We start from the raw sequence: 57,671 nt of genomic DNA on the forward strand, positions 1-57,671 counted from the left end.
TTTAATAGCCAAACCATGCGGCTTGGCTATGCTATGAGGTATTAATCCAAATTTCTCTGGGCTATCCCTCTGTGAAAGGCAGATTGCATACGCGTTACGCACCCGTGCGCCGGTCTCAAAGCCCGAAGACTTCTACCCCTCGACTTGCATGTGTTAAGCCTGCCGCTAGCGTTCATCCTGAGCCAGGATCAAACTCTTCATCGTATATTTTAATATTATATAGTCGATGCCTATCTATCGGTTCTTTTTCGAATCTCTCGATTCCATTACTCTTATTCTATTTTGCTCTAGCATCTCTGCTAAAGCGGCTGTCAATTCAATATGTCTACGAACGTGTCTTTTTCTGTCTTTCGCTTGTGTTTCAAAGCGGGTGCAAAACTAAAACTTCTTTTTGTTTCTCGCAAGAAAAAGTTGAAAAATTTTTAAAGCTTTATTTTCGCCCCATCTCTCCAATTTTTTCTGCCAGTATATCAAGGAACTTTCCGTGTTTTGCGGGGTGCAAATGTAAAAAGCTTTTTCTTTTCCCGCAAGCTTTTTCGAATCTTTTTTTTGGAAATTTCTTCCCGTTTCCAATTCGTATGCTGCGGAATGTCTAAGAGCGTTTTTCGCTGTTGCGGGTGCAAAAGTAGAACCTTTTTCCGCTTTTCCAATGCTTTTGCCCAGCTTTTTTTGATCTTTTTTTTTGATTATTTCTTAACGCACTGATAACGGCAGGTTTACATTTCAGGATTTTTTCGTTTTGCGTGGGGTTTTTCTTAGTTTGGCTGCTGTTTCCGCTATTTTGCCGCAAAGGCGCTAAGGCGCAAAGGCTCTTTTTCCCGCTTTTTACGCTCTAAAGACGCCTGGCTTTCCCGGCCGTTCTTCTGAAAACCGATGCCATAGCCCCGATAGGAGCGGAAATCCTTCTGCTTTTTTCTTTAAAAAGCAGAAGATTGGAGCGCATAGCGGGATTTAGCTCCTAATTAATATTAAAATTCCAATCTTTTAAATTCCAAATTCCAAAACTCGATGCGCTTCGCTCCGCTCAGACCGGCAGTCGAGGCTTTCTCCTTATTATACAAATATAAGACGCACTGCAGTGCATCTCTACGGGAAATTGAAGCTTGATTAATCTCATTATAAATCTATACACATATATAATTACTTTTTATTTAAATCTTTTGCTCTTTGCTGCCACTTCTCTGATAGATCTTCATAATCTACGGGACTGGCTGGTTTCTGATTTACCAATCGGCCAGATTCAAATGCACGAACCAAAATTGTCTCTATTAAATAGTCTTCGTTGACATCGTATGGCTTATACTCCTCTTTTAAACTTATATCAAATAAATTAGCCGTTGTGTTTGATACAAAGGCTTTGAATCCGCTTTTTAAGGTTTTAACCAACTCATAGGTTGTAATTCCTGTTTGACGATGAATCAATTTCACTAAAATCTGCCCTTGTTTTCTAGAGAGTTTTTTAAGCCTTTCTTCAAATTCGTTATTCAGATAATCTTCGACGATCTTAAAATACTTCTTTTTTTCACGGCTAGTTTTTAAACGAGCCATCCCATTATTTAATGCAGTTAATCTTTCTGAAGCTAACTTTGCATAAGGATATACTTTATACACTCTGTTTTGAAGAATCTGAAATTGTTTCATTTCTTCTGGAGTCATCTTTTGCCCTTTTGAAATAATAATTTCTGGCAATTGAATAGTATCACTTAGAATAGAATCTTTCTCTGTCAATATGTATCCCATTTGCTCGTTTTCCTTAGGAGTAACTTGGGCTTTAGAAGAAAAACAAACTAAGAGTATAAATAAAAAGGTGGTTAGTCTCATTGAATCATAATTTAAATGTAAAATTATATATTTATACACAACTCTGATACCAAATTTATATTTTAGCGAAAAAATATTTTTATGAGTACAAAATCTATCTTAAATGATACCTCAATAGCATTTTTAGAAAGCTACCTAAATAACGCTTCTCCAACAGGTTACGAAAGTGAGGGGCAAAAACTTTGGATGAATTATTTAAAACCTTATGTAGATACTTTTATTACAGATACTTATGGAACGGTTGTTGGTGTAATTAATCCAGACGCTCCTTATAAAGTTGTAATTGAGGGACATGCAGATGAAATTTCATGGTATGTAAACTATATTACAGAGGATGGTTTAATATATGTAATACGAAATGGCGGTTCTGATCATCAGATTGCTCCTTCTAAAAGAGTAAATATTCATACTAAAAATGGAATCGTGAAAGGTGTTTTTGGATGGCCAGCAATTCATACCCGTTTACGTGACAAAGAAGAGATTCCTAAATTAAGTAATATTTTTATAGATTTAGGATGTGAAACCAAAGAGCAAGTTGAAGCATTAGGCGTTCATGTTGGATGTGTAATTACATATCCTGACGAATTTATGATTTTGAACGAGAATAAGTTTGTTTGTCGTGCAATTGATAATAGAATGGGCGGTTTTATGATCGCTGAAATTGCTCGATTATTAAAGGAAAACAATAAAAAACTTCCATTTGGTTTATACATCGTAAATTCTGTTCAGGAAGAAATTGGTCTTAGAGGAGCTGAAATGATTGCGCATCGCATAAAACCAAATGTAGCTATTGTGACTGATGTTACTCACGACACCACTACCCCAATGATTGATAAAAAAGTGGAAGGCGACCTTAAAATGGGTAAAGGTCCTGTTATTGGCTACTCTCCTGCTATTCAGAATAAATTGCGCGATTTGATTGTAGAAACTGCAGAAGAAAACAAAATTCCGTTTCAGAGACATGCCACCTCGCGAGCAACGGGTACAGATACTGATGCTTTTGCTTATAGTAATGGCGGTGTGCCATCTGCTTTGATCTCTCTTCCGTTACGATACATGCACACTACTGTAGAAATGGTTCATAGAGAGGACGTTGAAAACGTAATTAAGCTTATTTATGAAGCTCTACTGAAAATTGAAAACAACGAAACGTTTTCTTATTTTAACTAATATACTTTTAATGTAAATCCGATTTGGGTTATTAAATCGGATTTACAAATTAAAAAACCAGACATGAAAATACTACTGCTCGAAGACGATTTTACTTTATCTAAAGAAATCTCGGCATTCTTTACTTCAAAAGAATTCGAGTGTATTCCTTATTATGACGGTTCTTTGCTTCTGAAAAAGTATTTTCCATATGAATATGATCTTATTATTCTTGATATAAATGTTCCTGGAATAAATGGAATTGATGTTTGCAAAGGCATTCGGGAAACCGATAAAAAAACACCTATTATAATGCTAACGGCTTTTAGTGAAATTGAAGATAAATTATCTTCTTTTGATAATGGTGCAGATGACTATCTTGTAAAGCCATTTCATTTTGACGAACTGTACGCAAGAGCGCAATCTCTTTTAAGGAGAAAAGAGATTCCTCAACAGACAGAAAGTAAAATCACTATTAAAGATCTAGAAATCTTTGAAGAAGATATGAAAGTCTTTAGATCTGGAGAAGAAATTAAACTTACTCCAAAAGAATTCAAGTTAATCCTAATTTTAGCGCATGCAAAAGGAAAAGTGCTTTCTAAACAATTTATAGCAGAGAAGCTTTGGGATTATCATATCGAAACCAATCAGAACACTATTGAGGTTTATATTAATTTTTTAAGAAAAAAGATTGATAAAGAACATGAAATAAAACTTCTCCGAACCAAAGTTGGTTACGGATATTATCTAAGCGATCAGGAATGACATTAAAAAATAGAATATCACTTTTAGTAAGTTTACTGTTTACCATCCTTTTTGGACTGGCATCTACGGTGATATTCATTTTGTATTCCAATTATAGAAAAGAAGAATTTCGTGATCGTTTAGAAATCAAAGCTTTATCTAATATTAAATTATTGGTAAACGTAAAACAAGTTGATAATCAGCTTTTAAAAATAATAGACCAAAATTCTATCAATAAATTGTATGATGAAAAGACTTTGGTTTTTGATTCTAATTATAAGTTGATTTATAGCAGTATTGACGATGCCAAGATCAATTGGTCTATTGATGACTTAAAATACCTTAAAAAGAATAAAACTTTTTTTAAACAGCAAGGCGATTATGAAGTTTATGGTGTTTTCTATGACACGAACGACAAAGATTTTTATGCTTTAATTTCTGCCACCGATGATTATGGCAAAAAAAAGTTACTTTTCTTGAGGTATACTTTAGTTATATCATACATCTTTTTTACTTGTGTTTGCTGGCTGTTAACTTCATTTATGGTTAGAAAAGCTATGAATCCACTTCATGCTTTTCATCAGAAAATAAAAAATATAAACGAAAACAACTTAGATACGAGAATTGAATCTAAAAGCACTAAAAATGAAATTGATTTAATTGCTGATGAGTTTAATTTCATGATGGATCGTATCGAACTTTCGTATCAGAGACAAAAGGAATTTACCGCTCACGCATCGCACGAACTGAGAACGCCACTTTCTAGAATGACTTCTCAGATTGAAAACGCCATCGCTGAACCAGAGATACAATCTAAAAACAAATCGTTTTTAAACTCAATATTGACCGATGTCAATCATTTAAGCGAATTAATCAATTCTCTGCTTATCCTTTCGAAAATTGATAACAGAAAAACAGATCATCACGAAATACAAAGAATCGATGAAATTTTATTTTCTTCGATCGAAAAAATAAACAAATCTTTCCCTGATTTTGTTATTCTTTTTGAAATGGAAGAAAGCGAAGATCTTGATACCGCTTTAGAAATAAAAGGAAACAAAAATCTTTTAGAAATAGCTTTAACCAATATCTTAAAAAACGCCTGTGTTTATTCAGACAATAAACAGGCAAAAGTAAAAATAAGCACGGACCATCATCATCTTATTGTTTCTGTATCCAATACAGGAGAAACCTTAAACGAAGAAGAACAGAAGAATCTTTTTCAGCCTTTTATGCGTGGCCACAATTCAAAAGGAACCTCTGGTTTTGGGCTTGGCTTAAGAATTGTGCAACGCATTCTTATATTGCACAAAGCAAACATAACTTACTCCATACCAAATATTAACACGAATTTATTTCAGTTATTTTTTAATTTGTAAGCAATTTTAAGCTATTTTTAAGGTAGATTTTAAGCTCTCTTAAAGCCTGTTGATAGCATATTTGTACAACTTAAAGATGATACAATGAAAAAGTTATTCGCATTGCTATTATTTGCACTTTTAAATCAAGCTGCAATAGCACAAAAATCACTCACTCTTCAAGACTGTGAAAGTCAATTTTTGAAAAAAAACCTTTTTTTACTGGCATCCCAATATAATATTGATGCTGCAAAAGCACTCACTATTCAGGCTCGTATTTGGGACAATCCAACTATAACAGCAGAATTGAATGCTTATAATCCTGAAAGAGATAAGTTTTTTGATATTGGCAAAGAAGGTCAAAAAGCATTTAGCATCGAACAGCTTATTTATCTTGGAGGAAAAAAACGCAACGAAGTCAAGTTAGCTCAAACCAATACCCAATTGGCAGAATTACAATTTAATGATGTGCTGCGAACCTTAAAACTGCAATTGCGCAAAAGCTTTTATACGGTTTATTATAATACCAAAAACCTTGAAAACACCGACAAGCAATTGGCGCATATCGAGAATTTAATTAACTCTTATTCTGTACAGGCTCAGAAAGGAAATATTCCTTTAAAAGATGTTGTTCGATTACAGTCATTATATCTAAATTTTAAAAATGAACGTCTAGAAGTTATAAATAACAATATCGAAGAACAGGCTAATTTAAAATTGCTTTTGAATGAAACCGAAAATGTAATTCCGGTTGTAAGCAAAGACGATTCGAATAAATATTTAAAAATAATCGATTTTGATCTGAAAAGCTTCGAAGAACAAGCTATTGCAAATCGCCCAGATTATTTAGCCAAACAAAAAGAAATTGATGCGAATGAGTTAAATGTAAAATGGCAAAAATCGCTTTCTGTTCCAGACCTTACTCTTGGTGCCAATTATGACCAGCGAAGTGGAGCTTTCAACAAAGAAGCCAATGTTAGTATTGGCATTCCGCTTCCTTTATGGAATAAAAATAAAGGAAATATTAAGTACGCCCAAACCATTTTGGAACAGTCTAAAATTGAAAAGCAAAATTTTGAACTGCAACTGCAAACAGAAATTACATCGGCTTGGACTAAATGGGATGAATCTAGGCAAAACTACAGCGTGATTAAACCAACCGTAAATTCAGATTTTGAAGCGGTTTATAATGGAATGCTTACCAATTTTCAAAAACGAAATGTAAGCCTTTTAGAATTTACCGATTTTATGGAAAGCTACAATCAGGCGATAATACAATTAAACGAATTAAAGAAAAAAGTAGTAATCGCAGGCGAAGAATTAAATAGTACCATCAACAAAGATTTATTTTAAAAAAAACTACAGAAATGAAACATATATTATTCATCGGAATCGCACTAGCAGGTTTATCTCTTACGAGCTGCAAAAAAGAAGTTGAAAATCCTGAGACAAATACCTCTTTTGTTTTGAGTGATACTATGCTTAAAAGCACTACAACAGCCGAAGCTAAAACCCAGCCACTAAAGAACGAACTTAGTTTTTACGGAAAAATCACTGCTGACAATAATAAAATGATTGATGTTTACCCACTTGTTGGTGGAAATGTAATGAAAGTAAATGTGGAACTTGGCGATTATGTTAAGAAAGGACAAGTTCTTGCTACCATAAAAAGTACCGATGTTGCCGATTTTGAAAAACAATCGATCGATGCTAAAAGCGATTTACTTGTAGCTAAAAACAATTTGAAAGTCGCACAGGAATTATTTGATGGAAAACTGAATTCTGAAAGTGATGTGCTTCAGGCAAAATCTGAAGTAAATAAAGCACAATCTCAATTAAGCAAAATTCAGGAAACGTATAAAATATATAATATTAAGGCAGGTTCAATATACGAAGTGACAGCTCCGATAAGCGGTTTTATTATTCAGAAAAGCATTAATCAGGATATGCTTTTACGAAATGACCGTTCTGAAAATATATTTGATATTGCAGAAATCAGCGAAGTTTGGGCGATGGCCAATATTAATGAAATAGATATTAATAAAGTAAAATTGGGAACCAGCGCTGCTGTAACCACTTTGAGTTATCCCGACAAAGCGTTTTACGGAAAAGTAGATAAAATCTACAATGTAATTGATCCAGAAACGAAAGCAATGCAGGCTAGAATTAAGCTGAATAATCCAGATTACATGCTTAAACCTGATATGAATGCCAATATCAAACTGTCTTTTAATGAAAATCAATCTATGATAGCCGTACCGAGTAAAGCTATTGTGTTTGATAAAAGTAAAAATTTTGTTGTGGTATTTAAAGACCGTAACAACATTGAAACCAGACAAGTAGAAGTTTACAGAGTGGTTGGTGATACTACTTATCTTTCAAGCGGTTTAAAAGAAAATGAAAAAGTGATCACCAACAATCAGCTATTTATTTATGGTGCTTTAAATAATTAAGACATGAACAAATTCATAAAAAATATTATTGCTTTTTCGTTAAAGAATAAAGCATTTACCTTCTTTTGGGTTGGATTATTGGCTGTTGCCGGATTTATTTCTTTCAAAAATATGCCTATTGATGCTTTTCCAGATGTTACCAATACGCAGATTATTATCATTACACAATGGAACGGGAAAAGCGCTGAAGAAGTAGAACGATTTGTTACTTCTCCAATTGAGATTGCCATGAACTCGGTTCAGAAAAAAACAAGCGTGCGAAGCATTACTATGTTTGGTCTGTCTGTAATTAAAATCATTTTTGATGATGGCGTAGACGATACTTTTGCACGTTTTCAGGTAAATAATTTGCTGAAAAACGTTTCTCTTCCTGATGATGTTGAACCAGACGTACAGCCGCCATACGGTCCAACCGGTGAAATTTTCAGATATATTGTAAAAAGTGACAGCAGAGACAGTAGAGAATTATTGACCTACCAAAATTGGGTTATCGATAAACAATTGCGTTCTCTTCCTGGTGTTGCCGATTTAAATGTTTTTGGAGGCCAGACCAAAACATATGAAGTTGGGGTTGATCCAATCAAACTGGCAAAATACAATATTACACCTTTACAGGTTTACAACGCTGTAAATGCTGGAAACTTAAACGTTGGTGGTGATGTTATTGAGAAAAACGGACAAGCATTTGTTGTTCGAGGAGTTGGTTTATTGCAATCCAAAGAAGATATTGGAAATATTATCGTAGATGATGCTGGCGGAAACCCAATTTTGGTTAAAAATTTAGCTGACGTTTACGAAAGCTCAATGCCAAGAGTTGGACAAACGGGTATTGGAAATAATGATGATGCCGTTGAAGGAATTGTGGTAATGCGTAAAGGTGAAAACCCGCAGGAAACACTTGCTTTAATAAAAGCCAAAATCAAAGATCTTAATGATAATGTTTTGCCAAAAGACATTAAAATTGAAACGTTCTATGATCGTGATAATTTGATGAATTTCACGACCGAAACTGTAATGCACAACTTATTTGAAGGTATTATTCTGGTTACTGTTGTCGTATTTCTTTTTATGGCCGATTGGAGAACTACTTTTACAGTTTCGATTGTCATTCCGCTTTCCTTATTATTTGCGTTTTTATGTCTTAAAATGATGGGAATGAGCGCCAACCTATTAAGTTTAGGCGCAGTCGATTTCGGAATTATTATTGACGGAGCCGTTGTAATGGTCGAAGGTTTATTTGTAGTTCTAGACCATCGAGCGCATCAGCTGGGAATGGAGAAGTTTAATAAAATTGCAAAAGGAAGTTTGATCAAGAAGACGGGAACAGAAATGGGTAAAGCCATTTTCTTCTCAAAACTGATTATTATTACTGCTTTGCTTCCAATTTTCTCTTTCCAAAAAGTAGAAGGAAAAATGTTCTCTCCCCTAGCCTTTACATTAGGTTTTGCCTTATTGGGAGCGCTTATTTTTACCTTGACTTTGGTTCCAGTTCTTTCTCATATTTTATTAAATAAAAATGTAAAAGAAAAACATAATCCGTTTGTAAATTTTTGGGATCGAATTGTCAGCAAAGGTTTTCAATGGACATTCAAGCATAAAGTACAGACTTTGGTTGCGTCTTTAGGATTATTAGCCGCTGTTTTCTTTTCAGCTGGATTCTTAGGAACAGAATTTTTACCGCAATTAAACGAGGGAGCTTTATGGGTAACAGCAGAATTACCAATGAGCACTTCGCTTCCTGAAAGTGTGAAAACGGCAGCAATGATTAGAAAAGACTTAGAAAGTTTTCCTGAAGTCAAAAAAGTTTTATCTCAAACCGGAAGAAGCAACGATGGAACCGATCCAAATGGTTTTGGATTTATCCAGCTTCAAGTTGACTTGCTGCCAAAAGCAGAATGGAAACGCAAGATTTCTATGGATGATCTGATTAATGAAATGGACAATAAACTCAAAGTGCATCAGGGAATCACGTATAATTATTCTCAGCCCGTAATTGATAACGTTGCCGAATCGGTAGCTGGATTTAAAGCTTCGAATGCCGTAAAAATTTATGGAGATGATTTGAACAAATTAGATCAGCTTGCCAATGAAGTTTTAGCACAAATTAAAAATATTCCAGGTATAAAAGACGCCGGTATTTTGAGAAATGTAGGCCAGCCAGAAATCAGCGTAATTCTAGATCGTGAAAAAATGGCTGCATATGGAGTAACTTTAAGCGATGCGCAAGCAGTTTTAGAATTAGCATTTGGAGGAAAAACAGCAACTGAAAAGTATGAAGATGAAAAGAAATTTGATGTTCGTGTTCGTTTTTCTAAAGAATACCGAAAAGATGAAAAAGATTTGGAGGAAATTAAAGTTCCAACCATCAGCGGAATAAAAATTCCTTTAAAAGAAATCTGCGATATTAAAACCATTACTGGTCCCGCGTTTATTTACAGAGATAATACCAAACGTTTTATTGGAGTAAAATTCTCAGTTCGTGATCGTGATTTAGGAAGTACAATTGCCGAAGCACAACAAAAAGTAAATCAATTAAAACTTCCTGCTGGTTATACCACAGGATGGACGGGAGAATTTGAAAATCAAGTTCGTGCGAGTGCGCGTCTGGCGCAAGTGGTACCTATAAGTTTAATTGGAATTTTTGTGCTGTTGTTTATTTTGTTTGGCAATTTTAAAGATTCTCTACTTGTTCTAGCCAATGTTCCTTTTGCGATTATTGGTGGAATTATTGCACTGCACTTAACAGGAATGAATTTCGGAATTTCTGCCGGAGTTGGATTTATAGCGCTTCTCGGAATTTGTATCCAAAATGGAGTTATTTTAATTTCCGAATTCCATCACAATCTGAAAGCTAAATTCTCTCTCGAAGAATCTATTTTTATGGGAGTAAAAGCCAGAACAAGAGCGGTAGTTATGACAGCATTAATGGCTTCAATCGGATTAATGCCTGCGGCCATTTCTACGGGAATTGGTTCAGAATCGCAGAAACCGCTTGCCATTGTAATTATCGGCGGACTTATGACGGCTACTGTTCTGACTCTACTAGTGTTTCCAATTTTATTCTGGATATTCAATAGAAAGAAGCATGTGCCAATAGAATAAACAATTAAAATAATTAGTTTTAAATCAATTTGTTGGGATTTAAAAAAGAAGAAGCATCATTCTCGCAATGATGCTTTTTTGCTTTAATCAAGTTCAGTATAAAGCAAAAAAAAAGACCTTTTGCTCAGAAAGGTCTTTTTACTAACTCAAAACTTTTAAACTGTTATTTCAAATCTTTCAAAAGCGCAATTGCATCTGAAGCATTTGATGTTTGTGCATATTTCAATGCAGTAAACCCTTTTTCATTTTTAGCATTAGGATTTGCCCCATTAGCCAATAAAACTTTAATGATTTCATGTTTGTTGTAACGTGCAGCGATCATTAACGGAGTAAAATCTTCAGACATCTGATTTACGTCCGCGCCGTATTCAATAAATTTTTTAACTGTTTCAATATCTCCTTTACTAATAGCAACATTTAAAGGAGTTGCAGTATATTCTGTACGCTCAATTGGATTTTTAACAGTTGAAACTACGTTTGAAGCCATTGCCACATTTCCAAATGCCACCAAGGCTAGTCCTAAATAAATAACTGATTTTTTCATAATGATTGATGTTTGTTAAATGATTGATGATGATTTTAATTTGATGATGTAAAAGTAAATCATTTTATCGTATTATGTATTACAAAGTACCATGTTTTAACCAATTCTTAACAGTTGCTTAATAATACGATAATCAAAGAACCTAAACGTTATCAAATTATTGATTTTACTATAATAGACTACATAAAAAGGAAAATGTTACAATAAATCTTATTTTTTTTTATTCTTTTTAAAGTCAATACCCTCTCAGCACATGATTTATTTTTTTAAATTTACTATACGATTAAGAATCAAACGTATAGCAATTTAATGCTCACGCCTTATAATACAAAGCTTCACAGAAAAGGATAAATCAAAAAAGTACTAACCTTAAAACAAATAGCCATGATTTTTATTAAAAGAATACTAGTCATTTTAATTTTACTAATTTCAATTGTTTTAATTGCAGCTTATTTTATGCCTAAAGAATATTCGGTTGAAAGAGAAATTACAATCAACAAACCCGCAGATAGCATTTTTAAATATGTTCGTTCATTAAAAAATCAAAATGAGTTTAGCGTATGGGCAAATATGGATCCGAAAATGAAAGTTAATTATAAGGGGGCTGATGGCATGGTAGGTTCTGTTTCTTCTTGGGAAAGTAATGTTAAAGAAGTTGGTGTTGGAGAACAGGAAATTACAAAGATAACAGAAAACAGACGCTTAGATTTTGCGCTACGTTTTAAAAAACCAATGGAAGATACTGCTGTTGGCTTTATGTCTACACAACCTGTTTCGGTAAATCAGACAAAAGTAAAATGGGGAATCAGCGGGGTGATACCATACCCAACAAATATTATGCTTCCAATGCTTAAAATGGATCAAATGATTGGAAATGATCTGCAAAAAGGTCTTGAAAACTTAAAAGATAAAATGGAAGGGAACTAAATCTTCTCTTTAAAAAAGAAAAGCATCATTTTTTAATGATGCTTTTCTTTTTTTGCTCTTAAAATTTTATTTAAGCCCTTTTAAAATCGCTGCAGATTCTGTTGATTTTGCGTATCGGGCATAATCCAACGCTCTAAGTCCATGAGTATTTTCTATTGACGGTTTAGCTCCATTTGCCAATAAAATTTTTACAATTTCGACATTGTTAAAACGAGCAGCAAGCATTAAAGGAGTCATATTGCGTACAATTTTATTTACATCTGCACCATACTCAATGCTTTTCTTTACGGTTTCTACATCTCCATTGCAAACCGCTAAATGTAAAGGTGATTCTAAATCAAAAGGAATTTCAATTTGATTTTTACTTTCTAACTTCAAATTAGAAGCTGTTGCAAAATTTGCAAATACGGCCAAAGCCGTTCCTAAAACGATTACTGTTTTTTTCATGATTGATTGCTTGTTTAATGATTAATGATTGTGATGATTACTTGTTAGACGCACATTATGCACAAAACGTTGCATTAAAAATGAAAAAAAAATGATGAATTTTTAAAATACTCAATTAGAGAGGCTAAATTGTGTTTTTATATAAATTTTAAGGTAGATTTTCTATTGCATATAATTTACATCAAAAGAAAATGCCCTACAGTAAGATATACAGCAGGGCATTTTTCAATATAAATTTTAAAGCTTAAATTACTTTAATTTCAAGTTTCTTATTTTGAAGAAAGATATTCTAAGACATTTTTTTCAATACGCTGATCAATATTGTCAATATCAGCTTTTACAAATTTTTCTCCTAAAATATTCTCAAATAATTCGATATATCTTTCCGAAACAGATTCAATATATTCATCTGTCATATTTGGAATCTGCTGGCCGTCTTTACCTTGGAAACCATTTTCGATTAGCCAACGGCGAACAAACTCTTTAGATAATTGTTTTTGCTCCTCACCTTTTTCTTGTCTTTCAGCATAACCCTCAGCGTAGAAATAACGAGAAGAATCTGGAGTATGGATTTCGTCAATTAAAACAATAACTCCATCTTTAGTTTTTCCAAACTCATATTTTGTATCTACTAAAATCAATCCGCGTTTAGCTGCGATTTCAGTTCCTCTTTGAAATAAAGCTCTAGTATATTTTTCTAAAACTAAATAGTCTTCTTCAGAAACAATTCCTTTTGCCAAAATATCTTCGCGAGAAATATCTTCGTCATGAGAACCATTATCAGCTTTTGTAGTCGGCGTAATAATTGGCTCAGGAAATTTATCGTTTTCTTTTAGACCTTCAGCCATAGTAACGCCACAGATTTGTTTTCTACCTGCTGCATATTCACGAGCTGCGTGTCCAGACAAATAACCGCGAATAACCATTTCTACTTTAAAAGGATCACATAAATGTCCAACGGCAACATTTGGATCTGGAGTAGCAATCAGCCAGTTTGGAACGATATCTTGCGTCAATTCCATAAATTTTGTTGCAATCTGATTCAAGATTTGTCCTTTGTACGGAATTCCTTTTGGCAAAACTACATCAAAAGCCGAAAGTCTATCGGTAGCTACCATTACTAAAAGTTCGTCGTTAATATTGTAAACTTCTCTAACTTTTCCGCGGTAAACTGATTTCTGATTCGGGAAATTAAAATTTGTAGTTGTGATTGTATTGCTCATTATCTAGTTGTGTTGTTTTTTTATGAAGGCAAATTTAAAACTATTTGCAAGAGCAAACAAAGAAAAAATCACTTCAATTTTAGTGAATTATTTAAAGTTTAAAATTCCTTTGCCAAAAGATTTAACTGACTCGTCTAAGGCAGCAAGTGTAGTGTCAGTTAATTTTTTAAAATCTTCTGACTGTACAATCAAAATTTGCCCTTGATTATGAACAAGTGCATTGGGCACAAAAATTACCGCCTTTCCGTTTTCATCTTCTTCAATTAAATGTGCAGGCTGCCAAAAATTTCCGTTTTTAAACAGAATAGGCAAATCTGTAACAGGTTTTGGCTCATGATTTCTTTTTAAAAGCTTTTCTTCTGCCTCTTTTTTATTTTTTTCATAACCTGGCAAAAAGATCATCAGCTTCTCGTCTACCCAATTGGTAAATCTTTTTAAAATAGACAAACGCATCAAAAAGCCACTTAAATAAATTAAAACCACCAAAATCATTCCGCCCACAATATCGGTCGCGTATTTTCCTAATATCAAATCCAAACGCAGGAAGTGTGCAAATTTTTCTCCATAATTCTGAAAAAACTTCCAGACTTTTCCCAATAGAATAAAAAAAACTAAAAGCGGTAATAAAACTAATGCCCCCGAAATCAAGTTTCGTTCAGCTTGAAGTAGAAATTTTTTCATGGTTAAATAATTAAGGTTAAAAAAATAAGAGCTAACTCTCTGTGAATTAGCTCTTATAAAAATAACTATAATTTATTATCCAGCAATAAACTGAATATAAAATACTCTTAATTAAGTTGTTGCAAACTCTTTATCTAAAATTTTAGAAGCAATATATTTTGCAACGCCATCCTCTGCATTTGTTTTAATTACTTCTAAATCTGGTAAAGCATCTTTTAAAATTGAAGGCGCATTCCCCATAATCAAACCTTTTCCGGTTGCAGACAACATTTGTAAATCGTTAAAACCATCTCCAAACGAAATAGCTTCATCCAAAGTAAAACCTTCTTTTTCTAATACTTTTTCAATTGCAACTGCTTTGTCTACAGATTTATCCATAAATTCTAAACAAGTCGGCAAACTAAAAGCATGATGCAAATGCTCCGAAGAATTAGCTAAAACAGCATCTCTCACTTTTATTAATTTCTCGTGATTATCACATGAAAAGAAGATTTTAATAGCTTTAAAGTCTTCAATAGTTTTATAATCGACTAATTCTGGACGGTATTTTAATTCGGCCTGAAAAGAATTTAATCTTTCGTTCCATTTATTGGTTTGCCAAACATTCTCCTTGAATAATACAACCGTTACGTCTGGGTCTATTTCTATATTCAAGGCTGCTTTGACAACATCACTGTCTAAATTAAAAGCAAAAAGCTCTTCTTTATTCGGCGAATGGATTCTTCCTCCGTTAGAACTTACCAGATAAACTGGCACTTCTAGCTTGTCTATAATAGCAAATGCATCAAGATGATGACGTCCTGTAGCTACAATAATCAAATAACCTTGATTGTGAAGTTCTTGAAAAATTGATTTTGTGTAATCTGAAATTCTGTGTTGTGGGTTGAGTAAAGTTCCGTCAAGGTCACTTACAACCGCTTTTATATTTTTAAGTTTTGTCATATTAATTATCAAATTCGATGATATGCAAATTTACGGTTTTAAGCTCGGCTAGACAAAGATTACAGCCTTTGAAAGCCAAAATTGAGGTAAGTTTATTATTTATTTAACTATTCCGTTAAATATTACTATATAAACAATTTAAATCTTAACAATTCCTGTTTTATATAAATTTATTGCTTTCTGAATTATTGTTTCAATTTGTTCTAAAGGCAAATCTTCATAAACATCAAACATCATTATTTTCATTCTTGAACGATTCTCCTGAATTAGAAAAGATTCTTCAAAATGTTTTCCTTCCACAATTCCGATATAAGGTTGTTTGAGTTTTTTATGAATCCATAGATAGCAAAACATTTTTTCTTTATAACAAAAAAATGGCATTCCATATTTTAAAACATTGGTAATATTATTGTCCTGTTTTAAAATGATTTCTTTTAATGCGAGAAATATCCCTTTTATGGGTTCTTCTTGGTTTAAATAGAAATCATCTAATTGTTTCATTTTTTAATACGTTTTTTTAATTTTCGCAGTACGTGCATAAACTCTTTTTAACGTGTCATAACCTGAACAATTAGAGCTTGCTTTAAATTCATAAACTAAAGAATCATTTTTAAGATAGAATCTTTCTTTTGAAAAAATTAAAAAGTCTACATTTTGGTTAGGATTACAATTTGGAATAGTCAACGTATCTTTTCTTCTAGTTTCCCCAAATTTTATACATCTTGTATATGGAAACATTCGATAACATGTATCACTGCTCGTACTGTTTAATTCAATAGCATCCCCTACTAGTTTCCATTTCCCTTTAGAAATTACTCTCCAGTCGCACCCCGCTCCTTTATAAGAAAAAGTGCTGTCTTTATTTATCTTTAACAAATGGCTGCCTGGAATAATATATTCCGTATCATACCAATTACCAACAAACTTATTTTTTGGGATTTCTTTTTTTTGACATGAAAGCAAACCTATAAATAATATTAAAATCGATATTCTAATTTTCATTTAAATCTCATTTGATTAATCTCTAATTCAAAAAAAATATTCGTTTTGCACCTTTTATATAAAACGTACAAAACGAATATTAATAAATGTTAAAACACAATTCACGATTTACATTTAACATTTCACTACAATAATTATTAATCGTGATTCTCGATTTGTTTATAAGCGTCAATCACCTTTTTAACCAATCTGTGACGTACGATATCTTTATCATCCAAATAAATAATTCCGATACCTTCAATGTCTTTTAGAACCAAAAGCGCTTCTTTAAGACCAGAAATTGTTCTGCGAGGCAAATCGACCTGCCCAGGATCACCAGTAATCATGAATTTGGCATTTTTTCCCATACGGGTCAAAAACATTTTCATCTGTGAGTGAGTAGTATTCTGAGCTTCGTCAAGAATTACAAAAGCATTGTCAAGAGTTCGTCCACGCATAAAAGCTAAAGGTGCAATTTGAATAATTCCTTTTAGGATATAATCTTCCAATTTTTCGTTCGGAATCATATCTCGCAAGGCATCATAAAGCGGTTGCATGTAAGGATCAAGTTTTTCTTTCATATCTCCAGGCAAGAAACCAAGGTTTTCACCAGCTTCAACCGCAGGACGTGTTAGAATGATTCTTTTTACTTCCTTATCCTTCAGCATTTTTACTGCCATTGCAACTCCCGTGTACGTTTTTCCTGTACCGGCAGGCCCTACTGCAAAGACCATATCGTTCTTTTTTACAGTATCAACCAGCAATTGCTGATTTGGTGTCATTGCCTTTACAATCTTACCGCCAACACCATGAACTAAGATTTTGTCATGATCGTAAGCTCTCTTTTCGTCCTGACCATCACTCATTATTACACGTTCAATTACATTATCGTCAATATTGTTGTAACGTGTAAAGTGAAGCATTAATCTTTGAAATCTTTTTTCGAATTCGTCTAAAACTTCTTTTTCGCCAAATGCTTTTAAAGTTGTCCCTCGCGCTACGATTTTAAGCTTCGGGTAATACTTTTTAATGATTTCTAAATGGCTGTCTTGCGCGCCCCAAAATTCTTTTGGTGCAATATCTACTAGCTCGATTATTCTTTCGTTCAAATGAAGTAGTTTTAAATTAAAAATTCCTTTTAATATTTAGTGGTTGTCGGGTCTTTTCTATTTATCACAATAATCAAACTCAGTTTTCAATTTCATTCTCATAAAACTTAAATCAGTGTTTTTGAATATTGTAACTTGCAAATGCTTTAAAAATCACAATTTGTCTTTTCTTTCTTTCAATTTGTGTTTACTATTATTAGCTTTGCATTTCTCAAATTTAATGAAAATTAGATTTAAATACTATCAATAGTTATAAACAAAAATATGTCAATAATTACCCTTACTACAGACTACGGCTTGAAAGACCACTTTGTGGGGTCGCTGAAGGGTAAAATACTTTCTGAAAATCCAGAAGTTCAAATCATTGACATTTCTCATGACATTGATCCCTTTAATACTGCCGAAGCAAGTTACATTATTGGTGCAGCTTATATGAGCTTCCCAAAAGGAACGGTTCATCTTATTGGTGTCGATATAGAACGCAATAAAGAAAACCAGCATATTGCCATGCAGTGGAACGATCACTACTTTATTTGCGCCGATAACGGAATCCTGAGTATGCTAACGCAAAAAATCGTTCCGCAGAAGATTGTAGCAATTAATATTCACGATCGTTTCCCAATTGAAGCTACAGATCTGGATATATTTATTCAAGTTGCCTCGCATTTATCTAAAGGTGGTTTGCTGAATGTAATCGGAAAAGAAATTCAATCCATTAAAGAAGCAACCGAACTGCAAGCTCTTGTAGCCGACGACGGAAATTCTATAAAAGGAAACATTATTTACATCGATCATTTTGGAAATGTTGTGACTAATATTTCTAAAAAACAATTTTTAGAAATTTCACGCGGACGTCCGTATGAAATTGTTATGAATCCAAAGAGCATCAAAACGATTCTTCCTAATTATTCGGCTATCGCAACTTCTGACAAGTATCCGATTAAAACGTACGAAGGAGAAAAACTGGCTATTTTTAATGAGGCTGGTTTTCTTGAAATTGCTATTTTTAGAAGCAATCCTTCTAAAGTGGGTTCTGCAAACAGTCTTCTAGGTTTGAATTATCGTGATGTGATTACGATTAAATTCTCCTAAAATTATTTTAGATTTTAGAGTTCAGATTTTAGATTTAAAAATGCTAAACATTGGAATTTGGAATTTCTCTATTGGAATTTTATTTTTTTATAAAAACAATAATCTATTTTGGTATTTTTGCGCACCTGTAAGACTTTAGGCAATTCAAAAAAAATCTAAAATCAACAGTCTAAAATCTTAAATTACAAACATGTTTGTTCGAATAGTAAAAATGAGTTTTCACGAAGAAAAAATTCCCGATTTTCTGGAGAATTTTGAATCGGTAAAAGAGAAAATACGAAATGCAGAAGGAAATCGTTTTTTAGAATTGTATCAGGACAAAAATGATAAATGTATCTTTTTTACCTACAGTTACTGGGAAACCGAAGAAGATTTAGAAAATTACAGAAATTCTGAACTGTTTAATACTGTTTGGGATTTTACAAAAAAAACTATTCAATGCAAAACCAGAAGCTTGGAGCGTTGATAAACTGATGAGCTTAAATTAGTTTCAAGTTTAAGGTTTCACGTTAAGCGTGTAACTTGAAACGTGAAACGTGAAACAATAAAAAACAAAAAACACGAATGAAATCAATCATTTTAAGAGAAATAAAATCTTTTTTTGGCTCTCCAATTGGCTATTTGGTCATTGCGATTTTCTTAATCAGCAACGGACTATTTTTATGGGTCTTTGAAGGAGATTACAATATTCTAAAAACTGGTTATGCCGATTTAACTCCGTTTTTTACTCTAGCACCTTGGATTTTAATTTTCTTAATTCCAGCCGTAACCATGAGAAGTTTCTCTGACGAAAAAAAACAAGGAACTTTAGAATTGCTATTGACAAAACCTTTATCAATTTGGGAAATTGTAAATGGTAAATTCTTCGGTTCATTTTTACTAATTATTTTGGCGATTATTCCAACTTTAATTTATGTAAAAGTAATTTCAGATTTAGGTTCGCCAGAAGGCAATATCGACATGGGAAGCACAATTGGTTCTTATTTCGGTTTATTGTTTTTAATCGCTTCCTATTCAGCAATAGGAATCTTTACTTCTACCCTTTCAGAAAATCAGATTGTGGCTTTTATTATTGCCGTTTTTCTTTGCTTTTTCTTTTATTTTGGTTTTGAAGGTCTAGCAACATTAATTCCAGGTTCAAACAATTTCATTTCGGTTTTAGGAATGCAAAATCATTTTAAAAGTATGAGCCGCGGTGTAATTGACACTCGAGATATTATTTACTTTTTAAGCATTGCAATTGCCTTTTTGTCTTTTACTGTTTACCAATTAAAATCTTTTAAAGCTTAATGAAACTATCTACAAAACATAATTTAAAGACATTAGGCATCACTATTTTCATTTTAATAGTTTTAAATGTACTTGGAACAATCTTTTTTCATCGTTTTGATTTAACAAAAGATAAACGCTATACCCTTTCTCCAACGTCGTTAGGGATTCTAAAACAAGTAAAAAATCCACTTTCTATTAAGATTTATATGGCTGGAGATCTTCCTGCCGATTTTAGACGTTTACAGCAGGAAACCAAGCAATTATTAGAAGAATTTCAAGCTTATAACAACAATATAGTTTTCGAGTTTGTTGATCCGTTAGAAAATGAAGATGAAAGCGAAGAACTGACAAAATCACTTTTCCAGAAAGGATTAACTCCTGTAAATATTACGGTTGATGATAAAGGAAAACAATCTCAAGCTATGGTTTTCCCGTGGGCAGTTGCGGTTTACAATAACAAAGAAGTTAATATTCCGTTGTTGAAAAACATCATGGGAGCTTCTACTACACAAAAAGTTATTGGATCTATTCAGCATTTAGAATATTCTATTGCAGATGCGATTAACAAAGTAGCCAAAAACAAGCAGAAAAAAGTTGCTATCATAAAAGGAAATGGCGAATTAAAAGAGATTCACATTGCCAAAATGTTAATGCAGGTTAAAGAAAGTTATTACATCGGACCATTCACTTTAGACTCTGTTGCAAAAGATCCAAACGGAACCTTAAATGCATTAAAAAAATACGATTTAGCCATTATTTCTAAGCCGACAGAAAAATTCTCTGACGAAGAAAAAGAAGTTCTGGATCAGTTTATTATGAATGGCGGAAAAACCATTTGGCTAATTGATCAAGTGGCAGCCGACATGGACAGTTTGTACAATGATATGGGCGCAACTCTGGCATATCCAAGAGATTTAAATCTAAACGATATGTTCTTTAAATATGGATTCAGAATTAATCCTGATTTGATCAAAGATGAACAAGGAAGTCCAATTAAACTAGCAACCGGCGAACAAGGAAGCGCTACACAATATCAGGATTTTATCTGGAAATTTGCGCCACAGGTTTATCCAACAAGCCAGCATCCTATTGTTAAAAACTTGGGCGGAATTAAATTCGATTTTGCAAATCCGATTGACACTTTGAAAAATGGAATTAAGAAAACCGTATTATTGCAATCTTCTCAATATTCTAAAACAATTGGTTCTCCTGTAGAAGTTAATCTGAACATGGTTACCGAGAAAACAACTCCGCAGGATTATTTAAATAAAGGGAATCAGAACCTTGCTGTTTTATTAGAGGGTTCATTTCATTCTGCTTTCGAAAATAGAATTCTGCCTTTCAAAGACAATTCTTTCTCTGCGCAAGGAAAACCAAACAAAATGATTGTTGTGGCTGATGGAGATATTGCAAGAAATCAATTGGACAAAAACATGATGCCAATTGAATTAGGTTATGACCAAAGAACTGGCCAATTATACGACAACAAAGACTTCATCATGAATTGCATCAATTACCTTCTTGATGATACAGGACTTATTAACATTAGAAGTAAAGATGTCGAACTGCCTTTATTAGATAAAGAAAAAGTTTATGAAAGCTATACCTTTACACAATTCATAACTATCGGAGTTCCAATTCTAATTTTATTGATCTTTGGCCTTTTATTTACTTTTATCAGAAAAAGAAAATACAGCAAATAGATGTTAATAAAAAAATGTAATAATTTGGATAGTTTAAGATATATTTGTAATCCTTATATTTAGAAAATAAAACAGATGAAATTTATAGTATCGAGTTCGTACTTATTAAAACAATTACAAGTTTTAGGTAGTGTAATCAATAGTAATAATACGTTGCCTATTTTGGACAACTTTTTATTTGAACTAAACAACAATGAGTTGACAGTTTCGGCTTCAGATCTTGAAACGACTATGTCGGCTACATTATCGATCGATTCTACAAGTAAAGGAAGTGTAGCTGTTCCAGCTAAGCTTTTGCTTGAAATTTTAAAAACTTTCCCAGAGCAGCCATTAACTTTCACTGTAGAAGATAATAATACGGTAGAAATTAGCTCAAATTCTGGTAAATATGCATTGGCTTATGCTGCAGGAGAAGAATTTCCTAAAGCAGTAAGTCTTGAAGATCCATCTGTGACACTTGTTCCTGCAGAAGTTTTAGCAACTGCGGTAAGTAAAACTATTTTTGCAGCTGGAAACGATGATTTACGTCCGGTAATGTCTGGAGTATTCTTCCAGTTTTCACCAGAAGGATTAATTTTCGTAGCTACAGATGCTCACAAATTGGTAAAATATGCACGTACAGATGTTAAAGCATCTCAAGTGGCAGATTTTATTATGCCTAAAAAACCTTTAAACATTTTAAAAAGTATTTTAGGAAGCTCTGACGCTGAAGTAAAAATTGAATACAACGATTCAAATGCGACTTTCTCATTTGACAATTATATTTTAATGTGTCGTTTAATCGACGGAAAATACCCTAACTACGAAGCGGTAATTCCAAAAGAAAATCCAAACAAATTAATGATTGATCGTTCTTTATTTTTAAGTTCAGTTCGTCGTGTTGCGATCTTCTCTAACAAAACTACACACCAAATTCGTTTGAAAATTGCTGGAGCAGAATTAAATGTTTCTGCAGAAGACATCGATTACTCAAACAAAGCAGAAGAAAGATTGACTTGTGATTATCAAGGTGATGATTTACAAATTGGTTTCAACTCTCGTTTCTTAACAGAGATGCTTACTAACCTTCAGTCAGACATGATTATGCTTGAAATGTCATTGCCAAATAGAGCTGGTATTTTAACTCCAGTTGATGGCTTAGAAGAAGGAGAAACAGTTACTATGTTGGTAATGCCTGTAATGTTAAATAGTTAACATTAAAGTTTCTTTCTGTTACAGGGATGTTTTTTAGTTTTAAATAAAAGATCTATCATTGTAAAAAAAAAGATATCGCTATTAACCAACCATTTTTTATACCTAGAAACCGCAATTCCTATAAAGAGTTGCGGTTTTTTATTTAGGTTTATTTTGAGTTTCAGGTTTCAAGTTGATATACTATTCGTATAATTTTTACCGCAAAGTTCGCTAAGATTCATGCTTAGGATTGTTTTAGAATACTAAGAACGCAAAGCTTTGTGTACTTATATTCTTTGTAAAGACTTTAGAGAAAAGAAAACTTTGTGACCTTTGCGTAAAACCTTTGCGAACTTTGCGGTTAGAAAAACACAAAGCATATCAACTTGAAACCTGAAACCTGAAACTTAAAACAACAATTTTCCATATCTTTGTAAAATGAAAATAGAAATTTGGTCGGACATCATGTGTCCGTTTTGTTATATCGGAAAAAGACAGCTGGAAACTGCACTTGCAGTATTCCCTAATGATAATTTTGAAATTGAATGGAAAAGCTTTCAGCTGGATCCAACCATAACTTCGCAACCCGATATGGACGTTTACACGTTCTTAGCGGAAAGAAAAGGCATGTCGATTGAACAATCTAAAGAAATGCACAAAGGTGTCGCAGAACGCGCTAAAAGTGTTGGTTTGGATTATAATTTTGATAAAGCTGTTATTTCAAATTCCTTAAACGCACATAGAATCATTCAATTAGCTAAAACCAAAAATATGGGCGATAGAATGGAAGAAATTTTCTTTAAAGCTTATTTTACAGACGGACAAGATTTAAACAACGGACAAACCTTGATTAAATTAGGGATTCAAGCCGGATTGGAAGAAAATGAAATTAGAGAAGTTCTTGAAAGCGATTCTTTATTTCTAAAAGAAGTTGAGTCAGACATTAAAGAAGCTGCTGAAATTGGCGTTCAAGGTGTTCCTTTCTTTGTATTTGATCGTAAATATGCAGTTTCAGGCGCTCAACCAATTGAAACTTTCGTAAAAACAATTCAAGAAGTTTTAAAATAAAACTTAAATCTTATATAACCTAAAAGCGTGCTGTTTATATATAAACAGCACGCTTTTATCATTTAGTCCTTTCAATAAACTAAAAAATTAATGCCCAGCTCTACCTTTTGATTCATTCGATTTTGTTGTAGTGCTTTTTCCTCTAGAACCAGATGTTGATTTTTGAGTTTTTCCAGAATCTTTCATTCCAGATTTCGAATCTTTTCTTGAAGTTTCCATAATGCTATAATTTTTAAAATTATTAGTTATACAAAGTTGCAAATTACGTAAGTGTTTATTTTACAGAATCATACTTGATTTTTACAAAATGTGACTTAACTTAAAACATCTCCGTAAACAAATCATGTAAGATTAAAAGCAAATCCTATAATTTTTTTAAGCCACTTATTTTCAAATTTGTATATATCATTCTAAAACATTTATTAATTTAAAATAGCAGTCATGAGAACAGATACCGATAACAGAAAATCTGCAAATTTGAATGATTTTAAATGCAGTAAACCCGATCACATTGATACAGCTCATGAAAATGAAGCAATGGATCAAGAATATACTTCAGGACAAGATCAAGATAATCATTACAAAAATAAATTCGCTCATTCCTCTGATGATTGTTATGAAATCGTAGAAAGCGGACTAAATTTAGCTGAAGATAATACTCCTTTTTCAACTTACGACACTGCAAATCTTTACGACAGTTATAACTTGGATAATGAAGATGCCAAATATAATTGTCCCCTTATCGAAATTTTGAAAACTAAAAACTTTAAAGTAGTTATATCGCCAAAAAATAATTCGAAAATTACAAACGAATACCTGTTTAATGAATCCTTCTATTTTAGTCATTGTTAAAAATGAAGTTCTTTTAATAAATAAAAACAATTGAAAGAATATATTACTTTCAATAACAATCTTTTAAAAACTAGTATTTAAAGCAAAAAATAAAACCCAGTAAAACTAAATTTACTGGGTTTCTTTTATTTTCTAATGAAAAAAATTATTGTTCGTCGTTATTCATAGCTGACATTAAAAGTGTATAAGCATTCTTAATGATCACTTTTGAGGAACTTGAAATTGCATCAGAAGTGATTTGCGAATAACCTTCATTTTTAACGCCAGATTTAATTTCATTCATTTGAAACTGATTATCTCCAATATCCGTAAACACATAAAACTTTCCTTCCCAACGCACCACAGCATCTTCTGGAACAGTCAATGCTTTTTGGTTTTCAATTTCCACTTCGGCATTTACAAAAAGTCCTGGCAAAAGTTCTGGATTATAACTATTTACTTTACAAATAATTTCTGCTGCACGATCTCCATTCAAACTTTGATTTATAAAAGCAATTTTAGCAGGATATTTTTTAGCATCTGAAGCATTTGTATATGCCATAACGGTTTGACCAATTGAAAGAGAAGTTACGTCTTTTTCGAAGGCGTTTAAAGTCAAAACAACATCTCTTTTATCAATTAATTCGAAAAGCATATCTGTCGGATTTACATATTTTCCGATGTTGACATTTACTTTAGAAACCAGACCATTTATTGGCGAAATCACGCGAATAGTTTTGCTTATATTTCCAACATTCAACGCTTTGGCATTAATTCCTAATAGATTTAATTTTTGTTCCAAAGAAGACATTGTAATTCGTTGTGTTCTCATTTCGGTCGTAATTTGTTCCAAAACTTTATCACTTGCCGCTTTGTTCAAATTCAATTCTTTTTGTCTCTTGTGTTCACTTTGAGCCAATTCGAATTTCTCTTTTGCCATCAGATAATTTTGCTGTAATTCGATAAACTGCATATCTTCTAAAACAGCCAAAACTTGACCTTTCTGAACATTCATTCCGGCAATAAGATTCGTGCTTTTAACATACCCCCCTAATGGAACACTAATACTGATTACACTCTTTGGCGGAACTGTTACTGTACCTTGAAGCTGTAAAATCTCCTTTACATTCTTCACGGTCGGATTACCGCTTTCTAAACCAGCATTTTTAACTTGTTCAGTGCTTAATTTAATGATACCAATGCTTTTAGTTTCAGCATTTTTAGTTTCCTCGTTTTTCTTATTTCCGCAAGAAATTAGAAATATAGCGCTTATGAACGCTGCAATATATTTTTTCATTTTAAATATTATTAAGATTCTGTAGTGTCACAACCGCTTTATTGTAAGCATTAAGCGCGTCTAAATATTCACTTTTAATTGTAATAGCCTGATTGACTACTAAAACCCATTGCAGATAATCTATATCTCCATTTTGCAGCTGACTGCTTGAAGCTTCGATAATGGTCTGAGCATTTTTTAATCCGTCAGTTTCATAATATTGAAGGCTTTCTTGGTATTTTTTCAATTCCCGATCAGCATTTTCAATGTTCGTTTTTACCTCTATTTTAGCCGCTTCAGAAAGTTCAACAAAGCTTTCGTATTCGGCTTTTGCTGCTCTTTTTCGTTGTGACTGGCTTGTGAAGAATATCGGAATTGAAAGCCCTGCATTTACATAATTAAATCTTTGCCTACTACTATAATAAACATCCTGACCTGAAGCGTTAGTTTGAGTTCCGATAATGCTCAAATTGTTATACCCTAAAGTAATTTCCGGAAGCAACTTCGCTCCTTCCGTTTTCCATCTGTACTTAGCCGCTTCCGATTCAAACTGGGAACGCTGAACTGTTGGAAGATTCTCCGCTTTTAAATTTTCGATAGACGAACGATTTAAAACCGCTTTTAAATTCATCTTTTTTGGAGTGTGCTCCACTTTATCTTGAAGAATCGCATTGAACGAATTCAAAGCAATTTCAATATCTCTATTGACCATTACAAGCTGATTGCTGTAAAATTGTCTCGCAGATTGCGAAGCGCTTTTTTCTAAAACATTTGCCTCGCCAGCTTTAAACCTTAAATCTGATTTTTTCTCCATAATCCTGTAGATAGAATCAGCGTAAACTAGAAGTTCTTTTTTGCTGTTTAGCCATAAATAATCGTAGTAAATATTTCGAACACGAGTTTTTATTTCTTGTGATGTCAACTGCACTTCAGCTTTAGCTTTGTTGAAATCAGCTTTTAAAGCTTTTTTCTGGTTGCTATAAACCGTTGGAAAAGCAAAAGTCTGGCTGATTCCAAAACGAGTATCATTCTGCGCGCTATTAAACTGTCCGTAATCGGCGTCGATTTGTGTCTGCGGAAAATTATATCCCGTTTTTTGCAGATGGCTTTTAGACTGTTCGTTTAATTTAGCCGATTTAATGGTTCTGTTATTTTGAATCGCAATTGAAATGGATTCGTCAAGCGAAATTGGTAATTCTTGCGCTTTTGCCATATTACCAATAAAAAGAACGCTTAATAAAATGGTTAGATTGTTCATGTGTTTTTTTCTTTTTTTAGAAAATCCTTTTGCGTGATAGGTCATTAAATAAATGGCTGGAAGTACAAAAAGCGTTAAAAGAGTTGCTGTAACCAATCCGCCAATAACCACGGTTGCCAGCGGTCGCTGCACCTCTGCTCCCGCACCATTACTCAAAGCCATCGGAAGAAATCCTAGCGAAGCCACGGCCGCCGTCATTAAAACGGGACGCAATCTGTTTTTTGTTCCTAATAAAATAATCTGAAAAGGATCTGTTATTTCTCCTTGTTTCTGAATTCGATTAAATTCGGATATTAAAACAATTCCGTTTAAAACTGCAACACCAAAAAGTGCAATAAATCCAACTCCTGCAGAAATACTAAAAGGCATATCTCTCAGAACTAATGCAAAGACACCTCCAATTGCAGACAACGGAATTGCCGTAAAAATGATAATTCCCTCTTTAAAAGATCTAAAAGCAAAATACAACAAAGCAAAAATCATCAATAAAGCCGCAGGAACAGCAACTCCCAATCTTGCTTTTGCTTGCTGCAAATTCTCAAAAGCACCTCCATAAGTAATATAATAGCCTGGATCAAATTTGATTTGCTGATTCACTTTTTTCTGCAATTCTTCAACAATCGATTGAACGTCTCTACCTCGAACATTAAATCCAACAATGATTCTTCGTTTTGCATTTTCTCTCTGAATCTGATTTGGACCTTCCACTTCATCTACATTTGCTACTTGATAAAGCGGAATCTGCATTCCTGAAGGCGTTGCAATCAAAAGGTTTCGAACATCTTCAATCCCTTTTCTTCCATTGTCCTCCACACGAACGACCATATCAAAACGTTTTTCACCTTCATAAATACTTCCGGCAACAGCACCTGCAAAAGCGGCATTAATTGTTGTGTTTACATCAGCCACACGTAAACCGTATTTCGCCATTTCTGCCCAATTGTAATCAATTACGATTTGTGGCATTCCAGTTACTTTTTCTACGTACAAATCGGCCGCACCTTCAACGGTTTTACTGATTGCTCCCAGTTTTTCAGCATATTCAGAAAGCTTCTGCAGATCTTCTCCGTAAATTTTACAAACCAAATCTTGTTTTGCTCCTGTCATTAATTCGTTAAAACGCATTTGAACAGGAAACTGAAACCCTGTAGTAACTCCAGGAGCGATTCGTTTAACTGTTTTGGTCATTTTATCAGCCAATTCAGGAAACGAAGAAGCGCTTGTCCATTCAGATTTGTCTTTTAAAACAATAATCATATCTCCACCTTCAATTGGCATTGGATCGGTCGGAATTTCTGCGCTTCCAATTCTAGAAACTACCTGCTGTACCTCGGGATATTCTCTCTTTAATTCTTTAGAAATTTTGGTAATTGTTTCTGTTGTCGTAGAAAGATTGGTTCCTAAAAGCAAACGGGTTTCAACGGCGAAATCTCCTTCTTCTAATTGCGGAATAAACTCTCCGCCCATTCTTCCGAATAATAAAACTGCTATTCCGAAAAGTACAAATGCTCCAATTACAATTGCTTTTCTAATTCTTAAAGCTTTTGCCAGCCAGCCTTCATAAGCATTTTCTAATCTTTCCATAATCCGATCAGAAAGATTCTTTTTATGGCTGATCTTTTTGCTTAAGAATAAAGCGCTAACCATTGGTACATAAGTCAATGACAAAATGAAAGCTCCTAAAATGGCAAAAGCAACAGTTTGCGCCATTGGCTTGAACATTTTACCTTCAATTCCCTGCAAAGAAAGAATTGGCAAATACACAATTAGAATAATGATTTGTCCAAACACTGCTGCATTCATCATACGCGCTGCCGAGCCTGTAACCTCTTTATCCATTTCTTCTTGTGAAATATCATTTACTGCTTTATATTTTTTAGAACTGTGAAGATGGTGCAGAATGGCTTCAACAATAATTACTGCTCCGTCTACAATTAATCCAAAATCTAATGCACCGAGACTCATTAAGTTTCCGCTTACGCCAAAAGTATTCATCATAATAATGGCAAAAAGCATCGCTAACGGAATTACAGAAGCTACAATAAAACCTGCTCTAAGATTTCCGAGGAATAAAACCAAAATAAGAACAACGATTAGTGCCCCTTCAATCAAGTTTTTTTCGACAGTTCCAATGGCGTTATCAACCATTTTAGTTCTGTCCAAGAAAGGTTCAATTTTTAAACCTTCAGGAAGAATTTTTTCGATTTGAGCAATTTTGTCTTTTACATTGACAATAACATTATTGGCATTCTCCCCTTTCAGCATCATTACGATTCCGCCGACAGATTCTCCGTATTCGTCTGTTGTTAAAGCACCGTAACGAATCGCAGAAGAAATCTTAACATCGGCAACATCTTTTACCAGAATCGGAAGTCCGCCTTGGGTACTTTTAACCACAATATTTTCAATGTCTTTAATGCTTTTAGCTAAACCAGTACTTCTAATGTAAGAAACCGTTGGGCCTTTCTCAATATAGGCACCTCCCGTATTTTCATTACTACTATTTAAAGCGGTAAAAACTTCACTTATCGTTAAATTCTGAGCTTTTAATCGGGCTGGATTTACAGCAATTTCATACTGCTTTAATTTTCCTCCAAAAGTAGAAACATCGGCAATTCCTTGCGTTCCCAAAAGCTGTCTTCTGACGGTCCAATCCTGAATTGTTCTTAAATCTTCTAAGGAATATTTTTCTTCGTAACCTGGTTTTGGTTTTAAAACATATTGATAGATTTCTCCTAAACCAGTTGTTACAGGCGCCATTTCAGGCGAATTGGCATTTCGGTCAATTTCAACCTGCTGCAATCTTTCGGCAATTTGCTGACGCGCCCAATATACATCTGCATCGTCTTCAAAAACAACACTTACCAGCGAAAGTCCGAAACGGGAAATACTTCTGCTTTCCTTCAAATTTGGAATATTACTGATTGCTTGTTCAATCGGAAATGTTATTAATCTCTCTACATCTTCCGCGCCAAGCGAAGGGGCTGTTGTGATAATTTGAACCTGATTATTTGTGATGTCCGGCACAGCATCAATTGGCAATTGGGTAACCTCATACACACCGTAGATAATCCACAGCAGTGTAAAGATTCCAATTGCCAGTTTGTTCTTAACTGAGAACTGAATTACTTTATTAAGCATAATGTATTAATTAGAAAATAATAAATGAGCAACCGAAAACATTGCGTTTCAGTCGCTTCAATAAAAATTTTAAAAAATACTTATGCTACCGGAGGTCGGAATAAGGAAAGTAGATTTGGATCTGAATGAAGATCAGATCTATAAGTTGGTATTTTTAACTGCGGTAATTCTAGATTAAAAGGAATTGGAAGTAAATCTTTGTCGTCTAAAATAAAAACAAAATGGAAAGTGCTGCTGCTAATTGCTTTAAATGGAAGCTGCATATCGCGATCGTCATCATTATCATTTAAATCTTCTCCCCAATAATGCATAGACAAGAAATCTACAAAACTTATATTTTGCAGTTTCTTGTGTTCTTGATAGTGCTCAATCAGTATTGGCAATTTATAAAATTGCTGTACAAAACTGCTGTTTGAAGCTATTAGAAAAATAAATATGTAGACAATTTGTTTTCGCACCATGCAAACTTAACCCAAATAATATAATTTTCCACTATGAAAAATAGTTAGAATATATCTTTTAACAATTTAGAATTATTGTGATAATCCTTCCAAATGCTGAAAAACAGGAATTAAAGCTCTTCCTTTTTCCGTCAAATTATATTCAATATGGAGCGGTTTTAGTTTAATTGTAATTTTTTCCAAAAGCCCTTCTTCTTCCAACTCTTTTAATGCCGTAGCTAAAGATTGCTTATTTGAACCTTGAATCTGACGCAGTAAGTTATTAAAACGCAAAGGCGCTTCTACAGCCAGACGAAAAATTTCTGCTTTCCATTTTCCAGATAACATTTTTAAAAGTCTTTGAGCTGGACAAGTTTCGGTTTCTTCCATAGTGATTGCGGGTAGTCAAAAAAAATTGACTTATTGTTTTGGAAAGTTTTTTAATTAAAATTTGTTGTAATTCTAAAGTAAAAATAGAAAATGAAAACAAAGAAAACAAACGAAATGAGTGTTGAAGAACTCTTAAAAATGCAGAAAACAATTCAGTCCACAATTAAGATCCTAATTCTAGTTGCCATCATACTTCTACTTCTTATAGTACTACTATTTCTAATGAAAGATTTTTTCATATTAATACTATTTCCTTTTATGATGGCATCTATCATGATTATCCATTCTAATTCGCTTAAAGAAATCCAGCACGAAATTGCTTCAAGAGATCTGGAATAAAAAAACCTCTGATAAATATTCAGTTATAGTTTTTAAATTTAATTTTTCTTAACTGAAAGTCTACTAAAAAAAATTAATTTTGGGACCACAATATAAGCCCCAAAATTATGATTATACAAAAAAGAACTTTTTATTTTTTCTCTCTATTTTTACTTCTTTTCTTCTCACAGCTCAATTACGCTCAACAGCAAAAAACAATCAAAAAGGAAAGCCGAGGAAGATTATTTAATGACACTACGGCAACAGACAGTGACTACTTAATGGCAATTGAAAAAGCCAGCGAGGTATTGGAATCTGCCTACAATGACATTGATTTCGCAGGCGATACACGTCATCTTTTTGGCGATATGAAACGTACTGAAAGCAAGTTAGATTTAATTTTAGCAAGCCTGAAAGGAGCGAATCCGAACGTGCGAAACCAACAAATGTACCGCATCGTGCTTCAAGAAATCCAACAGGAACTGGAAGAACAGAACAAAGCAATCAATGACCGAAATTTGAATCTTGAAAACATCAAGAAACGTGTAATTGATCTGCGCAAAGACAAGACTTTAATCACTTTATTAAAAGATACCATTCGTCGTAAGCAATTCCAGAAAGAATTTGGAAATCTTAGAAAAAGATATGTTGCGACTGATAGTCTGATGACTAAAAACCAGACTACTTTAAACAACAAAAAAAGACTTACAGTACAGCGAAAAATCTCGGTTTCTAATGCTTTAGCAACTGTTGAAAGCAAACTGGAAAAATCTGGAATAAGTATTTTCAAAAAAGAATATCCTTCTTTATGGCAGATTAATGATACCGCTGCGAAGAAAAGGGTAACCCATAACATTAAAGCAAAGATTATCATTGAAGAAAATGTTGCGGCTTATTACTTAAGCTACAAAGCTGGAGGCCTTATTACTTTATGTTTCTTTATGGGACTTTTGTTTTGGTATATTTCCCGAAACATCAAATACCTTAAGACAAATGGATATGCCGAAAACCTTTTGCTTTTAAACTTTAAATATCTAAATCGTGGTGCATTACTCCCTGTTCTGGTTATCGCATTAAATATTGCTGTAGTGACCAATTTGTATGCTCCTGCTCTATTTTTAGAATTAATTCAGCTTTTCTTACTTGGAGTTTTAATATTCCTTTTCAAAAATCAATGGTCTGGCGTTGCCATGAGAAATTGGCTTTTCCTTTTAGGATTATTCTTTGCTCTTTGCTTTTTAGACTTATTTATCACAATCGGATTATTGCAGCGTTTTGCGTTTGTAGCGATTAATATTTTAGGAATCCGTTACGGTTTAGTTCAGATAAAAACGCTTAAAGAAGAACTTTATATAAAAGGCTTTTTTAAATGGGCAAGTATCATTTTTATCGGACTGAATATTTTATCTATTCTTTATAACTTATTCGGAAGAGTTTCTCTTTCTAATATGTTAAGTCTTACCGCTTTTATTTCGCTTACTCAAATTGTTGCTTTAAGTGTTCTTTTGAAGATTATTCTGGAAATTATTTTACTTCAAATTTATACTACTAGAGTAAAAAGAGGAATTGAAAAAATGTTTGATTACGAAAGTTTATCAGACAACTTGAAAAAACCTTTTATCATTGCAATTAGTTATATGTGGCTAATCGTGATTGCTTCAAATTTGAATATTTGGGAATCGCTTCGTGCTTCTTTAACTAAATTACTAAGCCATCCGAATACGATTGGAAGTATTACGTTTACATTGGGTAATATCGTTTTATTTTTCATTATAATCTGGGCAGCGCACCTGCTGCAAAAATATGTTGCTTATTTCTTTGGTGAAATTGATGATGAAAACGAAGAAAACATCAATAAAAGACAGCACTCAAAATTGCTTATTACAAGATTGGTAGTCCTTATAAGCGGTTACCTTCTTGCTGTTGCGGCGTCTGGAATGCCTTTAGATAAATTGAGTATTCTTTTAGGTGCATTGGGTGTCGGTGTCGGACTTGGACTTCAAAACATTGTGAACAATTTTGTGTCGGGAATTATCTTGATTTTTGACAAACCAATTCAGGTTGGCGATGTGGTTGAAATTAGTTCAGAATCTGGCCGTATTAAATCGATGGGATTGCGAACGACTAAAATCAATGCTCCAAACGGTGCTGAAATTATTATTCCGAATGGTAACTTATTATCTCAAAATATCACCAATTGGACTTATACCGATAATTTTAAATTGGTTGAAATTACATTTGAAATCAATGGAGAAACAATTCCAGAGGAAATTAATACGATAGTAAATGACACACTTTCCAGCCTTCCGTTGGTAAACAATTCAAAACCATCACAAATATATTATAGCTCAATTTCTGATGGAAAATATAAACTTCTAATCAAGTTCTGGTGCAGTATTTACAGAACCGAAGAAACGATAAGTTCCGCAAGACAAGAGCTTTATGTAAGCTTCAAAAATAAAGGCTTGACATTCTCAAGTTAAAACACAAAAAAAGGCAGTAACGATTTACTGCCTTTTTTATTGCGCAAAACATTCTTTTTTGACTTAAAATATTGAAATTATTTTCTTACTTTTAAAGTATTGTATTAAATAATAGCACTTTAGTAAAAAACACGTATAAACCCGTGTACCCATAATTTAGTTATAAAGTAATTTAGCACTGTAATAAAAATACGATCAAAACTAACATTAACTATTAAATCTTAAAAATTATGGAAGAATACATGGGTGTCATTAAAATTTTTGCAGGTAACTTTGCTCCTAGAGGCTATATGCTTTGTGCTGGGCAATTATTGTCTATTGCTCAATATAGTGCTTTATTCTCAATTTTAGGTACTACTTATGGAGGAAATGGTACTACTAACTTTGCTTTACCAAATTTGCAAGGAGTTGTTCCTATTGGACAAGGAACCAATCCTGCAAGCGGAACTTATGCTCTTGGTCAAGCAGCTGGTTCTCCAACAACAACTATCCTGACAAGCAATATGCCTCCACACGTGCATAGTGGACCTGGTAAAATTTCTGTGAGTGGTTCAAACTCTACAGATGCTGTACCAGTTGATGGTGCTTCTATTGCGGTTCCAGGATCAATAGTATCTAGAGCATTTTCACCAACTTTAGGTTTTGCAACATCAACTCCAAGTGTAAATTTAACGAGCAATATTATTACAGCACCAGCTGGTAATGGTCTCCCTATAAACAATATGCAACCTTATTTAGCAATAAATTACATTATTTGTTATGAAGGGATTTTTCCATCAAGAAATTAAATTGCTATAGCATTATTTTAATTGATACAACCATTTTGGTATGTCATCAAAATCATAAATTAATTTAATCTCTGAATAATCTTGAATACCGTAAAGAGATACAAGACAATACGGATTGGTTATATAAGATTCAGCAGTCTTCAATTCGATGTCATCATATATTGTAATTTCGGTAAAAAGACATAAATCAGGGTAATTTTCAAAAGTGGCTGGCAGAGTATAAAAAGCACTTTCTATTTTTGAATTATGATTTTCTCTGCCAAAATGTTCTTTGTTTATTGTAAATAATCTATCTACAAATACCTTGTTAGGATAGGGCTGCAATTCTTTGTAGCCCTTTACTTCGTTTATAACTTTTTTAAGATACGGTTCATAATCAAAAAATGAATAAGCTAAGTCAATTCTAATTTCTTGCGGTATAAATATAGCACGAGAAGGTAATTGTCTGATAATATTTCTGCTAATAGCAACTTGAGGCTCACGTGTTAAGGCATAATGCATGGTTTCTGAAATCGCAAGATCTACTATAAAGTCTTCAGGAATATTATAAGTAATGGCATTAGATTCAATCATTTGAAGATTATACTCTCTAAGATCAATCGTCGAAATAAGATTTTCTACCGATTCTAGCGAAGAAGCATTAATATCAATTAAAACAGCATTAATTCTCTCTTTATCAAACAATGGCAATAAAGGCAGAATTAATGTTGCATACGGGCCACAACCTGCGTATAGTATATTAACTTTCTTTTCTGATGAATCATTCAAAAGTTTTATTAAGGCCTTGTAAATACCTTTTATAAAAGAAACTGTTCGAAGATAATCCTCAACACAATCGGCTGCACCGGAACTCGATAAAGCAATGCCTCCACTTACAATTGTTTCGTTCTCATCTGAATGACTATATGTTGTAAGTTTTTTATAAAAACGCGAAAGTTGCTGTGCAGATTCAATCTGCTCGCTTACAGTATTTGATGCTATGATAGATTTAACAATAATCGTGAGTTCTTGTTTATACATACTAAAAAAACTTTACTACAATTTTAAAGTTTGAAATATAAGTCAAAAAGATAATGTTACAATACGAAATAGATAATTAAATACCAGAAAATTATGAAGAAACTTTACTTACTAATAACGTTGCTTTTTTTTGCTTTACAGCATACGAATGCACAGCTAACGACAGAAACTTTTGAAACAGCACCTACTGATGTTGCTACTTTTACAAATCAAACTAAATTTAACTTAACAAGTTCGGTTCCAAATTTCACTTTTCATGTTTATGAAGCCTCTGGACTAGGATACAGTGGCTCGAATAGGTTTATTCAAGTGCAAGATGACGCATTAGCTGGAGGAAGAGGCCAAACAGGAACTATAAAAGCTGAGACTGGAATCTTTAAAGTAAACAATCTATGGATATATACTACTGGAGATGCTGGATTTAACCCTGGAGTTACTTTTGATGGAGCTCCTGGTTCTATTACTTTTACTGGAAAGTTGGCAGGAGTTACACAATTTACAGTAGTAAAAAACACTTCGGGAGCTAATATAGGAATCGCTCTTCCTGGTAATGGTTTTACATACATAAATTTTGCAAGCGAGGGAGGTTCAGATAATACTAATGTATTAATTGACCAACTTGATGTAAAATTAAGCTATAACTACGATTATTTTGCAATTGATAATTTTACGTTTACCAATATTGTGGCTCCATCAATTACTACTCATCCAAGTAATAAGACAATATGTTCTGGAGCAAATACTTCTTTTTCGGTTGCAGCAATTAACGCCACAAGTCACCAATGGCAGGTTAACAATGGAGGTGGTTTTATCAACATTTCAGATAATGCTACTTATTCTGGCACTAATAATTCAACACTTTCAATCACAGGAGCAACAGCTGCTATGAATGGTTACCAATATCGTTGCGTAGTTACTGGTTCTGGATCGGTAAATTCTAATACTGCAACATTAACAGTTCCGACAGCACTTTCTTCTATTGTTTCAGCTAGCACCCCTAGTGATTATGGATCAAGCACTGGTTCTGCAACAGTTACTGTATCAGGAGGTGTTACGCCTTATTTTTATTCTTGGGCACCTCTTGGTGGTACAAGTCCTACAGCAAGTGGACTCCTTCCTGGAAATTACACGTTAACTATTACTGACAGTACTCCAAATGGATTAGGGGGATGCTCTATAACACAAGCTGTTACAATCTCAGAATCTCCTGGAGCTTCTACTAATGTAAACTCTTTAAGTGGATTTACAACTTGTACTGGTACTGCCTCTCCTTTTCAAGGCTTTATAGTAAATGCTGGTCACTTAACCTCTACTTTAGATTTATCAACTCCGACAGGATATGAGATATCGACAACTTCTGGTGGACCTTACTTTACTAATTTATCATTAACACCAACTTCAGGCAATATAAATAGAACCATATATGTACGTCTGGCAGCAACTGCTACAGGAACGCCTTCTGGAAATATAACTATTTCTTCTACAGGAATAACAACAAAAAATGTGGCATTATCAGGAACCGTAAACTTACTTCCACTGATAACAGCACAACCTTCAGCAAGTTCTGTCTGTGCAGGTGGCAATACTACTTTTAGCGTAGCGGCATCTAATGCCACTGGGTACAAATGGCAAGTAGATCAAGGAGGAGGGTTTAATGATGTACCAAATGGCGCTCCATATTCTGGCATCACAAGTTCTACTCTTACGATAAGTGGAGCAATAGCCCCAATGAACGGATATTTATACAGAGCTGTAGCAACTGGAACTGGAACTTGTATTCCTGCCATTTCTAACAATGCTTTATTGACAATAAATCCTGCTCCATTAATAACAGCGCACCCTTCATCAACATCTGTTTGTTTGGGAGGTAATGCCTCTTTTTCTGTTATAGCATCTAATGCAACAGGGTACCAATGGCAGATAGATCAAGGTGCAGGATTCAATCCCATATCGAACGATGCTCAATTTTCTGGTGCAACTACCTCTACTCTTACAATAACTGGAGCAACTGCTGAACTAGGTGGTTATGCATACCGTGTAGTAGTGACTGGAGGATGTTTCCCTTTAGCAACTTCTGGTAATGTAACATTAACAATAAATTCTGCACCTTCTATAACAGGACAACCTTCTGCAAGCTCAGTATGTCAAGGAGCTAATACTACTTTTACCGCTACTGCCTCTAATGCAACAGGATATCAATGGCAGGTAGACAAAGGTGACAATAACGGATTTGCCAATATATCAAACGGTGCTCCTTATTCTGGAATCAATAACGCAACTCTTACTATAACTGGAGCGACAGTGGCAATGAACGGGTATTCATATAGAGCTGTTGCAAGTGGAACATGTACTCCATCAGTTACTTCAAACAGCGCGAGTCTTACTGTAAATTCAGCTCCTGCTATCATATCAGACCCTTCATCAGCAGCTATCTGCTCTGGTGCCAATACTACTTTCTCTGTAACTGCGTCAAATGCAACAGCATACAAGTGGTTGGTAGATGATGGTCAAGGTGGAGGATTTGTCGATGTGCAAAACAACGCTCCTTACAGTGGTATTACTACTTCCACCCTTACTATAACTGGTGCACCAGCAGGATTTAACGGATACAAATATAGAGCTGTCGCAAGCGGAGCATGTACTCCGCCTGCTACTTCAAACAGTGCAACTTTAACTGTTAATCATATTACTATTCTCATGTCTAAAGTTGATGTAGCCTGTTTTGGCGATTCAACTGGTCAAGCAACTGCGACTCCAAGTGGAGGAACTGGCAACTATACGTACTTATGGTCTAATGGAGAAGAAACTGCCACTATAACAGGATTAGCAGCAGGAACAACTTATACTGTAACTGTGACGGATGATAATTCATGCTCCAATACAGCAAATGTAACGATAGGACAGCCTTCAGCACCTCTTACACTTACACAAGGCACTGTATCAAATACTTCTTGTAACGGTGGAGCCAATGGAGCAGCTCAGGTTATTGTTACTGGAGGTACACTTGGCTATACGTATTCATGGAATACGAATCCTATAAAAACAACTCCCTCTGTAAGTGGACTTTCTGCAGGTACTTATACTGTAACCGTAAAAGACGCTAAGCAATGTACTAAATCATTAAATATTACTATATCTGAGCCACCTGCTCTTACCATAACGCCAAGTCAAACCAATGTTTCTTGTAATGGAGGATCCAATGGTACAGCGACAGGAACAGTTACAGGAGGAACAGGTGCATACACTTATCAATGGTCTCCTAGAGGAGGAACTGCTGCAACCGCCACTGGTCTTACTGCAGACACTTATACCTTAACAGTAATAGATGATAATAACTGTCAAGTTACAAAAACTTTTACGATAATTGACCCACCACTTTTAAACGCAACAAAAACCCAAACAGATGTTTTATGCAATGGAAGTGCAACTGGAACCGCAACCGTTATTGCATCTGGCGGTTCTGGAACCCTGACCTATTTATGGACTCCATCTGGACAAACTGGAGCTACGGCTACTGGACTTACTGCAGGCACTTACACCTGTAAAATTACAGATGCTAATGGCTGTTCTCTTACCGTCCCTTTTACCATTAACCAACCGCCTGCATTAGAGGCGACTACATCTCAAATAGATGCGACTTGTTCTACTGGCGGTCAAGCCACAGTAACACCATCTGGAGGTGTGGGAGGTTATAGCTATTCTTGGTCACCTTCTGGAGGAGCTGCTGCTACAGCAAGCGGATTAACAGCTGGTACTTATTACTGTGTAATCACAGATGGCAATGGCTGTTCTATTATGAGAAACGTTACCATCAATACAACCAATACTCTAGTCGCTACTACGGGTAAAACTGATTTGCTTTGTAATGGAGCAAATACAGGCTCTGCTTGGGTTACTCCATCAGGAGCTCCTGGACCGTTTACCTACGAGTGGACTCCTAATGTAGGAAACACTGAGACAGCTACCGGCCTTACTGCAGGAAATTATTCTGTAAAAATTATCGCTAGCAATGGATGCTCTATTGTAAAAAACTTTACCATCGCTCAACCATCAGCTATTGTAATAACACCGGGCGCAAAAACAAATGTTAGCTGCAATGGCGGAAACAATGGTTCTGCAAGTGTTTCAGTAACCGGAGGAACTGGTAGTTATACATATTCTTGGGATACAACACCTGCTCAATCAACAGCTACTGCAACTGGTCTTAAAGCGGGAACTTACACTGTAACCGTAAAAGATGCTAACTTTTGTACTAAAACACAAAGTGTTACCATAACAGAACCAGATGCGCTTATTGCTACACCATCTCAAACTGATGTTTCTTGCAATGGAGGTTCTAACGGATCTGCAACAGTAAATGTAACTGGAGGAACAGGACTTTATACTTATTCTTGGTCACCATCAGGAGGAAGTAATGCAACTGCAAACGGATTACCGGCAGGAACTTATACTGTTCTTGTTAGAGACGCTAATTCATGTGAGGCAACAGCGACTGTAACTATAACTGAACCGCCTGTTCTTACTGCAACAATAGCCAAAACAGACGTTTTATGCAATCAAGCAAATAACGGAACGGCAACTGTAACTCCTTCTGGAGGAACTGGAACTTATACCTATTCTTGGGCTCCATCTGGAGGAACTAATGCAACAGCAACTGGATTAAGTCCAAACATTTACACTGTAACTGTAACCGATGAAAACGGATGCTTTGTAACAGAGTCAGTACAAATTATAGAACCTACTGTACTTTCAGCAACTGATACACATACTAATGTTTCTTGCAACGGAGGCAACAACGGTACTGCAACTGTAGTGCCAACTGGAGGAACCGGAGCTTACACATATTCTTGGGCTCCATCAGGCGGAAATGCAGCAACAGCAACTGGTCTTGTAGCTGGAACTTACACCGTAACGGTAACAGATGAAAACTCATGTTCTACTACAAATATTATTTCTATTACAGAACCAGATGCTTTAGCCTTAACTGCAACTCCTGTAGCTGTATCTTGCCATAACGGAAACAACGGATCTGCCACAGTTAGCGTGACTGGCGGTACAGGTGCTTACTCGTACTCTTGGGCTCCATCTGGCGGAAATGCAGCAACTGCTACTAATCTTGTAGCTGGAACTTACACCGTAACGGTTACGGATGCTAATTTATGTTCAGCTTCTGCAACTGTTCAAGTAATTCAGCCTGCTAATCCAGTTAATTTAAATACTGTAGCGGTATCTGGAATAACCGTAACTGGCGCTTCTTTATCTGGTACAGCATCCTCTAATGGAATTAATGTTGATAGTGGATCTTGCTTAACAGAAGTTGGTTTTGTATATGCACAACACGCTAACCCTACAACAGCCGATACTAAAATTAATGTTACTGCAGCATTAGGGACATTTACTAATTCTTTATCTGGTCTAAGAGGAAATAGAACTTATTACGTTAGAACATATGCTGTAAATAGCAATGGTTTTATTAATTATGGAAATGAAGTAAGTTTTACAACTCAAAAGTATACTCTAAGTATAACTGCTGCAACAGGACATACCAAGGTGTATGGCACTGCAGATCCAGTATTTAACTATACTGCATCAGGATTTGCTAACGGAGATACCAACTCTATACTTACTGGTCTACTTTCAAGAGATGCTGGAGAAAATGTTGGAAAATACAGTATTAAACTTGGTACAATCAATGCTGGAGCAGATTACACAATTGCTTTTACAGGTGCAGAATTTGAAATTACTAAAGCAAACCAAACAATTACTTGGAATCAGACTTTAGAATTTGGCTGTGCAGATTCAAACAATGTTGCTTTAACGGCAACAACAGACAGCGGTTTGCCAATTTCTTATGCCATTGCAAATGCAGCGTTGGGAACAATCTCTGGATCAACATTAAACATTACAGGTTCAGGAAGCTCAACCATAACTGCTACACAAATTGGCGACCAAAATCATAATGCAGCAACAGCCATTGTTAAACCAATAGAAATAAGCCAATCTGGACTTGTTATACAGCAGTGGGCAAATGTTCTATTCTTTGACAATAGATCAAATAATTTTGTGGCTTGGCAATGGTATAAAAACGGAACAGCTATTTCTGGCGCGACCCGTCAGTATTATAGCGAAATTCAGCCTTTAAATGGCACTTATCATGTAATTGCAAAAGACAAAAACGGAAATTCAATTAAATCATGTCCAATTGAAACTACTGGAACGGTTTTTACCAAGAAAATCAAAATCTATCCAAACCCAGTTAAACCAGGAGGTGAATTTACTTTAGAATGTGATTTTAGTGATTCTCAACTAAGCGGATCTGAGGTAGTTATTTATGACATCGCAGGAAAATTAGTGCAGACTATTTCAAATGTAAAAGCCAAAAATCAAATTATCGCTCCTTCGCAAACAGCCTTATACATTGTTGTTCTTAAACTGGCTGACGGTCAGTTAAAAACAATCAACTTACTGGTTAAATAAAAATGAGATTTAATTTAAAATTACAAGCAATGAAGATTAAAACGACTTTAGCTATACTAGTACTGTTTAGCGTCACGATAAAAGCACAGGAAATTAATTTTAAAATTAACGGCGGTCCGTCTGGAATTCTTTACGATAGCAATATCGGAGACGGCAAATTAAAATTTGGCGGAGGAATAGGTGTTGGATACACCTATTTCTTCAGCGACCACTGGGGAATCTCTACAGGGGTTGATGTCACTTACAATCAGAATAGTTTTGAATTGGATAATGGAACAACAATCTCAACTTACGAAGTAGACGACCAGACTTCTGCATTTGAGTATCAGGTTACACCCACAAACTATAAAGAAGAGCAGCATTTTATTGGTGTAGCCATTCCGTTAATGATGCAATACAGAACATCAATTGCCTCTCAAACGCAATTATACTTTGGATTCGGAGGAAAAATTATGTTTCCAGGAAAACAGACTGTAAAAGCTTCTGCTTCTGAATTACAGCTGAGCGGCTACTATCCTGATACAAATCTATTGGTTGATGATCTGCCTTCTCACGGATTTGGAAAAGTAACCAACTGGCAGGATAAAACAACAGTAAGCTTAGATCCTGCTTTTATGTTAAGCTTTGAAACTGGTCTTACATTCAAACTAAAAGAAAAGACAAAGCTTTACACAGGTTTGTATGTTGATTATGGTTTAACCGATTTGGCAAAAGAAACTCCAAATACCAATATTGTAGCGTACAATCCGAACGGACTTGACAATATTCAGGCAAACGGTACAGTTGGAAACAGCAAAATAGTTCAGGAAAGCCGTTATTTATCAGCAGGAATCCAGCTGAAACTAGGCTTTTCATTAGCAAAAGACAAGCCAGAACCAGTTCAGCAAAAAGCAGAAACAGTTACTCAGACGGAAACAGTTCCAGTTCAGAAAGAGGTTCCTGTACAGCAAAAAGTTGTAGAAACTCCTCCAGCTAAAAAAGAACTGACTACAGAAGAACGCAATTATATCGAAAAACAGCCTCTTGCCTTCCAAGAAGTTGGAAACACGAGCGTAACTCCAGAATTGGCGACAAGATTAGATGAAATTGCTAAAATTCTAAAATCAAACAAAGATACAGACTTGAATATCACAGGATATACTTGTGATATAGGAACGGAAAAGCGCAATCTTGAAATTGGAATGAAAAGAGCGCAAGCAGTTTCAGATTATCTACAGAATAAAGGAATCGAATCTAATCGTATGCATCTATTCTCAAAAGGAGAAAGCGAACCTTTAGTTCCAAATACTCCAGCAGAGAATAAACCGCTAAACAGAAGAGTTACACTTGTATTAGTTGACGTAAAATAATTTTTTTAATCTACAATCGTAAAAGCATGATAAAAGAGTTTATTTCTCTTTTTCATGCTTTTTCTTTTTTATTTCATATACAAATCATATCAGTCATTTCTAAATTGCATTAGAATATATTTTAATTTAAAAACAATTTAAAAGCTAACAAATATCATGTTTTATTCTTGGTTTAATACCTTTCTTTGTTTTAATTAAAACTATTCCAGACACTTAACCAATTCTTCACAACGTATTAATTGTTTTACCATGCATATTGATACTGACTTACTTTACACTTGGGGAGCTGTAGCTAAAAAGATTCCTAAAAACTCCATTATTTTCTTCGAAAATGACGCAGCTGTTTCTTATTATCAAATTTTAGAGGGAACTGTAAAAATGAGTTATACCAACGAAGATGGCAAAGATTTGACAGTTGGTATTTTTAATGAAGGAAATAGTTTTGGAGAACCTCCACTTTTTATAGGACAGCCCTACCCTGCTTCTGCAATTGCTCAAACAGATTGTATCGTTTTAAAATTATCCAAAAACAGCTTTTTTTCCTTTCTTGAAGAAAATCCAGAAATGCAATTTAAGATACTCAAACTATTTGCATGGAAAATTTATAACAAAATTGTCTTTTCTAAAAATATAGTCAATCATAAACCAGAATACCGCATTCAGTATTTTTTAGATAATCTGAAAAAACAACATAATGTTGCCGCTTCAATAAAAATGAAAATTCCATATACGAGACAAGAAATTGCTGATTTTACAGGACTGCGGGTAGAAACCGTAATACGCACATTATCACTTATGAGCAAAAACAAAAAAATTGAAATTATAGATCATAAATTGTTTTACTAATTTCATGTCTTATGATTTGAATCATACCAAAACAGCACGATTTTTTCTTCTTTTGCATAAGGTTAAAAGAAATTATTAATTCAGTTCTAATATCTTTAAAAAGTAAAAACGGGAACTTTTTTGAGTTCCCGTTTTTATATTAAGAAATGACTTTATTCATCATCCATTTAGAAATATTTTCTGCCCTTACTTTTATTTCATCGGCTTTTTCACCTTCAAACAAATCATCTACTGTTTTTTTCCAAAGTTTGGTCCAATGCTTAAAATGAGCTTCTGTAAGTGTACTTTTCTGATCTAGCATACGATGTTTCAACATTGGATTTCCGTCAAAATTTCCGGTATGAAAAATAATATTATCCCAAAAATCATACATAATCGGAAGGTGTTTCTGCCAATTGACCATAGCAACCTCAGTAAACAAATACCCTATGGTGGAGTCTGTTTTTACTTTTAAATAAAAAGCATCGACCAATACGGTTATATCATCTTTATTTCTAATATCTGTTTTCATATTTTTTGATTCTGAGTCAATAATAAAATATTAAAGATCTTTGCGGTCAAATTTTCTAATCGAAATTAGAAACGGAACCGCAATCCACAAAACGAGTAACACGAAAGAAACTAACAAACCGATAGCTGTTCCGAAAAAATCTTTAAAAATAGCTCCTGTATATCCCATCATAGCAGACTGATCCAAATGAAGCAATATCTGTATTCTGGCCAAATCAATCGGGCTTGAAGCTGTAATACCCACCATGGCTTCTTCTATTGGATATTCTGCAAACTGAAACAAAAGGAACAATACCAAAGCATCAAACAATATCGCAAAATACATCCAAAATAAAATAGCCAAACCTATTCCCTTTGCTTTATCACGAGTTAAAATACAGCTCAAAAAAGCCAATGATACAAAAACAATCGAAATTAAGCTTCCCGACAAAAGCATCATCAAGCCCGCCATTCCTGGTGCATTTAATAAAAGAGGAATTCCTGCTCCTAGAAAAAAAGCTAGAAACATTGCAATGGCAAGACCAGCAAACAAACTAATCCATATTTTTTTTCTTTTGATAGGCTGGCTCAACAAAAGCTCTATAAATTCTGAACTATTGTAAATGTAAATAGTCGAAAAAAGAATAGATACCAACGGAACGGTAAATAAAATTACATTCAAAATCGTTAGCAATCCTTTGGCAGTATTGTCTTCAAGCATAAAAGATCCCCATGAAAGCAATGCTAGAATTAGCGCATAACTTACAACAATCTTATTTTTAAGAATATCCAGTAAGACAATTTTAATTATTCTGTTCATGCTGTTTTTCTTTTAATATTGTGGCAATAGATTTTGAAATTTTAGTTTCTCCTGTTGATTCCAAAAGATCTTTAATGGTTTTATGAAAATGTACTTTCCCGTCCTGCATAAAAATGATTTGAGTAATCATATCGTCTAATTCACTAAGCAGATGCGAAGTAATCAAGATTAATTTTCCTTTGTTTTTTTCCTTAATGATTTTCTCTTTCAGAATTTCTGCTGCCAACGGATCAAGTCCTGCAGTCGGTTCGTCTAGAATTAAAACATCAGGATTAAAAAGGAAAGCTAATGTTGCACTTACTTTCTGTGTAGTTCCTCCAGAAAGTGTCCTCATTTGTTTGTCGCTCATTTTATCCAATTTGAAAGTTCTTATCAAATCTTCATCCAATTCCTTCTTCGAATTCCGAATCTGCTTAATCATTTCTATAATCTGAGCAATCGTCATATTATCTGGATAACGGCCAATTTGTGGCATATACCCAATAGTATTTCGATATTCAAATTTCTTTAAGATCGATTCATCATGCAGTAAAATATCACCGCTATCAGGCAATACCATTCCTAGAATCGATTTTATCAAAGTAGTTTTTCCGCAACCGTTTGGACCAATAAGCGCAATGCATTCTCCTGCTTTAAACTCAAGGTTTACATCTTGTAAAACCTGCAGTCTGCCAAACTTTTTATTTATATTTTTTAAAGTAATCATAATACAAGAGATTTCATTTCGGGAGATTCATCTACAAAATTGTCGGGTGTTATACTGGGTAGGATTTTTTCTGATTTATCTAAAAGCGTAATCATAAAACTTCGGAACAAAAGCATCGCCGACGGATTGTTTTCGGTAATGACAGCAAAAAGACTCAGCGGATGAAAAGGCACATCGCCAATTCCGTCCCGATTTAAATCGTAGCCTTCATATTTATCCCAATAGTTATTATTGAAATGATTTAGAACCAGACTTCCGTTAGTACTGATATCGAAAGTATTGGAAAGAAAATTATTAGACGAAATCATATTATCCATACAGCTTGCCTGCACTTTCATTCCCCAGCCATTATCTTTAAAAATATTCTTTTCCAGTTTTACACGGCTTGTTCCCTCCATATAAATTCCTGAAGTATTTCGGATAAATTTATTTCCAACAATATAGCTATCCGAAATTTCTTTGAGCAGTAAACCATAAGCCGCATCGCCCCAATTCTCTTCAAAATAATTGTTGAACATTTTTACATTTCTGGTAAACATAACTGCCACTCCAGCACCATTATTTTTAAAAACATTGCCGATGTAAGCATCATCATTGGAGAACATAAAATGAAGTCCATAACGAATATTGGCTTTAGATACATTTCGCCAAATGACAGAATTGGAAACAAACTCAAAATAAATTCCGTCCCGATGTCCCGAAATTCTATTTCCTACAATCTGCATGCTATCGCTTTTCCAGCAATGAATTCCATTCCCGATACGCTGTTCTTCTTTCTGATAGGCTTTTATCGTATTGTTTTTTACGATGCAATTTGATCCCTTCTGAACATAAATTCCGAAAAAATTATTCTCCAAAAAATTGTCTTTTACGACAACTCCGATTTTATCATATATTTTAATTCCACAGGGATCATTCAGAGAAGCATATCCTGAATTGATCACTTTAAATCCAGAAAAAATTACGCTGTCGGCTTTTATGGAAACTACTTCATATTTCTGCTCTCCATCCAGAACTGGCAAATCTTTTCCCTGTAGAATTATTTTTTTATCTATTATAATATTGCCCTCTTTATAAACACCTTTATTTACAATAATGGTATCGCCAGATTTGGCAAGTTCTATTGCCTTTTTAATTGTTTTAACAGCTTTGTCTTGGCCAACTTCTATTTTCTGCGACCACAGGCAGTTAAAAAACAATAAGAGCGAAAGGCAAATATGAAATTTCATGATTTAAGATTTTAATTAAAACATCCCTTTAGGAATAATTATTTTCAACACATAGAAACATAGATGTTTGAATCTAAAAAAAGCGTTTCACTAATTTTAACGAACATAACCCAACTATGTGGAGAAACTTGTTCCTTTTACTCTCTTCTTTAAGAACAATAAACTATGTTTCTATGTGTTGAATTATTTTATTTATTCAAAATTGCTGTCCATTCTATTTCAATTCCTTTTGTTTGTGCTTCAAATGCCTTTGCCTCACTTTTATTTGGGAAAGCAGCAATATTTCCGTTCATCGGACTTTTTATTGTTCCTCCTGAAACAAAAAAGGCATTTTCTGCTGGAATCAGTTCATTATTTTTAGTATAATCGTGTACAAAGTATTTCTTTATTTTAGTGTCATTGTGATCTTTGCAATAATGTGCCATGCAAGCAATATCATCAAACTTATATACTCGGCCTTTCTCCGTAATGATTTCAGCTCCATGTCTTCCGTCGCTAATTCCCATCATACAGAAATCACAATTATCCGTATTTAGTTTAATAGGAACAGCTTTGTCAGTGGAGCATGAAAAAAGAAAAGCAGGAACCAGCAAAATGCCCAAGAGCCGGCTAGATGGCTTGGCATATTTTTCTTTTATAATAGCAGCAAAAAGCAAAGCTCCAACTGCAATCAGCATCCATCCTCCAATATCGGGAATTGAATAAGCTCCAAAATTTAATAATTGTTTGTATCCAAGCATTGGCGGCTGATACGCCATTCCAGGAACTCTAATAGCAGCATTCGGATCTAGATTATGTCCGTATTCGTAATTCCATCTGTAGAAATCGCAAGCAGATAATATTCCAAACAATACAAAAGAAAAAAAGAAAACAAAGAGTCCTTTTCTTTTTGATTTCCACGCACAGGCAATTGAAACAATACCTAATGCTGCAAGAATAAACGGCAAAACTTTAAACTCAATAAAATCTTTGGTATGCAGTGTTTTCATTCCAATGTAATGATTCAATCCGTTAATGATATCTACATCACCTGCAATCTTAGAAGCATGAAGTTTTAAAACCAAACCTTCTGGATATTGTGGAGCTGTCAGTTCAATTTTCCAGATTGGAAAAAAGATAGCACCAATCAATAAAAGTCCTGATAAAAAGAGCATTATTTTGGAAAAGGGGGATAATTTTTTATTTCTCATAATAATTCAAAATAAAAGGGAACAAAGAATACTTTGTTCCCTTAAGGTTACTGGCTATTCTTTTGGTAAATTGGTACCTAGGCTGTACGTAATCGGAACATTGCTTCCTGCTGGCGAAACTCGCACATATCCTTGCATTTCTTGATGTAATGCGCTACAGAAGTCTGTACAATAGAATGGGAAGATTCCTTTTTTCTCAGGAACCCATTTTAAGGTTAAGGTTTCTCCTGGCATGATTAGCAATTCGGCATTGTTTGCGCCTTTTATGGCAAATCCGTGAGGAACATCCCAATCTTGCTCAAGGTTGGTAACATGGAAATACACTTCATCTCCAACACGAATTCCTTCGATATTATCTGGTGCAAAGTGAGAACGAATACAAGTCATATAAATATGTACTTTATTGCCTTCTCGAACCACTTTAGATTCTTTTTCCCCTTTAGTTGCAAAAGGATGTTTGTTGGCAGCAATATCATAATATTTCAGTTGTCCATTATTTCTAACTTTATCTGCCGGAATACCCTGTGCGTAGTGCGGTTCTCCAATCGTTGGAAAATCCAGAAGCAATTTCATTTTATCTCCGCTGATATCAAATAACTGAGCACTTTGAGCTAATTCTGGACCAGTTGGCAAGTAACGGTCTTTGGTAATTTTGTTGTAAACTACCATATATTTTCCAAATGGTTTTTCTGTATTTCCACCAGGAACCATTAAGTGTCCAGGAGAATAATAAGTTGCTTTTCTGTCTAAAACTTTTAGATCTTTAATATTCCATTTAACCACTTCAGACGAAACAAACATTGTGGTATAAGCATTTCCTTTTCCGTCAAATTCTGTATGCAAAGGTCCTAAACCTGGTTTTTGAACTTCTCCATGAAGAGCCGCTTCATATTTCACAACCGGAATTCCAGCATAATTGCCGTCAAATTGTTTTTTAGCAATCGCATCTTTCAATTTTGTAAAACTGAATACAGGTATTAAAGCTGCCAATTTTCCGCTGCCTACAATATATTCTCCAGTTGGATCAATATCACAGCCGTGCGGCGATTTCGGACAAGGAATCATATAACAGATATCTTTCAATTCAGAAGCATCTAGAGTTAGCACTTCATTTTTAATTTCAGATTTAGCACTTTGAGTTTTTTCATCCCAAGTATTGTGAGCATATTTTGCAGGAATTCGTTTTCCTTTTCCAGCTTTAATATATTCTTCTGCTTTTTTCCAGTTTACTGCCATGATAAAATCTTTATCATTTTTAGAAGCATTAACTTCCAACAAAGTATTGGCTTGTTCAGTATTATAGCATGAGAAGAAAAACCATCCGTGAGATTCTTTTTTACCTGGGTGGCTAAGGTCAAAATTCACTCCAGGAGCTACAATTTGGAAAGCAAGATCCAATTCTCCTTCTTTTCCAACTTTCACAAAACTTAAATATCCTTTAAAGTTTTTCTTGTAGGTATTAATTGGAACATCTCCATTATCATTATCTGGAGGAACACTGAAACGGCTGGCTCCTACTACATATTCTGTATTTTGAGTAATAAATGGCGAAGAGTGATTTCCTCCGCAATTTGGAAGCTCGATAATTTCTGCTGTTCTGAACGTTTTCAAGTCAATACGCGCAATACGAGGCGTATTATTCGCATTAGCAAAAATCCATCGTCCGTCTACTTCTCCATTGGTCTGTGATAAATCCAAGTGATGCTGGTCGTCCCAAGGCACATAACCATGTGAAGTATTCAGCATTGGTTTTGTTTCCTCGCTGTAACCATAACCGCTTTGCGGATCTTCAGAAAATACAGGCATTACCTTTAATAATCTACCACTCGGAAGCCCGTAAACACTGACCTGACCGCTAAAACCTCCCGATACAAAGTTGTAGAATTCATCATATTTTCCGGGTGCCACATACACTTTTTGGGCTGCATCGCCTTCAACAGCATCTGTAGAGTCTTTTGGTTTGCACGAAACAAACAAAGCACACCCTAACGTAACAACGAAAATCGATTTTAAAAATTTATTTTTCATAAGGCTATTATTTTGATTTTGATTCCTTTCAATTATTTAACCCCATCATTCTGGCGCATATACTCCAAAATAGATCTAGCTTCATCATCTGTTAACCCTTGGTTAGGCATACGAATCATGCAAAGCTCTAATTGCGCCTGCAATTCTGGATCTTTATCAATCATTGGATCTGGATTGGTAATAAAATTCATGATCCATTGAGGTGTTCTTCTTTCGGTTACTCCTTTCCATCCTGGGCCAACTAATTTTTCATCTGTCGGTTTATGGCATGAGGTACATTTTACTTCGGCAGTTTTAAGTCCTTTTTCAGCTAATGCTTTATCTAAAGAAGCTCCTAATTCAACTGTTTCATACTTTCCGAGACCTCTTTTAGGGTCGTAAGATTCTGCATCAGCGGTTTTCTCAGCTGGGGCTGGAGTAGAAAAATCCTGATCGGTATTTGACTTTTCTTTCCCGCATGATGTGAGCAGGATAAAACCAAACATTGTTAATAAGAATAGTTTGTTCATTACTTTGTTTTTTACGTGTTAAACTTTTGATCAAAATTCTAAAACTTGTTTTTCTCAAAGTATGATTACAATCATATCCTCAAAAAAAAGTTCATAATACCTTCGTATTCTCAAAAAACAAGTAATGAAACTTTGTGTTTACATATTTTTATTTGCAGTGGTATTTCGTCCAGCTTTTCCATTTCTGGATTATGTGGTCAATTACCGTTACATTGCAACTGAATTATGCGAAAACAAAAATGCTCCAGAATTGCACTGTAATGGAAAATGCCATTTGAAAAAAGAACTGGCAAAAAGCTATAAAAACGACACGCCTGCTTCTAACGAAAAGAAAAGTGAAACAGCAGAGACTTTAGTTCTATTTATTGTCAAAATCCCTGTATTCTTATTTGAGGAAAATGGGGTTTCTACTTATATTGTAAATGCATTTTACAGCAACTTATATTCACATTTGGAGGATGCCAACATCTTACGCCCTCCCATATTCATTTGATTTTATTTCATTTTTTTTCTTCTATCGAATTCATTCGGCAGACCTTCTATTATCATAATTTAAATTAAAATCTCATGAAAATTTTAAAATACACAGCCATTTTACTTTTAGCAATTACCTCATTCTCTTGCTCTTCTGATGACGATTCTTCTTCAACTCCAGTCGATGAAACAAGCGGACTTCATAAAATACAGGAAATCGCAAATGATACCCACGTTATAGAATTATTCTCTTCAACAGGTTCTTTAGTTCAAGGCTATAATCATATTTCACTTCGAATAAAAGACAAAAAAACCAACAATTATACTACCGATGCAAAACTTGAATGGACACCGCTTATGCACATGAGCATGATGCAGCATTCTTGTCCAAAATCAGTTGTCACTAAAGTATCAGACAAAAAGACTATGTACGAAGGAGATATTATCTTTCAAATGGCGCAAAACGAAACGGAATATTGGGAACTAAGCATTACATACCAAATTAATGGCGCAAGCTACACCGCAACTGACAAAATAAATGTTCCTGCATCCTCAAAACGTACCGTAAGTTCATTTAAAGGAAGCGACGGAAGCAATTATGTCATTGCTTATATCGCACCATCTTCTCCTAAAGTAGCATTGAATGATATGACAGTGGCAATTTATAGAATGAAGGATATGATGACTTTTCCTTTCGTTGATAATTTAAAAGTTAAAATCGATCCAAGAATGCCAAGCATGGGAAATCATGGCTCTCCAAACAATACAGATTTGCTTCAAACTGAAACTAATGGTTTTTATAAAGGAAAACTTTCTTTGACCATGACTGGATATTGGAAAATAAATCTTCAGGTTTTAAATGCTAATAATGAAGTTTTGAAAGGAGAAGCTATTACAGCGGACAATACATCAAGCAGTCTTTATTTTGAGATTGAATTTTAAATCTAAACAACAATCAGAAAGAGACATAACACAATTTGTCTCTTTCTATTAAAGTAAGAAATGATGAAAAATCTAGCAGCAACCTTCTTGGCTGTATTTTCAACAATATGCTGGGCGCAGGAAAAACCAAATGATAGTCTAGAAACCGTAAAGCTTAATGAAATAATTGTCATTGGAAGCAAACCTTCTTTACATCTAAAACAATCAAAATCATTAACCTCTGTAGAAGAATATCTCTCAAAATCATCAAAAGTAAATATGATTAAAAGAGGTGCTTATGCTTGGGAACCTGTTATAAATAACATGGCTACAGAACGTACCGTGATTACTATTGACGGAATGCGCATATTTGGTGCCTGTACCGACAAAATGGATCCGATTACTTCCTATGTTGAGGTTTCAAATTTAGCCGAAGCCACAATTGCGTCAGGACAGCAGGCAAGCTGTCACGGAGCTGGAATTGGCGGATCTGTCGATTTAAAACGCAATCAGTTTAGCGAGAAAAATACAGGCTGGAACGGCAGTTTAAATTCTGGTTTTGAAAGCAATAATCTGCAAAAGATTATTGGTGCCTCTTTAGGATATAATGATTCTCGATTTTATACTCATATCGATTTTATGCATCGAGATGCCGATAATTATAAAGCAGGCGGCAATAAAGAAGTCCTTTTTTCTCAATTTACCAAATACAATATTTCTGCCAGTGCAGGATATTTTATAAACAAACAAAACCTCTTGGAAGCTTCTGTAATTTATGACAAAGCGACAAATGTGGGCTACCCTGCCCTTCCTATGGATGTTTCTTTAGCCGAAGCTAAAATTGTATCTCTAAGTTATAAATATGTGCCAAAATCTAACCTTATAACAAACTGGGAAACAAAAGGATATTTTAATTCTATCACCCATAAAATGGACGATACCAAAAGACCAAATGTACCAATACACATGGATATGCCGGGATGGTCTGATACGTATGGGTACTATTCGAGAATTAAAGGAAAAATCGAAAAACATAGTTTTCTAGCTGATTTAAACGGTTTTTACAATAAGTCCATTGCCGAGATGACAATGTATCCATCAAATCCAGATGAAAATTTGATGTTTATGTATACGTGGCCCGATGTTAGAACTTTATACAACGGATTGTCTTTAGAAGATAATATCACTATTTCCGGAAAAGATCAGCTGAGAATTGGAGCAAATCTCGGGTTCCAGAATAATACCGTAGCAAATGATTTCGGATTAGCGAGTCTCCGCATTTTTTATCCTGATATGGATGCTTCAAAAAACCGTTTTCTAAAAAGCTTTGCCACAAATTACACCAAAAATGAAGGGCAATTTGAGTTCGGATTTGGTTTGGCTTACGCCGAAAGAGCTCCATCGGTTTCTGAAGGCTACGGATTTTATTTATACAACAGCAGTGATTTTTATGATTATATCGGAAATCCAAATTTAAAAAATGAAAATGCTCTTGAAGGAAACTTTTCTGTTGGATATAAAACATCACAATTAGCAACAAAAATTACAGGTTCTTACTTTTATTTTTCAAATTATATAATAGGTAAAATTGATCCAAATACGCTTCCTATGACTATTGGTGCTTCTGGAGTAAAAAGATATGAAGCCATAGACAATGCCAAAATATTCAATGCCGATTTTAATCTGACTTATGATTTTCTAGAAAACTGGCAATTCAAATCACAATTGACATATAGTTCAGGAAAAGATAATGAAGGAAATAATCTGCCCTTTATAAGTCCGATTAAATATAGTGCTGGAATCGATTTTAAGAAAGCAAATTTTAATGCAGGAATTAATGCTTTAGGAAATCTGGCTCAAAATGAATTTGCAAAAGTGTACGGACAAAGTAAAACTCCTGATTATCTCATTTTTGGAATTAATGCAGGCTATACTTTCAATTGGGACCAAAACAAATTTAAAATACAAACTGGTATGGAGAACATTTTTGATAAATATTACACCACTTATGCCGACTGGAACAAAATTCCGCGAATGGGTCGAAATGTCTTTGTAAATCTTAGTTTCTCTTTTAATTAAAATTCAATTCTCAAGGTTAACATATACAAACAAATATAAAACAGTATGATTAGAATCATGTTTTGAAAAAAATGATGATAATATATTTACCCTATTAAAATTATGTATTAAAATATATTTTAATACAAGCTTAAAAAATAAACACCATCAGCTTTATTAGGTTAGCGAAGCTGAAAATTCAAAGAATTAAAATGAACAAGAACTTTTTAGTACAGGAAATAATCCGATTGAAAAAGGAAAAAAATGCTGTTATCCTGGCTCATTATTATCAAGATGAGGATATACAGGAAATAGCAGATTTTATTGGAGATAGTCTTGAACTGGCCAAAAAAGCTCAAAATACAAATGCTGATATTATCGTTTTTGCGGGAGTTCATTTTATGGCAGAAACAGCAAAAATTTTAAATCCAAACAAAAAAGTAGTACTACCCGATTGGAACGCTGGCTGCTCTCTTGCTGACGGCTGTCCTCCAGAAGATTTTAAATTATTTAAAGAACAGCATCCAGATCATATTGTGGTCACTTACATCAATTGTTCTGCCCAAATAAAAGCTATGAGCGATTTAGTTTGCACATCGGCAAATGCCAAAAAGATAATCGAATCTATACCGGCAGAACAAAAAATCATATTTGCTCCAGATGAAAATTTAGGCAAATATCTTCAAAAAGAAACCAAACGCGAACTGGTCTTATGGAAGGGCTCATGCGTTGTGCATGAAGCCTTTTCATTAGACAAACTAATTGAAATATATAACAACAACCCAACTGCAAAAATTGCAGCACACCCTGAATCTGAAGACCATATTTTAAAAGCAGCACATTACATTGGCTCGACTTCGGGAATTATTAATTTCATTAAAACGGATCCTGCTGCCGTTTTCATTGTGGCCACAGAAGCCGGTATCCTGCACGAGCTTTCAAAAGCTGTACCTGATAAAACGCTGATTCCGGCTCCTACCACAGAAGACAACAGCTGTGCCTGCAGTGAATGTGCCTATATGAAAATGAATACACTAGAAAAATTGTATTTGTGTCTTAAAAATGAAAGGCCAGAAATGCTGATTACAGAAGAATTGAGAACAGAAGCGCTAAAGCCTATTAAAAGAATGCTTGAACTATCATAAAAACGCAATAACTTAAATCAAAATAACATGCTTAAAACAGATATATTGATCATCGGTTCTGGTATTTCAGGATTATTTTTTGCCATGAAAACAGCAAAAAAGCGTCCAGACTTATCTATTGTTATAATGACGAAAGAAACAGCCAAAAATACCAACACACAGCTCGCTCAAGGCGGTATTGCCGTGGTTACAGACCTTATAAAAGACAGTTTTAATAAACACATACACGATACGCTTCGTTCTGGAGGCGGTTTGTGCGATAAAGATGTTGTTAATATGGTTATCAAACAAGCTCCTGAAAGGCTTCAGGAATTGATCGAAATCGGTGCCTCTTTTGATAAAAATGAAAAAGGACAATGGGATTTAGGATTAGAAGGCGGGCATTCACAGCATAGAATATTACATCATAAAGATAGCTCCGGACAGGAAATCGAGCAGAAACTGCTCAAAATAATCAAGAAAATGCCCAATATAGAACTCCTAGAAAATCATTTGGTCATTGACTTAAATACCGAAACAAAAAAAGCTAAAACTACTTGTACCGGAGCCTTTTTCTTTGAAAAGAAACACAACCGAATTAAATACATCAGAGCAAGAACAATTGTTTTATGCACTGGCGGATGCGGTCAGCTTTTTGAAAATACAACAAATCCGAAAATAGCAACCGGAGACGGATTGGCAATTGCAGCGCGTGCAGGTGCAGAAATTGCCGATATGCAATACATTCAATTCCATCCGACTGCATTATTTACAGGAAAAGAAAATCCATTGTTTTTAATTTCAGAAGCTGTTAGAGGTTTTGGTGCTCATATTGTAAATGATGAAGGAAAAAGATTTTTGTTTAAATATGATATTCGAGGCGAATTGGCTACACGAGATATGGTCTCAAGTGCCATCAGTAAAGAACTTCAAGCGAGCGGGAAAAATCATGTTTATTTAGACTGCAGACATTTAGATCCAAAGGCTTTTTCAAATCAATTTCCTGTAATTACAGCTCATTGCAATGAGTTGGGAATTCGTCCTGAAAAAGATCTGATCCCTGTTGTTCCCGCAGCTCATTATCAATGTGGCGGAATTAAAGTGGATCAAAATGGCGTTACTTCTATTAAAAATCTCTACGCTATTGGGGAATGCGCGAGAACGGGGCTTCATGGCAAAAACCGTCTGGCATCAAACTCACTTCTGGAAGGTTTGGTCTTTGCACATCAGGCTTCAGAAAGTGTAGACAAAACTATTGCTGAATTTATTTTTTCATCCAAAATACTAATTCCGAAGTTTCCAAAGGCACACCAAGTCGATGATTACCTTGCTTTTGAAATACTAAAAAAAGAATTGCAAAAACTGGTTACCGCATTTTATACAAGCGAAGAACGCGATGCCGAATTAACTTTTGAAAAAATAAAAGAGCTTCATAATTATGCTGTTTCGCTTACAGAAGCACACGAAATCACGATTCCGTTTATTGAATTTTCGAACATGATTGCCGCTTCCTTGTTAATCATTAAACAATGTAAAGCTGCCGAAGACCAAAAAATATGCTGAAACCATAAAAAATCTATACCCCCAACCATTATGAAACTAACAAGTAAAACAACCATTGGTGAAATCGTGGCAGATGATTTCAAAACAGCAGCCATTTTTACAAAATTCCATATTGATTTTTGTTGCAAAGGACATCGAACGATAGAAGAAGTAT

47 protein-coding genes, 1 rRNA gene and 1 pseudogene (1 of these 49 running past the window's edge) are annotated in these 57,671 nt (G+C 34.3%); 26 read left to right on the top strand and 23 right to left on the bottom strand.

The genetic code is table 11. The features are described 5' to 3' along the window. Both RB618_RS16485 and RB618_RS16490 read right to left on the bottom strand, forming a co-directional pair. A 16S ribosomal RNA gene (locus RB618_RS16485) occupies positions 1-204 on the bottom strand; the annotation flags it as partial. A gap of 936 nt (positions 205-1,140) precedes the next feature. Continuing rightward, complete coding sequence (locus RB618_RS16490; protein ID WP_308069738.1) at positions 1,141-1,821, bottom strand: DUF4294 domain-containing protein; 681 nt, start codon at positions 1,819-1,821, stop codon at positions 1,141-1,143. Positions 1,822-1,902: 81 nt separating this feature from the next. On the opposite strand from RB618_RS16490, the gene RB618_RS16495 reads away from it, so the two are divergent. From RB618_RS16495 to RB618_RS16520, 6 genes are all read left to right on the top strand, one after another. After that, positions 1,903-2,991 (top strand): M42 family metallopeptidase, encoded by a 1,089-nt coding sequence (locus RB618_RS16495; RefSeq protein WP_308069739.1) that lies wholly within the window; start codon positions 1,903-1,905, stop codon positions 2,989-2,991. Between the two features lie 63 nt (positions 2,992-3,054). Further along, on the top strand, positions 3,055-3,735 hold the full coding sequence (locus tag RB618_RS16500; protein ID WP_308069740.1) for a response regulator transcription factor: 681 nt from the start codon (positions 3,055-3,057) through the stop codon (positions 3,733-3,735). Further along, on the top strand, positions 3,732-5,093 hold the full coding sequence (locus tag RB618_RS16505) for a HAMP domain-containing sensor histidine kinase (RefSeq protein ID WP_308069741.1): 1,362 nt from the start codon (positions 3,732-3,734) through the stop codon (positions 5,091-5,093). Before RB618_RS16500 ends, RB618_RS16505 begins: the two co-directional genes overlap by 4 nt. 84 nt (positions 5,094-5,177) lie before the next feature. Beyond that, the gene (locus tag RB618_RS16510; protein WP_308069742.1) at positions 5,178-6,425 is read left to right on the top strand and encodes a TolC family protein; all 1,248 of its coding nucleotides are present in this window, start codon (positions 5,178-5,180) and stop codon (positions 6,423-6,425) included. Between the two features lie 14 nt (positions 6,426-6,439). After that, entirely contained in the window at positions 6,440-7,525 is a 1,086-nt protein-coding gene (locus RB618_RS16515; RefSeq protein ID WP_308069743.1) for an efflux RND transporter periplasmic adaptor subunit, read from the top strand. Positions 7,526-7,528: 3 nt separating this feature from the next. After that, a complete protein-coding gene (locus tag RB618_RS16520; protein ID WP_308069744.1) occupies positions 7,529-10,627 on the top strand; it encodes a CusA/CzcA family heavy metal efflux RND transporter in 3,099 nt (1,032 codons plus the stop codon). 163 nt (positions 10,628-10,790) lie between these two features. Here RB618_RS16520 and RB618_RS16525 read toward each other — a convergent pair whose 3' ends face one another. Then, positions 10,791-11,171, bottom strand: coding sequence for an ankyrin repeat domain-containing protein (locus RB618_RS16525; protein WP_308069745.1), 381 nt, complete (start codon positions 11,169-11,171; stop codon positions 10,791-10,793). A gap of 384 nt (positions 11,172-11,555) precedes the next feature. On the opposite strand from RB618_RS16525, the gene RB618_RS16530 reads away from it, so the two are divergent. Further along, positions 11,556-12,098: an SRPBCC family protein gene (locus RB618_RS16530; protein WP_308069746.1), complete on the top strand. Its 543-nt coding sequence runs from the start codon at positions 11,556-11,558 to the stop codon at positions 12,096-12,098. Positions 12,099-12,164: 66 nt separating this feature from the next. Here the strand turns inward: RB618_RS16530 and RB618_RS16535 are convergent, their stop codons facing one another. The 7 genes from RB618_RS16535 to RB618_RS16565 all read right to left on the bottom strand — a co-directional run bounded on the left by RB618_RS16535 (position 12,165) and on the right by RB618_RS16565 (position 17,481). Then, positions 12,165-12,545 carry an ankyrin repeat domain-containing protein gene (locus RB618_RS16535; RefSeq protein WP_308069747.1) on the bottom strand — a complete coding sequence of 127 codons (381 nt, stop codon included), beginning with the start codon at positions 12,543-12,545 and terminating at the stop codon, positions 12,165-12,167. Between the two features lie 269 nt (positions 12,546-12,814). Continuing rightward, positions 12,815-13,768 (bottom strand): phosphoribosylaminoimidazolesuccinocarboxamide synthase, encoded by a 954-nt coding sequence (locus tag RB618_RS16540; RefSeq protein WP_308069748.1) that lies wholly within the window; start codon positions 13,766-13,768, stop codon positions 12,815-12,817. An 87-nt stretch (positions 13,769-13,855) separates the two neighbouring features. After that, on the bottom strand, positions 13,856-14,449 hold the full coding sequence (locus tag RB618_RS16545) for a hypothetical protein (RefSeq protein WP_308069749.1): 594 nt from the start codon (positions 14,447-14,449) through the stop codon (positions 13,856-13,858). Positions 14,450-14,560: 111 nt separating this feature from the next. After that, positions 14,561-15,391, bottom strand: a complete 831-nt coding sequence (locus tag RB618_RS16550; RefSeq protein ID WP_308069750.1) for a Cof-type HAD-IIB family hydrolase — start codon at positions 15,389-15,391, stop codon at positions 14,561-14,563. Positions 15,392-15,529: 138 nt separating this feature from the next. After that, positions 15,530-15,892 (bottom strand): DUF1801 domain-containing protein, encoded by a 363-nt coding sequence (locus RB618_RS16555; RefSeq protein ID WP_308069751.1) that lies wholly within the window; start codon positions 15,890-15,892, stop codon positions 15,530-15,532. 3 nt (positions 15,893-15,895) lie between these two features. Further along, positions 15,896-16,393: a hypothetical protein gene (locus RB618_RS16560; RefSeq protein WP_308069752.1), complete on the bottom strand. Its 498-nt coding sequence runs from the start codon at positions 16,391-16,393 to the stop codon at positions 15,896-15,898. Positions 16,394-16,530: 137 nt separating this feature from the next. After that, positions 16,531-17,481: a PhoH family protein gene (locus tag RB618_RS16565; RefSeq protein ID WP_008469028.1), complete on the bottom strand. Its 951-nt coding sequence runs from the start codon at positions 17,479-17,481 to the stop codon at positions 16,531-16,533. 264 nt (positions 17,482-17,745) lie between these two features. On the opposite strand from RB618_RS16565, the gene RB618_RS16570 reads away from it, so the two are divergent. From RB618_RS16570 to RB618_RS16595, 6 genes and pseudogenes are all read left to right on the top strand, one after another. Further along, entirely contained in the window at positions 17,746-18,573 is an 828-nt protein-coding gene (locus RB618_RS16570) for an S-adenosyl-l-methionine hydroxide adenosyltransferase family protein (RefSeq protein ID WP_111423320.1), read from the top strand. A gap of 190 nt (positions 18,574-18,763) precedes the next feature. Continuing rightward, positions 18,764-19,061 (top strand): annotated as a pseudogene (locus RB618_RS16575) (putative quinol monooxygenase). A 76-nt stretch (positions 19,062-19,137) separates the two neighbouring features. After that, entirely contained in the window at positions 19,138-19,863 is a 726-nt protein-coding gene (gene gldF / locus RB618_RS16580) for a gliding motility-associated ABC transporter permease subunit GldF (protein WP_308069753.1), read from the top strand. Beyond that, positions 19,863-21,548 (top strand): gliding motility-associated ABC transporter substrate-binding protein GldG, encoded by a 1,686-nt coding sequence (gene gldG / locus RB618_RS16585; RefSeq protein ID WP_308069754.1) that lies wholly within the window; start codon positions 19,863-19,865, stop codon positions 21,546-21,548. Before gldF ends, gldG begins: the two co-directional genes overlap by 1 nt. A gap of 75 nt (positions 21,549-21,623) precedes the next feature. Continuing rightward, positions 21,624-22,742: a DNA polymerase III subunit beta gene (gene dnaN / locus RB618_RS16590; RefSeq protein WP_111283020.1), complete on the top strand. Its 1,119-nt coding sequence runs from the start codon at positions 21,624-21,626 to the stop codon at positions 22,740-22,742. Positions 22,743-23,159: 417 nt separating this feature from the next. Then, entirely contained in the window at positions 23,160-23,789 is a 630-nt protein-coding gene (locus RB618_RS16595; RefSeq protein WP_308069755.1) for a DsbA family oxidoreductase, read from the top strand. A gap of 87 nt (positions 23,790-23,876) precedes the next feature. Here the strand turns inward: RB618_RS16595 and RB618_RS16600 are convergent, their stop codons facing one another. Next, positions 23,877-24,008, bottom strand: a complete 132-nt coding sequence (locus RB618_RS16600) for a hypothetical protein (protein ID WP_308069756.1) — start codon at positions 24,006-24,008, stop codon at positions 23,877-23,879. A 222-nt stretch (positions 24,009-24,230) separates the two neighbouring features. Between RB618_RS16600 and RB618_RS16605 the strand changes: the two genes are divergently transcribed. Next, complete coding sequence (locus RB618_RS16605) at positions 24,231-24,641, top strand: hypothetical protein (protein ID WP_308069757.1); 411 nt, start codon at positions 24,231-24,233, stop codon at positions 24,639-24,641. Positions 24,642-24,786: 145 nt separating this feature from the next. On the opposite strand, the gene RB618_RS16610 is transcribed toward RB618_RS16605, so the two are convergent. The 4 genes from RB618_RS16610 to RB618_RS16625 form a co-directional block, all read right to left on the bottom strand. After that, positions 24,787-25,917, bottom strand: a complete 1,131-nt coding sequence (locus RB618_RS16610) for an efflux RND transporter periplasmic adaptor subunit (protein WP_308069758.1) — start codon at positions 25,915-25,917, stop codon at positions 24,787-24,789. Between the two features lies 1 nt (position 25,918). Continuing rightward, a complete protein-coding gene (locus tag RB618_RS16615; protein ID WP_308069759.1) occupies positions 25,919-30,295 on the bottom strand; it encodes a CusA/CzcA family heavy metal efflux RND transporter in 4,377 nt (1,458 codons plus the stop codon). Between the two features lie 80 nt (positions 30,296-30,375). After that, entirely contained in the window at positions 30,376-30,678 is a 303-nt protein-coding gene (locus RB618_RS16620; RefSeq protein ID WP_308069760.1) for a hypothetical protein, read from the bottom strand. Between the two features lie 150 nt (positions 30,679-30,828). Next, complete coding sequence (locus RB618_RS16625) at positions 30,829-31,125, bottom strand: winged helix-turn-helix transcriptional regulator (RefSeq protein WP_308069761.1); 297 nt, start codon at positions 31,123-31,125, stop codon at positions 30,829-30,831. A gap of 90 nt (positions 31,126-31,215) precedes the next feature. Between RB618_RS16625 and RB618_RS16630 the strand changes: the two genes are divergently transcribed. The 3 genes from RB618_RS16630 to RB618_RS16640 all read left to right on the top strand — a co-directional run bounded on the left by RB618_RS16630 (position 31,216) and on the right by RB618_RS16640 (position 34,714). Continuing rightward, a complete protein-coding gene (locus RB618_RS16630; protein WP_308069762.1) occupies positions 31,216-31,464 on the top strand; it encodes a hypothetical protein in 249 nt (82 codons plus the stop codon). 107 nt (positions 31,465-31,571) lie between these two features. Next, positions 31,572-33,926, top strand: coding sequence for a mechanosensitive ion channel domain-containing protein (locus RB618_RS16635; protein WP_308069763.1), 2,355 nt, complete (start codon positions 31,572-31,574; stop codon positions 33,924-33,926). A gap of 230 nt (positions 33,927-34,156) precedes the next feature. After that, positions 34,157-34,714 (top strand): tail fiber protein, encoded by a 558-nt coding sequence (locus RB618_RS16640; protein ID WP_308069764.1) that lies wholly within the window; start codon positions 34,157-34,159, stop codon positions 34,712-34,714. A 12-nt stretch (positions 34,715-34,726) separates the two neighbouring features. On the opposite strand, the gene RB618_RS16645 is transcribed toward RB618_RS16640, so the two are convergent. After that, the gene (locus RB618_RS16645) at positions 34,727-35,734 is read right to left on the bottom strand and encodes a hypothetical protein (RefSeq protein WP_308069765.1); all 1,008 of its coding nucleotides are present in this window, start codon (positions 35,732-35,734) and stop codon (positions 34,727-34,729) included. Positions 35,735-35,827: 93 nt separating this feature from the next. Between RB618_RS16645 and RB618_RS16650 the strand changes: the two genes are divergently transcribed. From RB618_RS16650 to RB618_RS16660, 3 genes are all read left to right on the top strand, one after another. Continuing rightward, positions 35,828-42,211, top strand: a complete 6,384-nt coding sequence (locus tag RB618_RS16650) for an MBG domain-containing protein (protein WP_308069766.1) — start codon at positions 35,828-35,830, stop codon at positions 42,209-42,211. A 29-nt stretch (positions 42,212-42,240) separates the two neighbouring features. Beyond that, positions 42,241-43,560, top strand: coding sequence for an OmpA family protein (locus RB618_RS16655; RefSeq protein WP_308069767.1), 1,320 nt, complete (start codon positions 42,241-42,243; stop codon positions 43,558-43,560). A 249-nt stretch (positions 43,561-43,809) separates the two neighbouring features. Continuing rightward, complete coding sequence (locus tag RB618_RS16660) at positions 43,810-44,406, top strand: Crp/Fnr family transcriptional regulator (RefSeq protein ID WP_308069768.1); 597 nt, start codon at positions 43,810-43,812, stop codon at positions 44,404-44,406. Positions 44,407-44,545: 139 nt separating this feature from the next. Here RB618_RS16660 and RB618_RS16665 read toward each other — a convergent pair whose 3' ends face one another. The 7 genes from RB618_RS16665 to RB618_RS16695 all read right to left on the bottom strand — a co-directional run bounded on the left by RB618_RS16665 (position 44,546) and on the right by RB618_RS16695 (position 51,377). Further along, positions 44,546-44,917, bottom strand: coding sequence for a group III truncated hemoglobin (locus RB618_RS16665; protein ID WP_111376616.1), 372 nt, complete (start codon positions 44,915-44,917; stop codon positions 44,546-44,548). Between the two features lie 30 nt (positions 44,918-44,947). Beyond that, a complete protein-coding gene (locus tag RB618_RS16670; RefSeq protein WP_274256889.1) occupies positions 44,948-45,715 on the bottom strand; it encodes an ABC transporter permease subunit in 768 nt (255 codons plus the stop codon). Beyond that, on the bottom strand, positions 45,699-46,421 hold the full coding sequence (locus RB618_RS16675) for an ABC transporter ATP-binding protein (protein ID WP_308069769.1): 723 nt from the start codon (positions 46,419-46,421) through the stop codon (positions 45,699-45,701). Before RB618_RS16675 ends, RB618_RS16670 begins: the two co-directional genes overlap by 17 nt. After that, positions 46,418-47,650 (bottom strand): nitrous oxide reductase family maturation protein NosD, encoded by a 1,233-nt coding sequence (locus tag RB618_RS16680; protein ID WP_308069770.1) that lies wholly within the window; start codon positions 47,648-47,650, stop codon positions 46,418-46,420. Before RB618_RS16680 ends, RB618_RS16675 begins: the two co-directional genes overlap by 4 nt. A gap of 188 nt (positions 47,651-47,838) precedes the next feature. Then, complete coding sequence (locus RB618_RS16685) at positions 47,839-48,804, bottom strand: nitrous oxide reductase accessory protein NosL (RefSeq protein ID WP_308069771.1); 966 nt, start codon at positions 48,802-48,804, stop codon at positions 47,839-47,841. Positions 48,805-48,894: 90 nt separating this feature from the next. Next, positions 48,895-50,868: a Sec-dependent nitrous-oxide reductase gene (gene nosZ / locus RB618_RS16690; RefSeq protein ID WP_308069772.1), complete on the bottom strand. Its 1,974-nt coding sequence runs from the start codon at positions 50,866-50,868 to the stop codon at positions 48,895-48,897. A 32-nt stretch (positions 50,869-50,900) separates the two neighbouring features. Continuing rightward, positions 50,901-51,377 (bottom strand): c-type cytochrome, encoded by a 477-nt coding sequence (locus tag RB618_RS16695; protein WP_308069773.1) that lies wholly within the window; start codon positions 51,375-51,377, stop codon positions 50,901-50,903. A gap of 124 nt (positions 51,378-51,501) precedes the next feature. Here RB618_RS16695 and RB618_RS16700 point away from each other — a divergent pair, with 124 nt between their 5' ends. The 6 genes from RB618_RS16700 to ric all read left to right on the top strand — a co-directional run. Beyond that, entirely contained in the window at positions 51,502-51,870 is a 369-nt protein-coding gene (locus tag RB618_RS16700; RefSeq protein WP_308069774.1) for a hypothetical protein, read from the top strand. Between the two features lie 74 nt (positions 51,871-51,944). Beyond that, on the top strand, positions 51,945-52,793 hold the full coding sequence (locus RB618_RS16705; protein ID WP_308069775.1) for a hypothetical protein: 849 nt from the start codon (positions 51,945-51,947) through the stop codon (positions 52,791-52,793). 60 nt (positions 52,794-52,853) lie between these two features. Further along, positions 52,854-54,851 (top strand): TonB-dependent receptor, encoded by a 1,998-nt coding sequence (locus tag RB618_RS16710; protein ID WP_308069776.1) that lies wholly within the window; start codon positions 52,854-52,856, stop codon positions 54,849-54,851. 191 nt (positions 54,852-55,042) lie between these two features. Next, positions 55,043-55,975: a quinolinate synthase NadA gene (nadA, locus tag RB618_RS16715; protein ID WP_308069777.1), complete on the top strand. Its 933-nt coding sequence runs from the start codon at positions 55,043-55,045 to the stop codon at positions 55,973-55,975. Positions 55,976-56,002: 27 nt separating this feature from the next. Further along, the gene (gene nadB, locus RB618_RS16720) at positions 56,003-57,517 is read left to right on the top strand and encodes an L-aspartate oxidase (RefSeq protein ID WP_308069778.1); all 1,515 of its coding nucleotides are present in this window, start codon (positions 56,003-56,005) and stop codon (positions 57,515-57,517) included. A 30-nt stretch (positions 57,518-57,547) separates the two neighbouring features. Next, a protein-coding gene (gene ric, locus RB618_RS16725; protein ID WP_308069779.1) for an iron-sulfur cluster repair di-iron protein crosses the window boundary here: on the top strand, positions 57,548-57,671 show its 5' portion. It continues 608 nt past the right edge of the window; the window shows 124 of its 732 coding nt (coding positions 1-124); it begins with the start codon at positions 57,548-57,550; its stop codon lies off the right edge, out of view.

The organism is Flavobacterium sp. LHD-85, from assembly GCF_030929595.1.
Taxonomy (GTDB): domain Bacteria; phylum Bacteroidota; class Bacteroidia; order Flavobacteriales; family Flavobacteriaceae; genus Flavobacterium.

Coding starts and splice junctions, on each gene's coding strand:
- RB618_RS16490 (WP_308069738.1), bottom strand. CDS start 1,821: ATGAGACTAACCACCTTTTTATTTATACTCTTAGTTTGTTTTTCTTCT.
- RB618_RS16495 (WP_308069739.1), top strand. CDS start 1,903: ATGAGTACAAAATCTATCTTAAATGATACCTCAATAGCATTTTTAGAA.
- RB618_RS16500 (WP_308069740.1), top strand. CDS start 3,055: ATGAAAATACTACTGCTCGAAGACGATTTTACTTTATCTAAAGAAATC.
- RB618_RS16505 (WP_308069741.1), top strand. CDS start 3,732: ATGACATTAAAAAATAGAATATCACTTTTAGTAAGTTTACTGTTTACC.
- RB618_RS16510 (WP_308069742.1), top strand. CDS start 5,178: ATGAAAAAGTTATTCGCATTGCTATTATTTGCACTTTTAAATCAAGCT.
- RB618_RS16515 (WP_308069743.1), top strand. CDS start 6,440: ATGAAACATATATTATTCATCGGAATCGCACTAGCAGGTTTATCTCTT.
- RB618_RS16520 (WP_308069744.1), top strand. CDS start 7,529: ATGAACAAATTCATAAAAAATATTATTGCTTTTTCGTTAAAGAATAAA.
- RB618_RS16525 (WP_308069745.1), bottom strand. CDS start 11,171: ATGAAAAAATCAGTTATTTATTTAGGACTAGCCTTGGTGGCATTTGGA.
- RB618_RS16530 (WP_308069746.1), top strand. CDS start 11,556: ATGATTTTTATTAAAAGAATACTAGTCATTTTAATTTTACTAATTTCA.
- RB618_RS16535 (WP_308069747.1), bottom strand. CDS start 12,545: ATGAAAAAAACAGTAATCGTTTTAGGAACGGCTTTGGCCGTATTTGCA.
- RB618_RS16540 (WP_308069748.1), bottom strand. CDS start 13,768: ATGAGCAATACAATCACAACTACAAATTTTAATTTCCCGAATCAGAAA.
- RB618_RS16545 (WP_308069749.1), bottom strand. CDS start 14,449: ATGAAAAAATTTCTACTTCAAGCTGAACGAAACTTGATTTCGGGGGCA.
- RB618_RS16550 (WP_308069750.1), bottom strand. CDS start 15,391: ATGACAAAACTTAAAAATATAAAAGCGGTTGTAAGTGACCTTGACGGA.
- RB618_RS16555 (WP_308069751.1), bottom strand. CDS start 15,892: ATGAAACAATTAGATGATTTCTATTTAAACCAAGAAGAACCCATAAAA.
- RB618_RS16560 (WP_308069752.1), bottom strand. CDS start 16,393: ATGAAAATTAGAATATCGATTTTAATATTATTTATAGGTTTGCTTTCA.
- RB618_RS16570 (WP_111423320.1), top strand. CDS start 17,746: ATGTCAATAATTACCCTTACTACAGACTACGGCTTGAAAGACCACTTT.
- gldF (WP_308069753.1), top strand. CDS start 19,138: ATGAAATCAATCATTTTAAGAGAAATAAAATCTTTTTTTGGCTCTCCA.
- gldG (WP_308069754.1), top strand. CDS start 19,863: ATGAAACTATCTACAAAACATAATTTAAAGACATTAGGCATCACTATT.
- dnaN (WP_111283020.1), top strand. CDS start 21,624: ATGAAATTTATAGTATCGAGTTCGTACTTATTAAAACAATTACAAGTT.
- RB618_RS16595 (WP_308069755.1), top strand. CDS start 23,160: ATGAAAATAGAAATTTGGTCGGACATCATGTGTCCGTTTTGTTATATC.
- RB618_RS16600 (WP_308069756.1), bottom strand. CDS start 24,008: ATGGAAACTTCAAGAAAAGATTCGAAATCTGGAATGAAAGATTCTGGA.
- RB618_RS16605 (WP_308069757.1), top strand. CDS start 24,231: ATGAGAACAGATACCGATAACAGAAAATCTGCAAATTTGAATGATTTT.
- RB618_RS16610 (WP_308069758.1), bottom strand. CDS start 25,917: ATGAAAAAATATATTGCAGCGTTCATAAGCGCTATATTTCTAATTTCT.
- RB618_RS16615 (WP_308069759.1), bottom strand. CDS start 30,295: ATGCTTAATAAAGTAATTCAGTTCTCAGTTAAGAACAAACTGGCAATT.
- RB618_RS16625 (WP_308069761.1), bottom strand. CDS start 31,125: ATGGAAGAAACCGAAACTTGTCCAGCTCAAAGACTTTTAAAAATGTTA.
- RB618_RS16630 (WP_308069762.1), top strand. CDS start 31,216: ATGAAAACAAAGAAAACAAACGAAATGAGTGTTGAAGAACTCTTAAAA.
- RB618_RS16635 (WP_308069763.1), top strand. CDS start 31,572: ATGATTATACAAAAAAGAACTTTTTATTTTTTCTCTCTATTTTTACTT.
- RB618_RS16640 (WP_308069764.1), top strand. CDS start 34,157: ATGGAAGAATACATGGGTGTCATTAAAATTTTTGCAGGTAACTTTGCT.
- RB618_RS16645 (WP_308069765.1), bottom strand. CDS start 35,734: ATGTATAAACAAGAACTCACGATTATTGTTAAATCTATCATAGCATCA.
- RB618_RS16650 (WP_308069766.1), top strand. CDS start 35,828: ATGAAGAAACTTTACTTACTAATAACGTTGCTTTTTTTTGCTTTACAG.
- RB618_RS16655 (WP_308069767.1), top strand. CDS start 42,241: ATGAAGATTAAAACGACTTTAGCTATACTAGTACTGTTTAGCGTCACG.
- RB618_RS16660 (WP_308069768.1), top strand. CDS start 43,810: ATGCATATTGATACTGACTTACTTTACACTTGGGGAGCTGTAGCTAAA.
- RB618_RS16665 (WP_111376616.1), bottom strand. CDS start 44,917: ATGAAAACAGATATTAGAAATAAAGATGATATAACCGTATTGGTCGAT.
- RB618_RS16670 (WP_274256889.1), bottom strand. CDS start 45,715: ATGAACAGAATAATTAAAATTGTCTTACTGGATATTCTTAAAAATAAG.
- RB618_RS16675 (WP_308069769.1), bottom strand. CDS start 46,421: ATGATTACTTTAAAAAATATAAATAAAAAGTTTGGCAGACTGCAGGTT.
- RB618_RS16680 (WP_308069770.1), bottom strand. CDS start 47,650: ATGAAATTTCATATTTGCCTTTCGCTCTTATTGTTTTTTAACTGCCTG.
- RB618_RS16685 (WP_308069771.1), bottom strand. CDS start 48,804: ATGCTCTTTTTATCAGGACTTTTATTGATTGGTGCTATCTTTTTTCCA.
- nosZ (WP_308069772.1), bottom strand. CDS start 50,868: ATGAAAAATAAATTTTTAAAATCGATTTTCGTTGTTACGTTAGGGTGT.
- RB618_RS16695 (WP_308069773.1), bottom strand. CDS start 51,377: ATGAACAAACTATTCTTATTAACAATGTTTGGTTTTATCCTGCTCACA.
- RB618_RS16700 (WP_308069774.1), top strand. CDS start 51,502: ATGAAACTTTGTGTTTACATATTTTTATTTGCAGTGGTATTTCGTCCA.
- RB618_RS16705 (WP_308069775.1), top strand. CDS start 51,945: ATGAAAATTTTAAAATACACAGCCATTTTACTTTTAGCAATTACCTCA.
- RB618_RS16710 (WP_308069776.1), top strand. CDS start 52,854: ATGATGAAAAATCTAGCAGCAACCTTCTTGGCTGTATTTTCAACAATA.
- nadA (WP_308069777.1), top strand. CDS start 55,043: ATGAACAAGAACTTTTTAGTACAGGAAATAATCCGATTGAAAAAGGAA.
- nadB (WP_308069778.1), top strand. CDS start 56,003: ATGCTTAAAACAGATATATTGATCATCGGTTCTGGTATTTCAGGATTA.